This window comes from Mangrovimonas xylaniphaga (genome assembly GCF_001280435.1).
Taxonomy (GTDB): domain Bacteria; phylum Bacteroidota; class Bacteroidia; order Flavobacteriales; family Flavobacteriaceae; genus Mangrovimonas_A; species Mangrovimonas_A xylaniphaga.
This window is the reverse complement of the sequence record NZ_LBIP01000019.1, coordinates 115,344-173,014: the sequence shown is the minus strand read 5'-3', so window position 1 is coordinate 173,014 and position 57,671 is coordinate 115,344. Positions and strand designations below refer to the sequence as shown.

Genomic DNA, 57,671 nt, shown 5'->3' with positions numbered 1-57,671 from the left:
TCCACTACCTATAATGACAATATCATATGACTCTTTTAATTTCAAGCTGTAATGGTTTTGTTTAGAATGACTAAATGTTGTTGTTCATATTGTACTGTATAATTTTCTAGACTGTAAAACCCTATAGTCTCCATATTCAAAAGTACGAGTTGAGATACTAAATTATTTTCCAATAATTCCCTTAAATCAACTTCTAAATATCCTTCCACATTTATTATTAAGGTATCGGCTGGTGTTTTCAGTAATTCCTCCACCGACTCTACATAGGCTATCTTACTGTTGTTGTTACTAATATAACTACTTTTTAATATGCCGCGCACATTTTTATCGGTAATACAGCTAAAGATTTTTCGGTCTGGACTATCTAAAGATAAAAGAAAATCCAATTGTCCACAATCTTTTGATAAATGCAAGATTGTAGCACGTTTATCTACTTGATTTAAAATGGTTCTATAGATTTCAGCATTCACCTTCAAATCACTTTTCACTTTGGTATACAAGACATCTCCTTTATACCTAAAATCCTCCAAAACGATGCTATGAAAATACTCCTTACCTTCCAATTGTTGTCTAAGAACCTCATATTCTGCCTTAAAATAGGCACTGATATTTTTAGTTTGCTCTCTCGTTGTCTTCCCAAAGTTATTTGTTCCATAAGGAATTCTAGGTGAAACCTTTAGGGTGATTTCTCCATCCTTAATAACAAAACTACCTTTGGGCAATACTTCTGAATTTCCATGAATGATCACAGGGACAACATCCAACTGAAATTGCTCTGCCAAATAAAAGGCACCTTTATGAAAACGCTTAATCTTATTGGTTCTTGATCTTGTGCCCTCAGGAAAAGCCATTAACGAATAGCCCTGATCTACTTTTTGCTTTAGGTGGGAAACCCCATTTTCGATACCGCTAGACACTGGATAAAACCCCGCCAATTGTACCGCTTTTCCAAAAATTGGAGAATTATATACCCAATCATTTACCAAAAAAATGATTTTTGGATGGAGCATCCCAATTGCTAAAATATCTAAGAAAGAGGTATGGTTGGCAATAATTACCGCCTGTTTTTCAAAAGTTTCTTTACTTGGATTAATAATGGTTTTCTTTACAAAGGGATTGGTGTACAACACCGATTTCATGAACTTAGACACCACTTTATGGAACCATTTCATCTTCACTTTTTTACTCATAGGGATCAATGGCATAATGGCAACACTGTACGAAGACAACAACAAACCTCCTAAACCATAATACCCAAAAGAAACCACCGAATGCAACAATAAACGCAAATTAATTGGTCGCTTTGTTTTACTTCCAATAAATAACCAGAACAATGCCGGCTGAATGGTAAACGACACAATCATGGCCGATAAAATACCGATAATAGAAACTACTGAAATAGTATATAATGCAGGGTGCTTGGCAAAAATCATCACGCCTACTCCCAAAATTGTTGTTATTACCGATAGAATAATGGAAGTTTTATAGGTCACTAGCATAGGCTCCCCAGTTCTATATTGGTGCAGTAATCCATTGGTGACAAAAATGCTATAATCAATCCCCAATCCAAAAATGAAGGAAGAAATGATAATATTGAAAATGTTGAACTGAACTCCAAAAAGCCCCATTAAACCAATGGTTAAAAACCATGTCAATATAATTGGTAACATGGTAACCAATGTAAGCGACACACTTCTATAAAATAGTAACAACAATAGTACTACTACCAAAAAACAGTAACCCAACAGATTGTTGAAATCGTTTTTAAGATGTCCCAAAAACCGTTCATTCATCTGTTGCCGATCAATAACCAATACATTAGGTTGGTTTCCAAAAACTCCAAGGACCTCCTTTACCTGCTCCTCATTTAACTTAACAAGAGAGGTTACGGTAGTAAAACCATTTTTGGAACTTATATAATCGTCAACAGGAATAGCTTCAATTGCATGATATCCCTCTAGGGACAAAGGCTGAAAATCTGAATTCAAAAACGCATAGAACTTTCCAAATGTCGCATCCTTAAACCCTAATGGCCTGCTGCTTTCAATAATGTTATTTTCCACTTCATGAATCCTGGAATCATTCCAAAACACACGCCATTTATTGATTTTTGATTGTTGTTGTTCCTGAGATTGCACCAAAGCGCCTAGAGAACTAAAATTAATAATGGCATTCTTTTCTTTTAAAGTGCTCAGCTTTTCAAACACCAAATCGTTGGCAGCAATAGCATCTTGAGGAGAATTTCCATAAGCCGCCAAGTACATAGATTTCGATGCAATATTGGTAAGCGTATCCAAACGCTTTTGAGCGGCCATTAATGCCGGTGGCTCATAATTGAGCTTACTGATATCCTGATTGAATTCTACTTTAGAATAAGTAAAAACGCTAATCACAAAGCCAATGGCCAAAAGAACAAAAGCCCACTTTTTACGATGCAAAGGAAACGATGCCAAAGTATCAATCCAAGTAGATTTTGTTGTATGTTTTTGTGATTCCTTATAAACTTGCGGAATAAAAATTAATGCAAATACCGAAGCCCCCAAAACACTAATGGCCGCAAAAACGCCTAAATCCTGAAGGGCCTGCGATTTCACAAACAACAAGCACAAAAAGGCTAAGGCCGTGGTCAAGCTACTCATCAAAATAGGTTTCGTGATATCCTCGTACAAGGCTTTCACGTTACTATTGCTCCTAATATGTGTTAATACATGTAACGAATAATCCAAGGTCACCCCTAGAAGCACCGAGCCAATTCCTAAGGAAACTGCTGATATTTTTTCCCTAATAAGGAACAAAACTGCAATGGCAACCATACCTCCAAACAAAGTTGGCACAAAAAGTACGATAGGTAACCAAAGGCGCTTATAAAAAACAATCAGAATAATGAGCAGAACAGTCATGGCAATCCCAACCGTAAACTGAATATCCTTCTTAATTTGTTTGGCGTTTTCAACAGCAATTAAAGCTCCACCAAAATATTCGCTCCGCACAGTTGTCTCCCTATACTCCAAATTCAACGTCTCTTGGAGACTGTACAATTTGTCAGCAAACAAGGTGTTTTGAGCTGTTTCACTGGAACTGAAATTTGGCGTGATAAATAATAACAGATGGTTTTGGTCTTTGCTGAGTAAAAATCCGTTGTACAGGGTAAAATCATCACCAAAACTCAATTGTCTTAGCTTATTCAGTCCCATAAAAGACAACCCTAAAGGATCCTTCAAAATGGTTTGCTTCGCAACAATCCCTGTTGGAGACACCAGGGTTTTATAGTTATTTTTAGTGATCTTCTCAATACTGTCCTTCTCCAATTTCTGCTGAATGACGGCATAATCCTCATCGTCCAAAAACAATGGTAAATTTTGATAGACAAAATCCAAGGTTTGTAAAGCTTGTTCGTCCTCAACACGACCCTGAACATCCTTTATGTAAGGTGAAAAATTGGTGCGAATGCTATCCAAAAACTGAGCACCATATTCTGTAAGCACTTCTACAGAGCCAGAAGATTCCTTTGAAATATGGACAATGATTTTATCCGCAAAATTGACAGTTTGGAGTACCTTTTGAATATCGGAGTCCTTTTCCTCAACAGGAATAAGTTTTGTAATGTCTTCCTCAAAGGTTATGTGGCTTGCCAACCAAAATAGAGAAGAAACCAACAAAAGGATTCCCAAAAAACTTATGGTTTTTCTTTTGGCAATAATTTGGTATAGCCCGCAGAACACTTTAGCCATTCTTTAAAATCACTTTCTTTTTGTCAACAATAGAAAAGAAAAGAAATCCCAATATTCCAAAAACACTGGACATCAGAGCGGCCAAAGCAAAACTCCCTACCAAATAAGCTTCCACATGTTTGATAACACCAAAATTAGAGGTTACCTCATCCATAGAATACGAAAATTCCACTCCTAATAGATATTGACCAATTTTTGAGCTAGCATATAAAATAAAAGGGATAAAAGGAGGTAAACTTACATTAGAAAACGCAAAAGCAATGGCCTTGTTCAACTTCAAAAATATGGCAAGAAAAATAACCAATACAGTGTGAAATCCCCAAAATGGTGACAGCCCAATAAACACTCCAAGAGCTATGGACAAGGCTTTTTTACTTGGTGAATCATAACTCCCTAAAAAGTCTTCAACAAAAAAACGCTTAATCCCTTTTTTTTTAAGTTTACGATAAACCTCCCTTGGTTTGATGTAGAAAATAGTCAAGAATACCAACCAAGTATTTAAGATACTAATTCGGGTAAAATCCTTAAATGGTCTAAAGTGAGAAACGCGTTCACTTTCATCGTAAAGCACCTGAATAGGGACATTTTTCACTTCAACATCTCTCCAAGCCGCCTTAACAATCACTTCTATCTCAAATTCAAATTTGGTAGTATAAAAATTGAGCGCCTTTAAATGTTTCAAAGGATAAAGTCGAAAACCCGATTGCGTATCGTCCAATTTGATTCCCGTCTCAAACCAAAACCAAAAGTTGGAAAATTTATTCCCGAAACTGCTCTTGGACGGCACCCCTTCTTGACTCATATTACGAGCGCCTATTAACAACAATTCACCTGTAGGATGCTCCTCCAAAGCTTCCAAAAACACAGGGATGTCACTCGGAAAATGCTGTCCGTCCGAGTCGATCGTAATGGTATAGTCATACCCCAATTCGGCAGCTTTTTTAAACCCTTCCCTTAAAGCAACACCTTTCCCTTTGTTTTCCGTAAAATGTAAACATTGGATATCGGTATAGGACTGCAGTATAGTTCTCGTAGAATCAGTAGAGCCATCATTTACAATCAAAACCTCATCTGTATACTGCAAGACTCCATCGATGACTCTCTGTAGGGTGCGATGGTTATTGTATGTAGGTATCAACACACAAACCTTTAGGTCTTTGATTTTTTGTGGAATCAGGTCTGTATTCACTTAAATGAAGGCTTATTCTATTAGAGCTTCGAAATTACTGTTTTTTCTTCAGTTGTAAAGACTTTGGACTGCAAAATATAGTCCTTGATATGGCCTTTCAGGTTGGGAGAATCGATGGTTTCAAATTGATTTAAAATCATTGTTTTATCCTCCTCGATATCCTCCTTGTATTTTAACAATTTAGGGGTATTCTCCTGAATTCCCAATCTCACAAAACGTGGCTCAATAGCACTAGGTGCCTTTTCTATAGCAAATTCAATAAAGGACACACCTTCCATAAAACCTTCCTTCTTCTCTTTTATGGTTTGAGCCTGTCTAGCTTTTAAAGCAATGGCTGCGCCTTTATATGCTACCAATGAAACATCATCATCTTTAGTAACCTTCAACATTGAATTATAAAACCCATCTACTTTGGCAGAGTCATGGGCTGCTTCCTTGTAGGCTACGCGTACTTCTTTCAAATCCAAAGCTTGAAATAAGATAAATGCACTAACGAAAAGGAAGAGTATTTTCATGCTTACAAAACTTTAAATACCGAAGACAATTTAAGAGCCACAGTATCATTAAATTTGGTTATATTTTTAACTTTTACAACATTATCCTCCTCTGCAAAAGAAAGATCCAAATGCAAATCTGGTGTGACTTCAGGATTGATGATGGCCATAAACTTGACATTGCTGCAAGATTCCATAAACAACTTTTTGTTGACTATCTGCTCTGTTAATTCTTTTATAATCTGCATCATGCACACACCCGGCGTCACTGGGTTTCCTGGAAAGTGCCCTTTGAACACTTCATGATTCTTGTTTATGGTAATTTTTGCAGTAGCCGATTGTTCTGCTACTACTATTTCATTGACGGTATAAAAATCTTTTAATAGCATAAAAATTATTTAAAATTGAAAGTCACCCAAACAAACAGGGACATCAATATTAGGTGATTCATAATCTTGCTTGGTTATTTAATTGATTTGAGGTTAATTTTCAATTTTATATTGTGATGTATAATTTGAATCTGTCTTGCTGTTGGTCCCTCTGTATCCTCAAATAAAAAATCAACTTTTCCTTTTCCTCCTTTTGCCCTGACAACTTTTTTCAACTGCTCATTTTCAAAAAAATAAAAATGGGAATGCCTATCCAACATGGTCTCAAAAATATGGAAATTATTCTGTCCATAAACATCCTCCACTTCCATTGGACTTTTAAGCAACACCCAAAAATCATCCCTTAAAATATTGATGAACATTTTTCTATCCAATTCCTCCAAAATATAGTTCACAGAGAACTCCTCATTTTCAAAAGAGAAATCAAACAATTTATTGCCCATTTCGGTAGTAAAGGCTACTCTGTGCTTATTGTCACCAAGTTTTTTAACAATGAATAAACCTCCAAAAGTTTTGCCATACACCTCTATATTGGCCTTGTAAACATAATCCTTGGTTTCGTTGGAGAAATATAGATTTTCAATTGAAGGCTGCAAGGCCTCCCTTTGAAATCCATTCCTTTTTGGATAAGAGCCGCAGGACACCAAGAAAAGCAACCCTAAACTAATGAGCAAACATCTTGTCATCCAATGGGGCATTTAAGACTTTATTACTGAATACAATTTTTGTATAATCGCCAGAAGGTTCAACCATTTTTACCTGAACAACATCGCCTTGTTCATTAAAAGTGATTTGAAATGTTTTGATGAATTTTGAAAACCGAGTATCCTTTGGTGCAAAATACACTTCATCATGATGATCAACCTTGAAATAGGAAATATCAAAAGCTTGGTCATCAAACATATCTCCTTTGACACTTTTAACGATAAGGGCATTTAATTCCTTAAACATTTTATTGGACCCCAGATCCACATTACTTTTTTTGCCTTCATCATCAATATAAAGTGTTTCATTTTTAAAGATAACCTGATATTTAAAAGGTTCTTCATAGGCCCATTTCAACAAGTCAGGTGATTTAAAGGCCATATTTCCCTTGGTCACAATATCCTCCGACAAGAAGTCCATATGTTTATATTGTGTAAAATCGCTCACTATGGAATTGGTCGTCAAAGCCAGGGCCTTTACTTTTTCTTTCAAAGCATTCGCTTCGGCCGAAGTCATTTTGGTTTGGGCCTGTACAGTTCCAACCACAAAAAACAAAATATATAATAGGTTACGCATAAGCTTTTATGTTACACAGCGAATCTACAGAGACAGATTCTAAGTTCTTTTGGCGTAAAAATAACAATAACTGTTCCAAAACCCTTACTGATTTTTCGCTGGTATCGTGCAAAAGAATGACATCCCCCGCTTTTAGTCTTTTGGTAATGCGCCTTAAAATTTGTGCTTCACTAATTGAAGTGGTATCCAAAGAGCGCTTGTTCCATCCAATGGATTGCATTCCCAAAATTTTTAAGGCCTTGGCAATATTTGGATTAGTAACGCCAAATGCAGGACGGTATAGATTCAAGACCAATCCTGAATGTTTTTTGGCAACTGCATTAGTTTGCAACAACTCTGAAACCACCTTAGCAGTAGGTAAAAATCCGAAGCCATTGGTATGTGAGAATGTGTGGTTCCCCACAGTATGACCTTCATCCAAAATACGTTGGAAAATCTCTGGATATGAAGCAATGTGTTTGCCAATACAAAAAAATGTAGCCTTTGCCTTATGAGCTTCTAAAAGATCTAACACTCTTGGCGTAAATTCCGGATTTGGTCCATCATCAAAAGTAATGGCAATTTGATTTTTGGATGGTTTTGAACAGAAATTAATCGAGGTAATGTGATAGTTCCAACCTATGAATGCCGACCCCATGCCCGTTACGATTAACCACAGCAAACCGAATATCAAAAACCACCAAATGGAAATTCCATAAATAGCCGAAACAATCAACAAGCCAATAAAAACAACAGCTGCCGTTATATTTACGGTTTTGAAGTTTAGCATTGCTCCACCAAGGTAAAACTATGATTCTCTCCCCGATATTGATTGTACAACAACACCTGTTTAATCTCCTTCACAGGAAAATCATTGAATCGTAAAACTTCGGGCAAAGCTTGGTTTTTTAACATCTTCGCGGTTACCCAAAACCCAAAAGATGAAGCTGTGTTGAATTCGCCGCACAAATGTTTGTAACACACTTGCGGTGTATTTTGAAACAATCCATTTGCCAAAGTTTCATAATAGCCATCAAATTCTACATCGCCATTATTCCCGAGCACAACAACATCAATATCTTCAGCCGACACACCATTGGCAGACAAAAACGCTTCTGCCTCATTGTTCAATTCAGATTTTGATAAGGTATTGAAAATGGAAACCGACTTTATCTTTCCGTATGAATTCTCATTCCTTTCATTGGATAGTACAAAAAAATTGGCACCTTCACCATAAATAGCACCTTTGGTCTTGGATTGCAATACTTGCAAAACATCCTCTGCTTCCGGTTTTATATGACCAATTATTTTATGAAGCCCTGCAGTATACTCTCCTATTTCATCCACACCGCCAATTAAAATATTTTTGGCTTCATCCAATTCCAACTGCAATTTGGCATCCATCATAGCCGATTCAAAAGACACACTAGAGTGCACATATGTAAAATTATAGCCTTTGCATTGCAACTCCAGAGCAATTTGACCTCCTACCGTATTGTGAGTGGATTGTATAAAAGACGTTGGCGTAAGGTACTGTTCTTTATTATCCAGAATCGCGCTGAGAAATTTCTCCGAATCTCTCAAACAGCCCATCCCTGTTCCTGTAATAATGGCATCTACTTCCTCCAAACCTGCGTCCTGAAGGGCTATTTTGGAAGCCACTACTCCCATCTTGATGCCCTTTGCCATCCTACGGGCAGCCGCAGGTGGGATATAATCCTTGTAGTTAGGATCTACTACGGGCAGTATTTGTTCTTGATAAGAGACCACCTCACTTAAAAACTCATTGTTATCATAAGTTTTTTGTGCTGAAATAGATCCTACACTGTTGATATATACATTTTTCATTAGGCTTCTTTTGAAAATATCACGGTGGAACAATTTCCTCCAAAACCAAACGAATTGGACATTACCGTATGTAATTCCTTAGATTTTAAACTTACCTCTGGACGAATATCAAAAGCTTCCATGGGCATTTTAAAGTTTAGGTTGGGAAAAATCGTATTATGCTGAAGTGCCAAAATAGAATACACAGCTTCTATAGCTCCAGCAGCAGCCAAAGTATGGCCTGTATAAGCCTTGGTTGAACTAAATTCCGGAACGGCATCCCCAAAGACTCTTATAATGGCACGGCCTTCAGACAAATCGTTGTTTCCTGTTGCTGTACCATGGGCATTGATGTAATCTATATCCTTAGGCTCCAAGCCTGCTACCTCAAGTGCCTTTTCCATGGCCAAGGTTGCACCGTCCCCATTCTCTGATGAGGCGGTTTGGTGAAAAGCGTCATTGGCATTCCCATAACCTTTTACGTAAGCTAATACAGGTTTATTTTCAGCTTTAACCACAGCATCCGATTCCAACACCAAATACGCAGCAGCCTCTCCCAAATTCAAGCCTTTACGGTGTTCATCAAAAGGCGTGTTATAAGTATCGGACAGAATCATCAAAGTTTTAAATCCGTTGATGGTAAACATCGACAAACAATCTGCCCCTCCAACAACCACTCGATCCAACTGTCCTGATTTAATCAATCTGGCACCAAACATAATGGCATTGGCCGCTGAAGAACATGCTGTACTAATAGTAGTTACCACCCCCTTCAAGATGCCCAACTGTTCTGCGATTTTTTGGGTAGAATCCCCTGCATGATGACCATCAATATACTTTTGAACAGCTGTATTTGTTGGATATTCGTAATAATATTTTTCGGTCATATCCATTCCACCAACACTAGTGGCAGAAATCAAACCTGTTTTGTATTTGGTGATATCCGTTATGCCCGCACTGTTCACGGCCTGTTTGGCAGCTACGGCTCCAAGAAGAGCCGTACGGGAATAATTGTTTTCTGGAGACAGGCCCATTTGCGAAATGAACTCTTGGTTTGTCGTGGCAATTTCGCCAACCATGATGTCACCCTTATGAATGGTATCGATCTTGGAAATCCTTGAAATTCCTTTCTTTCCCGCAATCAAAGATTGGTAATTTTCATCCACATTGTTTCCAATGGCAGATACAATACCCATTCCAGTTATGGCTACCCCTTTCCCCATTAAGTATGATTACTTGGTTCTGTTTTCTGAAATGTAGGCTGCCATGGTATTGATAGATTCAAAAATGGCACGTCCCTCTTTTGGATCGGTAAGCTTAATTCCGTAGTTTTTATCGAGCATCACAATCAATTCCAAGGCGTCGATTGAGTCCAACCCCAAACCATCGCCAAAAAGCATATCGTCATCTGCAATATCTGCAACAACCATATCTTCCAAATTTAATTGCTCTATAATGTTCTCTTTCAATTCTTGTTTTAAAGCTTCCATATTATGTATTGTATAATTTTAAAATTTGTTGATTTGTATGGGGTTTTCCTTCTTTTTCAGAAACCAAATACAAAAATGCCTCATAGCTATCGGAATCAAAATCTACCCATCCGCAAAGCACTTGGTCAGCCTTTCCTGTTTCCAAGAGATTAGATGCGGAAGTAAACAAATGATCGGTATTGATTCTGTCAAATATAAAAAAACTATTTTCAGAATACAGTTTATATTTAATACTAATCTCGCCTATGCAAATATTAGGCAGAGTGTACACAAACACCGCTGGACTAGGGTAATAATTATCTTTATCTTGAATGGAGGCTTGATGCGCTCTATCAGTATCCAAGCTAGAGGCTCTATTGGACAAGACTATAGCAATATTGTTATCTGCCTCAAGATTTAAGTTTTCATTTTTAAGAAGTACCTCAGCTGTTAAAAAAGCCAATTTGCTCAAATTATCCATCTTAAAAAACTTGGGGTATTTCACCCCTAATGCTTTATACGCCGCTTTGATGAATTCTGAAAATTCAGTATGGGAGCCTTCATAAAGATGTTGACCGTTCAAGGTTACTTTTCTTCCTCTTATGGAGGCATATGAACTTATATTAAATGGGGCATTCATGATTTTATTTCTTTTGGCAAACCAACATGGTATGGTATTCCCCTAAAGGTTTGTCTTCTTTGACTACAAGACCAGCATTGTCTATAACTTCCAACAATTCTTTGGCTTGGTACATTTTACTATTACCGTTGGCCAATACCGTAAAATACAGCGAAGTAGCCTCTAAAATAAACTTAGCGTTATCGAAACGTTGACGATCGGTAAAGGTTTCTACAATGATAAGTTCGGCATTCTTGTCCATGGACTTGGCGCAGACGGATAAAATGTTTTCTATTTCTGATTTTGAAAAACAATCCAAAAATTGACACAACCATATAGTATCTGCTCCAGTTGGAATTTTAGGATCTTTGGAAAGCCAATCTATTTCATAGGCGGACACGCGATCCTGAACACCAGCCTCTTCTGCATTGGCCATCGCTTTCGCCAATTGCCCTGGAAGATCAATCATGGTCACCTTTACATCGTTGTTGAATTTACTGCAACGAATGGAAAACTTTCCTGTATTGGCACCTATATCAAATATATGCTTGCGTTCTTTGGAAAACAACATCTCCAAAGCTTCAGAAAAAATATCATCGGAATAATGATGATCAAATTCAAACCAAGCCTTTTGTTGTTGAGGCGTTAATTTAGACAAGCCTTCGTAAATGGTACTCCAACTCCCCAACTCCTTCAAACCTTCGGGCTTTCCAGTTTTAATGGCTTCATCTAAATGAAATAGCCCTTTATAACAAACATCTTGCGTAAAATTAATATTGACATTTACCGTTTCATTGTAAGTAAGAAAATATCCGGTCGTAGTCACTTCATAATTCCCCAATTCGTTTCTCTCCACAATATCTGAGCTTTCGGCAATTTCCAACAAGACCCCAACCCCATAAGCACTCAAAGACAATTCTTCCGCAATAGCTTCCAGAGAAATCCCTCCTTTTTTTCTATGTTGAAAAATTTTATCAAAAACCCCCAATTTACGAAGGGATACAACAGCTTGAAATACAAAGGGTGCAAAGGCAATTTTATGAGCTTCCTCGAGGGCGTCGATTGCTTTAATTGAATTGTTTGCCATAGTTTACGGTTTATTGAGCTAGTTTTTGAAAAATTACAGCCGTATTACAACCTCCAAAACCAGAGGCTGTTTTTAAAAAGGTCTGTATGTTATGTTGTCTTGTGTAATTTATAACATTTATTGGTTGGGTGACACCCATTGTTTCAAAACCTAAGGATTTATACAAGGTATTGTTGTGTGCCGAATGCATCCCAATAATGGTTTCTAACAATCCCGAAGCTCCCAAAGTGTGCCCAAAATACCCCTTCAAACTATTCAATGGCGCCTCCTGCAATCCCATCCTGTTAAAAGCAATGGCTTCCATTTCATCATTGAACAAAGTTGCCGTTCCATGGGCCGAGATATAATCTATCTCTTCTGGTTGAATTTTCGCCTCCCTAAATGCGGTTTGCATACTTCTATAAAGTCCTTCTCCCGTTCTTGAAGGTCCTGAAATATGATTGGCGTCATTACAAGAGCCTTCCCCTAAAATCACCATGGCCTCATCTGGCAACCCACTATCATCCTTTGTCACCAAAATACTCGCCGCCACTTCACCTATATTAATACCTTTTCTATACTTGTCGTAGGGTTTACACAGTTCATTGCTCATAGCTTGAAAGGAATTGAATCCAGACAAGATAAACTCACTGACTACATCCCCACTTACTACAAATACATGGTCATATACATTTTGTTCAATATATCTTTTGGCAAGAGCAACCGATAAAATTCCAGACACACAGGCATTGGAAACAACAATGGCATCGTTTTTAAATCCAAAGAACTCTTTTACAACCTTTCCCAACTCACTTAAATAAGCTCTTTCCTTCGGAAATGGACTATTGGCATCCAATACATCAATATTGCCTTTGGTGGTTGAAATCATTAATCCAACACGTTCATCCAAAGCAATCTTGGAAGACTTGATAATCTTGTCTAAAGAAACCATCATCATCTGTTCTAACCGAGTGTATTTTTCCTTAGGTTTTAATTCTCGAAATGCTGATTGCAATTGTTCAGTATTCACCAAAGATGAAAAAAACGGTTCAGCGTGTAAAGCTTTATTTTCAACCAGACCAAGTCCTGTAACTTCAGACTTCACCTTTTCAACTACAGATGTACTGTCAAAGCCTAAAGCCGAAACAATATTGTTATGTGACACATAGACCTTATTCATCCAGTAGCCCCACTTTTTGTTTCCATTCCATAAAAAATGGAGGAATATTTAAAGACAAGTCTCCTTCTCCTATCTTATCTACAAACACCTGAATGGTCTCACCTGTGCACACCAATTGCTGATTCTGGTTATATATTTCATAACGAAACACCATTTTAGCTGCAGGTGTATCCACATAAATGGTTTTAACAGTGGCCACATCGCCGTACTTCAACGGTAGCTTATGGTCTGTACTAGATTTTACGATAGGTGTAGCATACCCATGCTCTTTTTGGTCCAAATATGAAATTCCGTGCTCTCTTCCGAAAGCTTCCCTTCCATCTTCAAAATACTGAATGTAATTGCCGTGCCACACAATGCCCAAGGGATCAGTTTCCACAAAACGCACTCTCACCTCACTCACGTGCACAATTTCTTTCTGTTTAGACAGCATTTTTCTTTTCATTATAAACAATGGCAATTATGGTAGTTAATATAAAAAATATAAAAAGTAATGTTATTTCTGGAACAATATCCATCAAGCTGGCCTGACGCAAAAACACGTCGTAAAAGGCATTCAAACCCCAATTCATTGGAGAAATATTGGATAGCACTTGCATGAACTTAGGCATGATAAACACTGGCACCCAAACACCTCCCACTGCGGCCAATATCACAACAAAAGTCGCCCCAAAAGGAGCCGATTGTTCTTGGGTTTTTGCCAAGGTTCCCAACAGCAAACCTAAGCCAATTGCAGCCAAGCCCGAAAAAAGAGCCACTACAAACAACAAAGGTAAACGTCCAGACACATCCAAAGCCGGAAGCCCCATGGCAGGGAACACATATACCCCGACCAACAACATCAACACAAACTGAATGAGGCACACTAGCAAATACAAGATAGTTTTTCCTCCCAATACAGTAGCGTAGGAAACAGGGTTGGTTCGTAATCGAACAAAAGTTCCCTGGCTTTTTTCCTTGACCATATTAATGGACAGAGGAACAATGATAAAAAAGATGGCGAACAACGTCCAAGCTGGCACATTATGCTGTACCGAATTAGGCAACACATCCCGGCCTTCAATCTTTGGTAGAATCTCCGTAAACGTGATAAAATTTTCGGTTTCAAAAATGGCTTCCTCAGGGTTGTCCGAAATCTGCTCTTGAAATGCTTTGTAAATAGATTGTGTCTCTATTTTTGATATCATTTTATCAATCCCATTTTTTACCGAACTTTTAAAAGACTGTTGGGTGGCAGGATCGAAATATAGCTTCACTTCTTTATTTTCCACATCAGGCTTTGGCAAGGAATCGGCTTCTTCTCCCATCACTTTCGCCATGATTCCATCCACATTATTGCTGATTTTTTGATGCAAATCCTCTGTCAATTTCTCGGGGATGATTACAGCCAATTGATACTCGCCTTTGGACACCAAGTTTTTGGCTTCCTCTTCGGTTTGCTTTTCAATAACCTCAAAAGAATTGGAATCTTCCAAACCTTCCAACATGGTTTTTGCTACGTCACCATGATCCTTATCCACAATCAAAATTGGAATCTTAATATCCTTTACGGTTTGAAAGGTGCTATCTTGAATCAAGGTGATAGTAATGATAAGCACCAGGGGCATGACAAACAAAATGGCCACCCCTCCCATATCTCTGATGAGCAACAAAAACTCTTTATATGTGCTTGCCCATAATTTATGCATGGTCCCGAAGTGCTTTTCCCGTTAAACTTAAAAACACATCCTCAAGGCTATGAGCGCCTTCGTTAGTATGAATTAAATGTGCAGGCTCTCCTTCTACTATAATTTTTCCATGGTCTATAATGGCCACTTTAGTACAGAAGTTTTCAGCTTCATTAAGGTGATGCGACGTGTAAATAATTGTGGTGCCTTTGGCATTAAGCTCTTGAAGAAACTGAATAATGACATTTTTGGATTGCACATCCACACCAACTGTTGGCTCATCCAAAAACAATACTTTTGGTTCGTGAAGAATGCTTGCAATCAAGTTTACGCGACGCTTCATACCGCCCGAAAAAGTCTCGATTCGTTTGTTAGCGAATTTCCCCAAGCCCAAATGCTCTAAAAAATTGGTGATTTTATCATGCAACTCCTTTCCTTTTAACCCATACATACTTCCAAAATATTGAAGATTTTCAAAGGCGGTCAAGGAAGGATACAAAGCATATTCCTGAGGAACAATACCTATCAATTGCTTTAATTTTCTTTTGTTTTCTTTATAGGTTAAACCATCAATTGAGAACGTCCCCGAAGTAGGTTTTATCAAGGCACATAACATGGAAATCAACGTAGTTTTTCCAGCTCCATTGGGCCCCAGAAGACCAAAAATTTCTCTTTCAGCAATGTGCAAATCCAAGTCAAGAACCGAATAATTATCGGCTCCTTTGTACTTTTTGGATATGTGCTGGATAGAAATCATTTGCCTTAAATAGTTTTTTTTAATTTTTTAAAGAATGTTTCTTCTCTATCTGCAATATGCTCCAACTGTGTAGCTACTTTTACATAAGCGTCCACCTGGGCACTTCGATTTTTATAAATTCTGGAAGCTTCCAATGCAAAATCCCGCCATAAATCGCCTATTTCAGTAATTTCTTTGGAAAGCACTTCCAATTCTGGATTGTTCAAAATGCCACTTGCTTCCTGTAAAAATGCCCCATAGATATACCTAAAGCCTCCGCCTCCGGTACCAATCTCTTCCTGCATTCTAACTATTTGGCCTAAATAGTGATTGGCAAGTTTGACACCCTTAGTTTTTGGCCATTTTTTGATGAGCCTTGCCGTATAGCGAATACCTTTTACACCAATGAGCGGCATAGGCGCCAACATATCTTTACAAGTATGCTTGATGCCTTTCACAATGGCACTTTGAATCTTCAGTTTTTCAGGAAAATCTACAGGATAATAGATTTGACCTTTGGGTGCAAAAGCTCCTTTGGCAAACCGAACTTTTTCAAGTTCCTTATCGGTTAAGGTAGTAACGGTTTCCATAACAGGATCACTAATCAGATACGTTTGATCTTCCTTTCCATAAACCACCAAATTATGGGCATTGAAATGAAAGCGGTAATCATCTGGAAAATACACGAGATTATACACCCCTACCTGTAAGCCTACTGGATTGTTATTGTTCAGGTTTTCATCTAATCTTACCTTTGCCAACTTTGGATCCTTAAATTTTTCACGCTTAATTTTAATACCAACGCGCTTGGCAAAGCGTTTGAAAATAATCCCAGGTAAGGCACGGTAAGTAAAGGCCGGTGCATGATTCACCTTTATAAAAGGCACATAACAAAAAAACAACCCCGAACCAATACCAAAGGCAAGAGGTTCACTGATATCGAACCCGTGATGCCTCATCAAATTAGAGATCACACCATTTTCACAATGTGCCGATTGTTGGTGCTTAAATTCAATTTTCATCTGGGGTATTATTTTTTATCTCTGGGGTTTTATATAATGTAATATCTTTCAATGTTTCCAAGGATACATCAAACACCTCGGCATACCGCTGTAACATTTTATTGGAAAGCCCTTGAAACACCTTAGGTTTAAAGTGACGTTTCACCCGCCATTGCCAAAGACCAACATAACTTGCCAAAATAGACAGGTCCATTTTATGGGATTCCATATAAAACTCTATAGGACTTGTTTGATTGTTAAGAACACGTTCTTTGGCATTCGAAATCCGATTTTGAATTTCCTCAATGGCATTATTCAAGGCTATGGTTTTAGGATCCCAACCAGAACTCAAGGCCGTCGTATATTTACCATCTTCTCCAACGGCATAGCACAGTTCCTTTTGGTTTGTAGACTGAATGTTACTTTCATCCTGGGGTACCTCTTCCTTTTTCATGACCTCTACTCTGTTTCTTGAATAAACAAATTCATTTCACAAGTTAGCAGTGTATTCTCTCCTTGGCAAACACTACATTCAAAAGTGCAAATGCTATAATTATCGGAATCAAATCTAGATTTTAGAACAGCCTCCGAAACAATGGTTTCTTCAACTTTTGGGCACTCATAAATTAGCACCTTTTTAATAGCACTAATAAAGCCAATCAGTTTATTTTCTGGCTTCGCTTCTTCTTGGTTGGTATAATAACTTTTCCCTACAATGGCCGAACAGGTTTGAGCGGCATGTTCTACCATTCCTACCTCATTAAAAACTCCGTTTTCGACAAAAATATTATCTAGCTTGATTTCAAAAGACGTAGACACATGCTCATCGCTGATGGAAAGCACATAATCTACCATCAGGAATGGCGGCCTGTGCGGCAAAAATTGAGAAATATCCAAAGCCTTAAAAACCTCCATTAGCCAGCAATAACCGTTTTCATTTCACCTGAGGCAATTTCCTCTCCTTCGGCATTATATACTTTTACATTCACCATGGTCACTCCCATAATTTCATGTAAAATCATGGCTTTTGTAGTAACGGTATCACCTACCACTGGCAACTTTTTTATGCTCGTTTTTTTAATGGAACCAATATATCCCGTTGGCGCTTCTTCTCCCCTGCGATAATAATCATAGCCCGTATGCAAGGCCACCGTTTGCGCCATGTTTTCCACCAAGCCAGGTTCTGTAAACCCTCCTTGAACCGTCATGATATTATCTTCCAAAATAGTAAAAGACGATACAACTTCTGTTTTAGAAAATTCTTTAAGCGCATCTACCATCACAAAGGGATATCGTTGTGGAATCAATGGCAGTACATCGGTAATTGGAAACTCGTTTTCAACCATATTAGCACACTGTTAAAAATGCATATGCATATGAAAAACGGGCACTCTCTGGAACCGACAATAAAATCTTGTCGCCTTTTTTCAATTTTCCAGAATTCACCAATTCATCCAACATAATATAAATAGAAGCCGACCCCACATTTCCCACAGTCGCCAAATTGGTGAACCAGTTTTCCATAGGAATGTGTACGCCATTGGCTTTCATTTGTTCGTATAAGGAATCTTTAAAATAATAAGAAGAAATATGCGGAAGGAAATAATCGATATCCTCTGGTGCTAAACTATGTTTATCCAAGGCCAATTTCAAGCTGTCTACTCCCTTCTTAAGAATGTGTTGATCCAATAATTTCACATCTTGCTTCGCAGCAAAAATGGATTGCTGACTCCACTCCTCAGAATGATATTCACTCCATCCCTTTAAGGACCCGTCCGTCATTTTATCACCACCAGCATACATGCAAGCTTCCAATTCAAAAGCATACGAATATCCTTCCATCCACTCTATACGCAAAGGGCAATTTCCCTTCGGCTCATTCTCCAACAAAAAAGCTCCAGCGCCGTCAGACAGCATCCATCTCAAAAAATCCTTATTGAAAGCAATAATGGGCTTTTCTTCGAGCTCCTTTAAATGTTCAATTTCGCTAGTATAAATGGTAGCCCTAAACCATGAAGACGTTCGTTCAGACCCTGAACAAACCGCATTATCGGTCTGCCCTGACTTCACAGACAAAAAACCATACTTAAGGGCATTCATTCCAGAACAACAAGCTCCAGAAGGCGAATTGATTTCAGCATTTCCTCCCTTAAGAGCTCCATGTACCATAGAAGCATGGGATGGCAAAATTTGATCTGGACTGGAGGTACCGCAAGACAAAAGTTCAATTTCTTCAGCCGGAAAATTTTCATCACATAAATTTAAGATAGCCTCTTTGGCCAACTCTGCATTATTGTGCGTCACATTTCCCTCATCGTCCAACGCGTAATACCTTGTCTTTATTTGGTTGTTTCTCAAAACTAGTCGGCGTCCCTTGGATGGCACCCCATTAATTTCTCCTAATTTTGCCTCCATTTCATCATTGCTGATAGGGCGGTTAGGCAAAAAATTTGATGTTTTAGTTATGTAAACTTCTTTCATATATTAACTAGGGCCTTCTTATATTATGAAACAGATGAAAAATACACCTTGTCTCTCTTTATCTTCCCATATAGAGGAAGATAGCTTAACAAAAATAGAATAAAAACAACAGGGGCAATAATCCAAATGGCAAATAATAGGTAATATTTAAAAATTTTAATCCAAAAAGGGCGCTTGGATGAATCCTTATTTGATTTGTTTTGAATAAGGTTTGCCCACTTAGAAAACAACACATTGGCACGTTGGTCTGCCACCACCAAAAATGGTTTGATCATGACTGCCCCTTTTGCAAGTAGACCATCCTGAAGACTCGAATATTCGTCTACTTTCAAAGCATTGGAAATAACAGTTCCAAATCTTTCAGACTCTTCTATATCCTTCTGGGACACGCCAGGTTTTGGAAAAATTCCAAGATAGCGCTTCTTTTCTCCCGTAAACATCCATTTTACGATAGTGATGACACTTACGTGATTAATATGTCTATCTACCAAAACAATATTCCCCACCAACTCTGCATTAATGGCTTTTAATTTCTCTTTAACTTTCTCTTGGGCCATCACCCACATATTCCTACAGCCTATAACCGTCACTACCTTGGTATTGGCCAACAACTGTTTTCCTTCCTCACTTTCCAAAAATGAATTGGCAGGAATGGAAGGCGTCAAATACCAAACACTATACCCAAAAATCACTAAGTCATAATCCGTGTTTTTTATAGACAGTGGAATTGGCTTTATTTTTTGTGGAATTTGTAAAAAAGACTCAGGAAAGGCATCCAGAAACTTATTTTTTGGCCACGGAAACGGAAACGGTGTCTCCATTTCAATTTCCAAAAAGTCCACATGATGTCCTTCCGAAATTAAAGGAGCACTAACATTATTGACAATTTCTGTAAGTTGACCCGATTGGGAATAGTGTATTACGAGGACTTTTTTCAAAAATTAATTTTTCCTGTAATTACGGAATAATTAATCAAAAAAAAAATCAAGTTTAGGATTCATTTTCGGTTTTCCAAAAATCGAAGTAATTGAACCATTGTAAGGGATACTTTTCAAGAATCCAGGTTACGCTTTTGGTATATTCATCCAACAAACCAACAGCATCCCTATGCTTGGATTGTGCTTTCCGTGTATACAAATGGTAATGTTTATTGGTTTCTTTCATAACATACACAAACAAAACCGGCACACGCAATCTTGACGCCAGCACAAAGGGTCCAGCAGGAAATTGTGCGGTTTCCCCCAACAACTCATGCTCCATGAATTTAGACCCCTTCACATACCTATCGCCAGTAATGCAAACCAATTCGTTTCGAGCCAAGGCCGCATTAATTTCGAAAATATGGGAAAGATCCTCCTGAATCAAGATGAGCTTAATATTGGATTTTACCGTAACGCTTTCCAAATATTCCTTGATGGCAGTGTGTTCTACATCTGTGGTCAACAAATTGATGGAGGCACAATCTTCCAGTTCTCCAAAAAAGTGTTCGGCGATTTCAAAATTACCCACATGGGCACTGATTAAAATTCCACCTTGTTTCTTTTTAAGTGCTTCTTCCAAAAGCTCAACCCCATCAAATTGGTAAGTAAAATAGTCTTTGAGACCTGAAGAAATAGCCACCTTATCAATGATGGTCTTTCCAAATACATAGTAATTTCTATAAATACAAAGGATACTCTTCCAAAATGAGTACCCTCTTCTTTTTCTAAAATAATAGTAGATGGATTTTGAACTGTCCAATGCAAACAGACAGTAATAGGCAGCTACAAAATAAAGAATAAAATAGGCAGAGCGCACCCCGAATTTCTGCATAAAGAACACAAAAATTCTATATCCAAAAACGGTGCCTCTGGATTTACCCTCCCATTCGGTAGCCATAAAATTTTAACGTAAAATGCTTAGCTTAATTTTCGTTCAATAAGATTATAAAAATCTTGCAGTGTCACTACACCAATGAAGTCTTCGCCGACAAGTTTTACTCCGAAGTTAGATTCTATAGCAACAACCAAGTCCACAAAATCCAAACTATCCAGCTCTAAGGTTTCTTTTAAGTTAGCTTCTGCGGAAATGTCATCCTCCTCCACTTCAAACTCGTCAATAAGAAAGTCGTTTATCTTATCAATGATAACTTCTTTATCCATTATCTCTCGCTTATTTTTTAATTATTAATGCTGAATTTGTCCCTCCAAATCCAAAAGAATTGGACAAAAATACATCAAATTTTTTATCTATTGTTTCCGCCACCAAATTTAATTTTGACGCCGCTTCATCAGGTTCACCAAGGTTTATATTGGGCGCTATAAAGTCATTCTGCATCATCAAAATAGAATAGATTACCTCACTTGCCCCAGCCATCCAACACTCATGTCCTGTCATAGATTTTGTAGAACTTACATAAGGCCCATTTTCACCAAAAACAGACAAGATAGCCTTTGCTTCATTAGCATCTCCAACCGGAGTTGAGGTAGCATGGGCATTAACATATTGAATATCCTCAACCTTAATCGCTGCCTGTTCAATAGCCATTTTCATGGCTCGAGCAGGTCCGTCTACATTAGGAGTAGAAATATGGTCTCCATTGGAAGAAAATCCATACCCCAAGACTTCCCCATAAATGGTAGCACCTCGCTTCATGGCAGATTCATAAGTTTCCAAAACCAAAGTCGCAGCACCTCCACTAGGCACAAGTCCGTCCCTATCTTTATCAAATGGCCGCGATGCCTTTTGAGGCTCGTCAGTATGTACTGAAAACACACCCAAACCATCAAAACTTGCCATGGCCATTTTGTTGATCTCCTGTGCGCCTCCACAAATAATGCAGTCCTGCATACCACTTTTTATCAGATGATAAGCCATCCCGATGGAATGCGAACCACTGGCACAAGCGGCACTCACGGTAAAATTCACGCCCTTCAATTTAAAGATGGTAGACAAGTTCATGGTTACCGAAGAATTCATCCCTTGGAAAATTGCACCAGACCCGACCAAAGTAGTATCTTTCTTTTCCCTAATTTTATCTACAGACTCAATAACCGATTTAGCGGTACTATCATTTCCGTACAAAATCCCGACTTCATTTTGATCTAAAAAGTCCTGTTCGATTTTAGCATTCTTCAAGGCTTCTAAAGTAGATATATAAGCATATTCCCCTTCTTCCCCCAAACTAATACGCTGACGGCGCGAAAGCAAGCCTTTTAAGTTTGGTTGAGAGACCATTCCTGTTAACGGAGATCTGTAGCCAAAGGCAATACGGTCTTCATCTACAACAATACCTGATTTCCCCTTATAAAGAGACTCCTTGACCTGCTCTAAATTTTCCCCGATACAGGAGTAAATTCCCATTCCCGTAATTACAACTCTTCTCATCCAAAACCAAAATTAGGAGTAAATTCCTCCATTAATATTTATAACTTCCCCAGTGATATACGATGCCTTAACTGAAGCCAAAAACGCTACGGCATGCGCTACTTCTTCCGGCTCCCCAAATCTATTAAGAGGAATCATATTTTTCAATTCCTTTTCATCAAGTTCTGCGGTCATATCCGATTTTATAAATCCCGGCGCCACCGCATTTACGGTAATTTTTCGCTTGGCCACTTCCTGCGCCAAAGCTTTAGTGGCTCCAATCAATGCTCCTTTTGCAGCAGAGTAATTAGTTTGACCAGCCGTTCCTTTAACCCCTGATACCGAAGCAACATTTACAATACGACCATAACGATTACGAAGTAACTTTTGGATAAAGAAATTGGTCACGTTATAAAAGCCATTCAAGGAAGTATTGATTACGTCCTGCCAGTCGTTTTGAGGCATCCACATAAACAGACCGTCCTTTGTAATACCTGCATTGTTAACAATTACCTCAACAACTGCTTCTTTATTAGCTTCCTGCCAACCTCCCAAAACAGAAGCCACCTCTTCAGCATTAGCTACGTTAAACTTGAGGATTTCTGCAGTATTCCCTTCAGCTTCCACTGCCTGCTTGGTTTCCTGAGCCGCAGCTTCATTACTATTGTAATTAATTAAAATATGGTAGTTGGTATCTTTTGCTAATTGAATACAAATGGCTCTTCCTATTCCTCTGGAACCACCTGTGATTATGGCACACTTCATTTAATTAGTTTTTAAGCGGATATTTATTGCAATTATAGGGTTTATTGGAATAATTCCAAATTCTCAAACTCCATATCTTTCAATATTTCTCCATTGGTATTGATGTAGTACCAGGACTTCTTTTCCTTTACCCTAGCCAAGCCATCAATAAACCCTTTTTCATTATTTCTTTTGAACACCGAAAAGCCACTTGCTGTTATATCGTATTTATCGTCTATCACCAAATCACCTTTTGTATTGATAAAACCCCATAATTTAGAAAGTTTTACAGGCGCTAAACCATCCTTGCTAAATATCTCGGCATCTTTATATTGAAAAGGAATAACCTCTTCACCAGCTCTGTTGATATAACCCCAATTCTTGTCTTTCATTACAGGTGCTATGCCATTTACAAAGGCACGGGCCTTTTCATAAGCTGGCGCGATTTCCCATTTCCCTTCGGCATTTACAAATCCCATTTTACCATCCTTCTCTGCATAGGTAACTTCTGGATTATACATAAAGTCCCATACTTTTTGGGCTCCTTCTACTTCTTTAAAAGCACCATTCGAAATGATGCCATACACACCTCCCTTAGAAACAATAACCTTGTCGTGATATACATTACTCACACCATCATACTCTGTAGGCACAAAATAGTTCCCAGATCCATCTACCAAACCCCATTTTTCATTCTCCTGAACTTTGGCGTAGCCATTAACAAAGCCAAAAACCTTTGAAAATTTTACAGGAACTACAACTTCGCCTTTGGCATTAATAAAACCTACTTTGTCGCCCTGTCTTACAATGGCATAACCTTCTTCAAAATCATAAAGTTTATCTGTAGTAACGTCTTTAAGAATCTGCTCCCCATCAGTATTGATATAGATCCACTGATTATCTTTTAATACAATTGCCACTCCAGAATCGAAGGCCTTTGTTTTTTCAAACATGGGCTGAATGGCCCATTCACCTTTTCGATTAATGAAGCCCCATTTTTTATCATCGGTCATGGCTTCTGCCAAATCTCCCGAAAAATTCTTGGCTATTTTAAATTGAGGTTTGATTTGCCAGTCTCCCGTCTTGGTGATGTACCCAAATTTACCATCTTGATTGGCCAACGCAAGATCCTGCGCCACCATTGAACAAATGCTGCATAAAAACAGCCATAGGAAAGATTTAATTTTCATGATTAACAGCTTTATATTAATAATTTACTTAACAACAATTAGCCCTTGCAACCAAATTTCCCTCGGCATGTTAAAAATCAGACCACTTAGTGCGCCATGATAAACTCCTTCACCTTGTTCACAAAAGGATACATAGCAACATCTTCCTTAAATGCAGGTACAAGAGCTCTTATATCTTCATACATCTGTTTTGTTTTGGAAGAAACCTTGTTTTGCAATTCCAAGCATTCAATCGCCTGAACAATGGTAATCATTTCTATACCTATTACCTCAAAAGCATTCTCGATGACTTTCTTGGTTATCAAGGCCGCATTGGTCCCCATGCTTACAATATCCTGATTATCGTTATTGTTAGGAATACTGTGCACATACATAGGGTTGGACAGCATTTGGTTTTCTGCAGTTGTGGAAGTTGCCGTAAACTGCACGCCCTGCATTCCAAAATTAAGTCCTAAAGTCCCAAGATTTACAAATGGAGGAAGAATATCGTTCAACCTTGCATTGAGCAAATAGTTCAATTGACGTTCGGCCAACATACTTGTTTTGGCAACAACCGTTTTGAGTTTATCCATTTCCAAAGACACATAATCCCCATGGAAATTTCCGCCGTGATACACGTGCTGCTTTTCTACATCTACAATTGGATTGTCATTAGCAGAATTGACTTCCTCTATCAAAATCTTCTCTACACCTTTCAAGGTGTCCAACACAGGACCCAGAATTTGGGGCACACACCTTAAAGAATAGTACTCTTGTACCTTTTCCTTAAATACGGAGACATCATCATTATTGGTATACAAATGATGCTCTCGTTTTCGTGTCAATTGGCTATCCTTTAAATGCTCACGCATCCTTTTAGCAATTTCACGCTGCCCCACATGCAGTTTCGAAGCATTTAATTCTTCCGACAAGTGATCATCATAAGCCTGCACAATTTCATTTATGGCCGCAGAAGATGATGTAATCCATCCCAACAACCTTTTAGTATAAAGCACATTTACTATACCAACCCCCGTCATCACAGAAGTTCCGTTCATTAAGGCCAACCCTTCTCTAAGCTCAACAGAAATAGGCTGAAGTCCTTCCAAATCGAATACTTCTTTGGTGGCTCTTCTTTCTCCCTTATAAAACACTTCTCCTTCACCGATTAGCACCAAGGCCAAATGGGCAAGCTGTACTAAATCGCCACTAGCTCCTACCCCTCCATGCTCATAAATTAAAGGAATGATATTTCTATTGATCAATTCGGTCATTAACTCAATAACCGATACATGTACGCCAGAATACCCCAAAGAAAGTGTATTCAATCTCGCCACCATGGCAGCTTTCACGTACATAGGCGCTATAGGTTGCCCCGTCCCAGAAGAGTGACTTCGTATTAAATTGTATTGTAACTGGATGCGCTCAGAATCCTTGATTTTGTATTGAGCCATGGGCCCAAAACCCGTATTCACCCCATAAATGACCTTGTTTTCAGAAAACGTCTTTAAAAATTTAAAGCTCTTCGTAACACGTTCCACCACCGTTGGGTGGATTTGGATTGGAGTGTTCTCAAAAATAATTTTATAAAAATCTTCAATTCCTAGTTTCCCGTCAAATGTCAGCATCTATATGTATAAGGTTATTTTTATGATTAAATTTTAATAACTGAAACGAAAGTAGTTATTTTGGTTAGCAAATTTAAAATAATAAATGAATTTATTCCACTAAGCACATGAGCGATACCACTGTTGATGTTTTAATCATAGGAGCAGGCCCTTCAGGCTGTGTGTCAGCCGCCTATTTGCACAAACAGGGCCTTAAAATCAAGGTGATTGAAAAAAGTAAATTTCCACGATTTGTGATTGGGGAAAGCCTTTTGCCTAGATGCATGGACCACTTTGAAGAAGTAGGACTATTAGACTGCTTGAAAGCCCAAAATTTTGAGGTAAAAGCTGGCGCTCGATTTTTAAGGGATGATATTGTTTGTAATTTCGACTTTAGCCAAAAACACACCGAAGGTTGGAACTGGACTTGGCAAGTCCCTCGAGCCGATTTTGACAATACATTGGCTCAAGAAATCCAAAGCTGGGGTGTAGACATACAATTTCAACATGAAGTGGTTGATGTGCACATTAAAGAAGATGGCACTTCAACAACCATAATAAAAGATGAAACAGGAAACGAATATTCTGTAAATGCGAAATTCATTGTGGATTCCAGTGGTTACGGAAGGGTATTACCAAGACTTTTGGATTTGGATAAGCCCTCCTCCATTCCCGAACACTCTTCAATTTTCACCCACGTAAAAGACCTCAAACGTCCCGAAGGAAGAGAAGGCACATTGATAACCTTTGACGTTCTAGACAAAGACACTTGGTTTTGGGTCATTCCCTTCTCAAATGGCATTACCAGTATTGGTTTTGTAGGCAAAAATGAATTGATCGATGCTTATGAAGGTTCCAACACAGAAAGGATGAAAGCCATGCTCAAACTATCCAAATATTACCAGGACCGATTTGAAGGTTTAGATTTTGAATTTGAACCTGTATGCATTAGAAATTACTCCAAAGCTGTTAAAAAATTCTACGGAAAAGGATTTGTATTAACCGGTAACAGTGCCGAATTTCTAGATCCTGTATTTTCATCGGGTGTCACCTTTGCCACGGAATCTGCGCTTCAATCGGCGAAATTGATTGCTAAAGAATTAAAAGGTGAATCCGTTAACTGGGAAGTAGACTATGCCGATTACATCAAATATGGTGTGAACGTATTTGCCACCTATGTGAAGGAATGGTACACTGGAAATCTGCAAACGTTATTCTTCCACCGTCCAGAAAACCAAGATGTGAAACGACAAATATGTGCGGTTTTGGCAGGCTATGTTTGGGACCAAACCAACCCATTTGTAAAAAAACACAACCGGATTGTAGCCTCCTTGGCGCACCTCATCAATATGGAAAGAGAAAAAAGCGAATAGGTTTCTATTCGCTTTTTTAAAGCTCCTTTATTCCAAAGTTCTTCAACAGTAAACTGGACTTATTATATTCACTATAAAAATTATTTCTGAGCTAAAATTCAAAATCTAGGACCAGCAAAACTTCACCCAAAACACTCTTCAAAATCCAAGTAATTTTCACTATCTTAAATCTTGATTTTCAAACCCTAAACAATCACAAATTCTAGTTAAAGGTTCTCATTTTAAGCACCAACAGAAATAACTTTATATCAATCAATAATTAAATGACCAATGGGCAAACTCCAAAACACTCGCAACTATGCCATATTTTCCTCATTGGTTCTCTCCATAATTTTAACCATTGCATGTAAACGCTCTGAGTCTGCAAACAATACCAAGCAACAAAAGGCTGCGGCTTCAGTAATATCTCCCTCGAGTCCATCCACCCCATCAGACTATTCAAAATTACCCATCAACATTCCTGAAGAGAAGTTTAAGCCATTGCTTACTTTCTACAACCAAAAGCTTATAGACCATCTTCAAAAAGAACTCTATGCCAATCCACAGTGGAAACGCCTTATTGAAAGCAAAAAAATGTCGGTTGGCGTGGTAGACCTCAACAATCCTGAAAAACCCCGTTTTGCTTTTCTCAACGGAGATGTCATGATGTACGCAGCCAGTCTACCAAAAATTGCCGTGCTATTGGCAACTCAGGATGCCCTTGAAAAAGGAGAATTGGAAGAAACCGACGAGATTTTGAAAGACATGCGGTTAATGATCAGCAAATCTAACAACCAAGCAACTACAAGACTTATAGACAAATTAGGGTTTGAAAAAATTGAAAGCGTGGTGCGAGGCCCCAAATACCAATTGTATCAAGAAGACAAAGGTGGAGGCCTTTGGGTAGGCAAACGTTATGCTGCCTCTGGTCCTACCAATAGGGACCCTCTAAAAAACCTCAGCCATGCAGCTTCCGTAACCCAAGTATGTCGTTTCTATTACATGTTGGTCAATGGTAAATTGGTAACAAGGGAACGCTCCAAAAAAATGTTGGACATTATGGAAAACCCCGAATTGCATCACAAATTTGTAAATACTTTGGACAGAATTGACCCTGATGCAAGGCTATTTAGAAAATCTGGGACTTGGCAAAATTGGCATGCAGATTCTATTTTGGTTTGGGGTGAAGAAAGAAAATATATTTTAGTAGCTTTGGTAGAAAACCAATTTGGAGAACAGATTATCAGGAACTTAGTCGTTCCCGTTGAAACTGCCATAAAGATGTAACTATGCCCAACACCAAAGGACTCAAAGCCTACCTACTAAGGGTATTTGATATCAATGAAGACGAACTGCAAAAAACACTGTTGTTGCAGCTCAATATTTTTTTGATTGTTACCACCCTTCTCATTGTAAAACCAACCATTAATTCCATCTTTTTATCACAACTTACTGCCAAAGCACTTCCTATTGGCTACATTCTCACGGCCATTTTCGCCATTGCCGGCTCCTATTTTTATGACAAGGCTCTCGAAAAATGGTCCCTTATAAAAATCATCAACCGCACATTTCTAGGTTCAGTTCTCATACTGATTCTATTTGGTGTGGCCCTAAATTTACATCTCGGATTACGGTATTTGCTTTACATCCCGTATGTATTTATCGCCATTTATGGTCTGTTGACTACCTCACAATTTTGGCTCTTCGCCAACATGCTTTACAATGCAAGGGAAGCCAAACGTGTTTTTGGATTTATTGGCGCAGGGGCTATTGCCGGGGGGATTGCAGGAGGATACATCACCTCGCTCCTTTCCCTATTCATGCCCTCGGAAGACCTACTGTTTGTTGCCGCAGCCTTATTGTTTTGCTGTATTCCAACCACCCGATACTTATGGCGTTCAGAAATTATTAAACACCATAGCCGATTTGTCACACACAAAACCACCCAAAACGGACAGTCACCCTTAAAACTTATCAAGCAATCACACCTTTTATCCTTATTGGCAATTGTCATTGGAATAAGTGTGATTGTGGCCAAATTGGTAGATTATCAATACAACCACTACGCTTCGGAACTCATTGAAAACCCCGAAGAGCTTACTGCATTTTTTGGTTTTTGGCTGTCTACCCTCAGTGTTATTTCATTGGTTATTCAATTGTTCTTTACCAAACATATTGTAGGAACTTTTGGGGTTGGAAAATCACTGCTTTGGCTACCTGTAGGCATTCTTTTCGGCTCCATTCTTCTAGTGTTTCTTCCAGAACTTTGGGTCATCGTTCTCATTAAAATTGCTGATGGAAGTTTAAAACAATCAGTCAACAAAGCCGCTACCGAACTTTTGGTAATCCCCATCCCCATTGATATCAAGAAAAAAACAAAAACCTTTATCGATGTGGTCATCGACAGTATTGCTACGGGTATTGCCGGATTCTTGCTCATCTTCATTATCAACGGACTTCAATTGCACCGCATTTACGTAAGTCTACTCACCATAGCCTTTATTTGCGCTTGGATCTATTTCATTTTCAAAGTGAAAAAAGCCTATATTTTAGCGTTCAGAAAACTATTGGATACTTCGCATCCTAAAAGCGATAAGGAAGACGAACCAAAACCAGAACTCCCCGTCACTTCCATTATCAATAGTGTGAAACGGGTGTTTGAACAAGGCACGGAATCACAAATTTTGCATATGTTAAACCGAACTTTGGAACAACCAGATGAGCGTTTTTTTGATGCAATCAAAGGACTTCTCAATCATAACTCACCAAAAGTAAAAGCCTTAGCCATAGAGAACCTATACTTTCTAAAAAAGGAAGATCTTTCAGCAACTATCGAACCCTTGATTTATGATCCAGACCAAGAATTGACTACCAATGCCCTAAGGTATATTATCCATAAAAACAGAAAACATCCAAAAACCGTATTTGAAAAATATATCAATAGCGAAGACGAATCTATCAAAAATGCGATGCTCATAAGTTTATCTTTAGAGCTTCAGAACAAACATCAATTACTTCAAAAATTTGAATTTGAAAATTGGCTTGAGAAAGCTATTGAAGAATATAAAAACAGTGCTGATCCTGTTTACAAAAAACATAAAATACTTTCTATTTTAGAAGCCATAGGCCATTCCAAACTAAAAAAATACGATTATGTCCTTACTTCTGAATTCAACAACAAAGACCCAGAAATTGCCAATGTAGCTATTACAAGCGCCGGAAGCTCCAAGTCTTTGGATTATGTAGAAGCCATTGTAGACCAATTGTCTCGAAAGGAAACTAGAGAGACTGCCATGGAAGTGTTGCATAACTACGGCCCTAGTATCATTGAGGTTTTGGTTCAAAAAACTTTAGATGAAGATCTCCCTATCGATGATGCCCATTTCATCCCTTCCGTCATTGAATCGTTTTCTTCGCAGCAGGCTGTAAACGGTCTTATAGAACTAATCGACACCACCGAACATGCAGTGACCATTGCTGCTATCGAGTCATTACAACATTTAAAATGGGAATATCCTTCACTAAAAATCAAGGATCAGTTTGTGGTAGACAAAATTTTGGACGAATGCCATTTGTACCAAAGTACCCTTTCGTCCATTCACTCGCAAATCATACTAGACTTTAAAGAAAAAAGCGAACACAAGGACCACACCGCTATTGACGATGCCAGAAGGGGACTTATGAGAATCTTGGAACAGCGATTGGACCGTCAATTGCATCGCATCTTTAAGTTTTTAGGGATTAAATATCCTCCTCACGAAATTGAACCAATTTTGGATATCATCATTAACGGTGAAGAAGAGCAACGCACCAATGCCATCGAATTTTTGGATAATGTCTTGGACATGCACCTGAAAAGAGAATTGATTCCAATAGCAGAATCTGTCATTATTTCGGATAAAATTTCTGAAGAGATGATTGACAAACTGAACCTTACGGTTTACAGTGAATCTGAATGCTATAAAGTGCTACTGCAACGACACGACATAAAAATCAAACATGCCGTATTGTATTTGATAGAAAAATTAAACCAGAAAAAATTCATCCCCTTAATAGACATTTTATTGAACGACCAAAGTAAAACCGTCAGGCAACAAGCACATACAATTAAAGAGCAACTGCAAGCACTTCCTTAATCTCGCATTAAAGCATCTATTTTGGAAGCCAACATTAAATGGTCATATGCTGAATTTTTATTGAGCACATTGGACATTAAACAGACCGCATACCTCGAACCATCAGGCTGCTCCACAATGGCCACCGAGTTCATATAATTATACACGTTTCCTTCGTAATCGCCGCACCCAGGATTTTTACTTCGGTCGCATTTATAAAAACTCCCTGATTTAAAATACACGGCGGCACTGTCCAATTTTTTGGAGGCCGCATATCTAATCCGTCTATCAGTTAAATACAACAAACGTTTCATCTCTAAACTAGAAGCTTTATCTATAAACGCCCCCTTTTCCAAGGCCACCATATATTTCATCAAACCAATCGGTGTCCCAATGCTACCGCCCGTTCCTGGAATATGTCCTCCAGCCCCATTGGTAAAAAATTTACCCAAACGCCATTCATCCTCAGTAATCCCAATATCCCGTAAAGGTTGGTTAACAATTTTTATCGCCAATTCAGACAGTTCCTTTTTAGGCGTTTCTTTAAAGTAAGTCTCAGCTTCTTCAAACGTCAAATCTGGATATTTATCTTCAAACACATGCATCAATAAAGCTTCACGCCACACCACACTGGCCGCCCCATTATTACTTACTGACACCATATTATCCAACCACTCATAAAGGGTAAACACATCCTTTTCAGTCACTTTCCGCTTTACCATTTTTTTGGTTTCCAAATTATAAACAGGCACTGTATGATGGTCATACAAAGCCCAATCTCCTGCTTTTATATTTTTTGCTTTCATCAAGGCTAGTCGCTTATCAAAATCGTTTGGATAGACACGACAAAGGCCTTCAAAAAATGAAGCCAACACCACCAGTTTCCCAACACTTCCTGGCTGATACCCCTCTGCTTCCCTATGTTGTGCATAACGCACAGGACGGCCTTTGGTCATATCCAAAACTGTCAAGGAATAGTTTTTATCCAAACCTTTAAAAAGGGCATTCACTTTCTTTTGGAGAGGTTCATCCACCGCAGGAACGCCTAAAAATTCATCTTTTCTATCCAGTAAATTCAACTCTATGGAATCCATTGGATAAAAAGCACCTGCTGGAATTCGATTACTTTCTATCTCCCCTTTTTTAACCTGTTCCCAATACACCAAACGTTTAATTCCCGTACGGTCATACCCGTCGATAGGATAAAAAGAAGACAACGAAAGCCCTCCAACAATAATGAGAATACCAATGCCAAATCTTAATTTCATAACTTACAGTTTTGTATTGAGTGAAAGTGTTTTTTGCATGTCCACCTTAGGAGAAATAGACTCCAAATAGGTAGAGCTCTTGGCTCGCTTATTTTCTACGAATGGCCTTACCTGAAACAACCACAGTTTTCCATCCTTAAAGCCTAACTCTACATCATAAGGCCCTTGAATCCCTTGAGCTTCCATTTTATCCACAAGCGTTTTACTGAACATGTTCACCTGCCTTCTAGTCTCAGGACTTACAATAGGTGTTTCAAAAGTGGTAACATGCTCCTCAGTCCCCCCTGTTTTTGGCAGTGATTTATAAAAAGGCTCACGGGAAGGCGCAATTAAACGATAGCCCCCATTGGAAGCGATGGCCCAAGTTTCGGCAGCCTGCCCATCAACGGCTCCTCCAACGCCTCTACTAAAAGCTACAGTAATCTCATCAGTTTTTCCTGAAGTAACGCCTTTGGTAATCATCACCCCCGAAAAATCATTGTCCACCCCAGGAATCACCACTATGGAGGGGTACACATTTTCTGGATTAGTCAAATATTTTTGGCGCCATTTAAAGCTACGTTCTGTATAAGGCGACGCCCAAACGGTCTTGATTCCTTTTATGATTTTTTCTTTTTCAAGAACATTGAACAAGGTCAAATTCAAGCCCGCCCCTGTAAAACTTTTAAGGTCTTCCATATTGGTGTCACTCCTCAAGAACACGGGCACACTACCCAATTCACCCTCTAAAATGGAGGTAAACGAAGTTTCCAAATTATCTAAAAAAGAATTCGTCAAAGGCATTTCAATAATCAAATTTCTTAATTGAGCCAATTCCTTTAACTGATAATCTTCGACGGCTTTAGCTGATTCTCCCTGCTCACTCATTTGTCGTGCATTGGCAAAAATACTGTTCAAATATTCCCAGTAAGTCTGTTCCCTTCCAGGAATCGTCTGTTTCATATGCTCTAAAAATACTCCAAAAGGAATCACAAACCCATTCACCACATGGTCTGGAAAATTTTGTTTCAACTCTCCCAAATTGGCAGCTTTCGGCCCACAATAAATGCCAGATGAAGCGGCATTGACCTCACTTAAACTCATCGTAGTATTACGATCCAGTTTGATTTTCTCCACAGGAACCGTAATCATTTCATGACTTTGTTCTGCTTTGCTAAACAGCCTGTGCTCTTCATCGGTCATGTCACTTTCCGATTTCATAATTACAGTTCCAGAATTAGATACCGCATAAAATACTTTTTCGCCGGCATGTTTCTTAAACGAGGCCACATTCGCACTGGAAACTGCGGCATTGGGGATTCCCAAATTTCTGGCCAATAATTGTACATGCGACACAAGATTCCCTTCAGAAACATTTAAAATTCCAGCCACTGGTTTTAAATCGGAAGGCGGCCTTCCAAACACATAAATATTATTGGGATTGACTTCCATATTTTCAGCAGAACCTTCCACAACTACCAATTCTCCAAACGCGTATCCAGTATTCAAACCATGGATGTGACTTTGATTGTTAAGATCCAAAACGTGGTTGCTCAAAGAGGAAGCTTCAGTAATAAAATTCCCCAACTTTCCTATACTATTTCCCAAATACAAGGCCACAGAACCTCTAATCCGGTCATCCAAAAATCCATGAGCCAAAGGTTCGAATCCTTCATAAAGGGACACAACCGGCCCAAAAACGGCACTGTTCTTTCCTGTTCCCCATTCCAATTGTTGTCTGGCCGCGATCAAAAGATCCTGCAACACTTCCAGAGTCGCTTCGTTATTACTTTTTTCAGAAAGAGACACTTGCAACTGGTCCCATTCCCACAACTCTGTATACCCCGAAGCAGCCGAAGCCATACTGAGATAACAGATTTTGTCTGTTAAGGATTTTAAATCTTCCTCGGTATATTCGGCAATTTGTTTGGTGATCAACAATTCCAATTTTAGGGACAAATCGAATAAGGCCAAACGCCCTTGAGGCGTGGACTCTTCCAACATATGCTCCCTAATGAACCACATGGCATCAGCCGACGCTTCGATGGTTTCAGTGATAGGAGCATTGGTATAGCCTTCAATAAATCCATTGAGATATGAAACGATATCTTTATTGGTCACATCTTTTAAATAATCTGACAACGAGGCCACTTTCATAGGTTCAAAAAATCGCTCCATGGTTGTCACCAATTCATCTAAATCCTTTTGAAGCCCCGGGGTAAGCTTGCTTCCCTGGCTTTTTTTGAATGCTTCAACCTTGGAGATATCCGACACTTCCGGTTGGCCGTGAATTTTAATTCTTAAATTCATAAATGGCTCATAGGCATCTGCAACCGCTTTGGATTGACTGCGCATAAGTTGCGCCACATTATCATCGCCGGTATGCGGCACATCTTTTATCGCCTGACGCAAGAAGTAAAAATGCATTTCAATATAACTGTCATTAGCAAGCAATTCATTAAAAAACGCCTTTCCCCAAGCCTCCTCATCCTCTGCCTGAATAGCTCCTCTGTAAAATTGTGCTTTTCGATGAATCCAGCCATCATCTACAGATTTTAAATATTTCTCCAACATGTACTGCTTGATTCGGGAATGGTAATTGGCCTTATCCCAAAAGGCCTCAACATCGGAAGACGCCAATATCTGCCCCAAATACACATGGTTCTGTTCCCCTAAAGCTACAACCTCTTCCTTATACCTAGCATGTTGCACACCTTCGCCCTCACAAGGTTCCTTGGGCATATTAATGGTTCCATCTTCACAAAACCAACGAATGTCTCGATATGGTCCCCTAGCATCTGCTTTATAGCTCGTAATCATCGATTTGATTTTAGCATTGTCAGTAGTTGAAGAATTGGAATGCTGTGAAAAGACAAATAAAGGAAGACAAAATAAGAAGAAAAGGAGGGCTTTGAATGGCTTCATAGTGTATCAATTTGATTTACAACTAATTTAGAAAAATTTACCATAACTACCTGACACTCTTATAAAAAACAAAATCTTTATATCATCGTTTCTTAAAATCCAACCAACTGAAAATATCACTACCTTTAAGACTCCCCTCCTCGCACCACAACTTATAAGAACATCCAAAATGAATTTCAAATGAAAACCCTTTTTTTATTAATGTGTTGCCCTATACTATTTTTTACCTGTAAAAAACAACCGTCAAATGAAATTTCGTCTATGAAAACTGTCGCCAAAAGTGATTTCACTCACAAAACCATCGTAGATTTATCACACGACTATTCGAGGGAAACAGTGTATTGGGTGACTGCTAAGGAATTTGAAAAAGACACGGTGTTTATGGGGCCTACCGACAAGGGATATTTCTATTCTGCCTTCAACATTTCCACTGCGGAACATGGTGGCACCCATATTGACGCTCCCATCCATTTCTCAAAAAACGGACAATCGGTGGAAGAATTGCCTTTGGAACACCTTATAGGAACAGCCATTAAAATTGATGTTTCTTCCAAAGCACTCCAAAATCCTGATTATTTAATCAGCATTGAAGACCTGACCGATTGGGAAACCAAGGAAGGGAAGCCCATCCCTGACAGCAGCATTGTTCTGTTACAAACAGGATTTTCTAGATATTACCCCAACAAAATGCAGTATCTAGGCACCGAAGAACGCGGTGAATCTGCTGTTGCCAAACTTCATTTCCCTGGACTTTCCCCGGAAGCAGCAGAGTGGCTGGTAACCAACAGAAACATTCACGCCATAGGTATTGACACGCCCAGTATAGATTATGGGCAATCGCAATATTTTAAAAGCCATGTCGTGTTGCTTTCCAAAAACATTCCTGCTTTTGAAAACCTCACCAATTTGAATTTACTCCCTTCAAAGGGATTTGAAATCATTGCCCTCCCAATGAAAATTAAAGGTGGTAGTGGCGCTCCTTTGCGGATTGTAGCGCTTTTAAATCCTTAAGGCAACAACATCTGAACCAATACAGGAAAGTGATCTGAAGGATATTGCAGGTTCCAATTATCACTCAACACCGCATATTTTTCAACTGTGATATTTTTACTTGTAAATACAAAATCGATGCGCTTGGTCACCGGTTCCTCAAAATGGAATCCATTAAAGGTCCCTTCAGGTCCAAAAGTGACAGAGGCAACAGATTTGGAATCATTCAAGCTTTTTGTAATGTATTGAATGCTCTCATGTTCTGCTTCCATGTTGAAATCCCCTGTTAGGATTACAGGATAGTTCTTTTGATTGAGTTCGTTGATTTTTTCAAGAATCAAAATCGCACTGTTTTTTCTGGCCATTTCCCCGACATGATCAAAATGGGTATTGAACATCCAAAACTTTTGCTTGGTGGTTTTGTTCTCAAATAGGGCATAAGTGCAAACCCGATTACAAACGGCATCCCATCCCATAGAAACTTTGTCTGGCGTTTGGGACAACCAAAAGGTAGAAGACTCCAACACCTTTAATTCGTCCTTTTTATAGAAAATAGCTGAATATTCACCTGCATCATTTCCATCATCACGACCAACTCCCAGAAAATCATAATCTGGCAGTAGGTTTTCCATATCTTTCATTTGATTAGGCATCGCTTCCTGAACTCCCAAAACATCCGGCTCATAAAACTTAAGCTGATTGATAAAAAATGGTTTTCGGTTGGCCCAACTATCCTTTCCTTCCTTTGGATAATCCAACTTGATGTTATAGCTCATCACTTTTAAGTCTTGTGCCTGTGCAAAAGTCAGGATGAGCAATCCTAATGCGGTAACTATTTTCTTCATCATTCCACAAATATAACATCTGTTTTTTCTGAAATCCCATTTTCATTAAAGGCTTCTATGCAGAAATAATAAGGGGTATCACGATCCAAACAACGCATGAAATGTTCATTGACATCATAGACCAACCACGATTGATACAGCTTATCCGGAGCAATTCCCCAACGGATGTTATAACCTTGGACACCTTCTACAGGATTCCAAGAAAATGCAGCATCTCTTCTATCCTTTTCACGCTTTACGGTAAATCCATTTACCTTTTTTGGTGCCTCCCCCAAGCCCAAACCAAATACCCGAAACTCCGACATTGCGAAATTTGCTCCCGGCACTTCCACATTTTTGTAACGCACATACTTTGCCGTAACAGGAGTATCCAATACTATATAAGCGTTGGGCGCATCTATATCGCTCTTACTTCGATCTACAACAGTTTGCCATGTTTCACCATCTTCCGATACCTCAATACTGAAGCGATGTCTCAGTCCCTTTACACGCGTATAAACACCTGTTTCATAGTCGTGAAAATTCAATTGAAGTGCATAAATTTTTCCTGGATGCAACATCTCTATTTCTATCCATTGCTGATCATTGTTGGCTTCGGCTACCCAAAATGTTTTAGGGTTTTCATCGGTTAATACTTTTGAAAGAATTGCTTGGTTCGCATTCTTTTCCAGCGGTAATTCTGTCACGGTAATCTCATCATCATTTGAAGTAAATTTCATGATTTGCTTCATAGAAGAGGATACCGTCACATTTCCTTTATACGACAGTAACATCCAACCATTATGTTGCCCTGCTTTTGTAGGATGATTAGGTGCAAACCTTGGGTAGTCTCCATATTCTGTATTGGAATACATCAACCCTTCATCATCAAAATAAGTTGGAAACATACACAAACGACGTTCCCATTGGGCATTGGACGCTAGTGCCATGGTTGCAAAATGCCAGTACTGCCCATTAATTTGCTTAACAGTGATACCATGCCCTGCTCCATTGGTAAAACCACCGGGTTTAAAACTCATAGGGTTATTCTTCATATAAGTAAATGGGCCAAGCGGCGTATCTCCAATATACACACCATCCGCATAGACATTAAACTGCGTTCCTGGAGCTGCATATTGCAAATAGTATTTCCCGTTGTGTTTAGTCATGGAGGCACCTTCCATATACCCTTCTTTCAAGGTTGGATGAAAATTGTTTTCACCAAATCGTTCCCAACCATGCTCTTCTTCAACCAAATTGATCAAATCTTTTTTCACTCCCGTTTCCAAAAAACGATCATCCTTGTTCAACATTTTCACATGAAGCGGATATACATTGGAAGAACCCCAATACAAATAGGTTTTACCATCATCATCAATGAACAATTCCGAATCCTGAATGTTATTGGAAATTGAAGCTGTGGGAGTCCAAGTGCCTTTTTTAGGATTGTCTGTATAAAGAATACTTCCGTAACCCGCTGGATCACCTGCAAAATAGACTAAGGAGTCTTTATAATTAAAGGAGGTTGGCGCATTACAACCCTCAAAAAACCATTGCTGTGGCTTGATGAAATCCCATTTCACCAAATCCTTGGAATGCCAATACCCAAATGATCGCGTTACGAACATATAGTATTCGCCACGAAATTCAATCACCGCAGGATCAGCCCCGGAACGATAGGATATATTTCTACTTGAATTGTAAACCATATAGGTATAATCAATATCCAACGGATTACAATAGGTTTGCCCCTCTCCTTTTTGCTCATTTTTTTCAATTGGCTCAGCTTCCTGAACGACTTCTTGTTTCTTTTCTGAATTACAGGATATCAATAGCAATAAGGCCAATGACAGTATTCCAATATGTTTCATAACTTATAGTTTTGTGTCTTTATCTGTTATAGGGTCATAGGAAGTTCCCTTGTTACCTCTTAAACGCTCGAATTGTTTATAGGCACGCTCCACCTTCTCTTTTGGCGCTTGCTCCAACTCCTTTTCCGTTACTTGATATTGTGCTTCCAATTCCGCTAGGCGCTTTCTTAATTGGGCTTCAATGTCGTCGTATTCAGGGTTCTCAATTTGATTGTGAATTTCCTTAGGATCCTCTTCCAAATCATATAATTCCCATGTATCGATATCATCATAAAAATGCATCAACTTATACCGATTGGTTCGGATGCCGTAATGCTTTTTCACCATATGAAATGCTGGATAATCGTAGTAATGATAATAAACGGCATCTCTAAAATCGGCATCATCCATGGTATTTTCCAATAATGGGCGAAGTGATTTGCCTTGCATATCTTTAGGAATGTCTACACCTGCATAATCCAAAAATGTCTCGGCAAAATCCAAGTTTTGAGTCAAGGCAGTTATTTCACTCCCTTCCTTAATATGGTCTGGATATTTTACCAATAGGGGCATTGCTAGGGATTCCTCATACATGTAACGCTTATCAAACCAGCCCTTTTCACCTAGATAAAACCCTTGATCTGTAGTATAAATCACAATGGTATTTTTATCCAATCCCGTTTCCTTTAAATAATCCAACACACGACCCACACCTTCATCTACCGATGCTATGGTTGCCAAATACTCCTGAAGGTAGCGTTGTCCCTTCCATTCAGCTAAGTCTCTTCCCGATAAATTGGCATCGTGAAAAGCATCATTTTTTGCTTGATAAGCCTTATCCCATGCAGCACGTTGCTCTGCTGTCATCCTATCAAAATCCGTCGTCCAAGGGTTCCATGCCAATTCTGGACTTCCCTTTTCCTTGGTCATTTTTAGATCATGACCTTCATACATATCCTTATAAATGGTTTGCAATTGCTGCTTGGAGCCCAAGGAGCCTTCATGAGCTGTAAAATAGGTGTCGGGCAATGGAAACTTAACAGAATCAAACTTATTGGCATGTCGCAGGGCAGGCATCCAGTTTCGGTGGGGTGCCTTATGTTGCAACATGAGCATAAACGGTTGATTGCCGGATTTCATTCTGTTTAAATAAGCCAAACCTTCTTCGGTGATAATATCTGTGGCATAACCTTCAATACGAGTAGTATCTACCTTTTTAGTCTCCTTATTCACCGAAATAAAATCAGGGTTGTAGTAATTGCCTTGATCGGTTAAAATATTCCAATAGTCAAACCCCTCCGGATTGCCATGCAAATGCCACTTTCCAATAACTGCTGTATTATAACCAGCCCTTTGCAATAGCTTAGGAAATGTTTGTTGGCCACCATCAAACTGCTCCCCGTTCATTCTAAAACCATTGACATGACTGAATTTCCCTGTCAATACCACTGCCCTACTTGGTCCACAAATGGAATTGGTACAAAAGTTATTTTTAAACAACACTCCCTCTTCGGCAATGCGATCAATATTTGGCGTTGGCGCCAATTGGCTTATGGGATGCCCATAAGCACTTATGGCTTGCTCCGCATGATCATCAGCCATTATGTACACAATATTAGGCCTTTGATCTTCTTGGACCAATTTATTTTGCTCTTCCTTTTCCTTACAAGATTGTAAAATAAAAAGAACACATGCTATATATATTAAAAATCTCATGGTGTTTTGGTTTTAATAATTGTTGTTTGAATGACTTCGTTATTCAAAACTGTACTTTCAAAAAAGGCAAAGACCTTATCCAGATCCTCAAATGGAATGGCAGATATTTCATGCCTTCCTCCTTTGACTATATTGAAATAAAAAGGCGTTTCTAAAGTTTCTAACTTTTTCACAATCACTTCAGACCCATCCAATAACAGATAGCCTGGTTTTTCAGGAGTGCAGTAATGATGTGGCGCAGATGAAAAAGGAACCAAATCGTCATCGGTTCCATGATAAAACACACTAGGAACTGCATTTGATTTTGTGATGTACTCAGCATTCACCACAGCGCCCGCGCAGGAAAACATCCCTGCAAATGTTACTTCTTTATAATTTTCCAATTCGTCTGCAAAATACTCTCGCATAAACACCGCATTTAATGTGGCTTCCGCGCCCGCACTACTGCCCCCCGAAATAATATAATTGGTATTCACATGCAATTTCTCAGCATGCCCCACCACATATTTAGCCGCATCGAGATAATCGATAGCCGCCTGTTTGAATACGTTCATTTTCTCCTCTTTGGCACAATCGCAGCCAAACCCTGTTTTGGTATCTTTTCTTAACAATCTATAGGAAATGGAAATTCCTATGTAGCCGTTTTGAGCCGCGTATTCACAAAGCTGAGCATCGTCCTTAAAATCACGCGCGCCACCTGCAAAACCTCCCCCATGCATCCATAACAAGGTTGGAAGTTTATTTCCCAATTTGATATTTTTTGGTGTATAAACATCCATTTTTAAGGTGTCGCTTCCTTTTATGGCATAGGTATAAGTGGTTTTTACTTGAGCCAAAAACGGAAAAGCGAGCAATAAAAAACAGAATGTGATTAAATGCTTCATTTAGTTTAATTTTTCGATTAACAAACCACTAATAACAGGCGTCCCTTCCTCAGGTTTCAAGGAAACTGTCAAACCTTGATTATTGTTGATTTCCAAAGTCGAGGTCATTGTAATACCATATTTTTCAGGATAGGCTTGAGCCATATTGAATCCCTTTTCTATCAATTGATCATTTAAGTACACATCAAAAACGCGTTGTTGTTTTTGGGTTTCCTCCCTTGATTGCGATAAATTATAAATGTTTTCCGAAAGTTTAATTTGGGGCTCCACAAAGAATAATTTCACCCTGTAATTGCCATTTGGAAGATCCACTTTATAAGAAGAACAACCCTCCAACATAGTTTGAAACAAAGGTTCGGAAGTTGTGTTTCGGATGTTATGCGGCATACCTTGATTTTTGTCTTTGGTCATCCCATAGGCCTTGCCGTCTACATAACCATATTCACCATTTACATATTCCTGATCAGGAACAAAAGTGATTTGTTGTGCTTCGTCTGTAAAGAAAAAATGGGCTCCCATATTGATTCCAAAACGATCGAAACCTTCAAAATTCAACGAGCTTGCTTTCACCACTTCAATACATTCCACTTCTTCTCTATTTCCTGAAACAACCATTATGCAATTCGTTCCATTTACAAAAGGCATTTCCAACTCAGCGACACCATCCATAAAGACAATATCCTTAAGTTTTTTGTCATTGAGATATACTGTTGCATTTGATTGATTGCCATATATTTTTACTGGATAGGTATTTTCTCCAATTAAGGTCAAACCTGATAAATTGGTTGCCGCAATATGTAGAAACGGTTCGGCATCGTCTAGCACAGATTTATACCAATAATAAATATCCTTTGGTGTTCTGTCATACTGTACCAATCCTTTTTGGTTGACATGTGGAATGGCATCACCTCGAAACTCAGAACCGAAATCGGCAAAATTCCATGCCGTCATCCCAGTCATAAAAGGTCGTTCCTTTATTTGCCGCACATAGGATTGATGCAATTTCAACTGATAATCTGTTGAAAAATCAAACTTTTTTGGGGTCTGTGTGTAAATCCGAACATCAGCTCCTGGACCGTATTCAGACAATAACATGGAGCGCTTTTGAAACCTATTTTGTTGGTCATCCAAAAAAGTACCTAAACCTTCAATTTCGGCATCGTACCATCCAAAATACAGATTCCAACCCAGAATCATTGGCAAGTCGGCGATACCGGTTTCATTATATACTTCATTCAAATGACAGGCCATAACCGTAAGGTGATTGGGAGCCATATCTCTCGTTAAGTTTTCCAATTGCTGAGCCAGATCCAACGTCACTTTTTTTAAATGGTTCTTTTCTTCTTCGGAAGATTTTCCGTCAAAAGCCAATCTCAAAAAGATCTCATTCATATAACCAAACATCACTACCGAAGGGAAATTGTAATACTGTTTGATATGCTCCTTTTGCATGGTAATAGACGTTTCAAAAAAAGCTTTGGAATCGGTGACTTTATTGACTATTGGAATTTCCGTCCAGACCAAAATCCCCAGTTTGTCACACATATCATATAATTCTCGACTATGAGGATAATGGGCAAACCGAATGACATTTGCCCCCATATTTTTAATGAGTTCGATATCCTTTTTCTGAAGTTCTAAAGGAACCGCATTGCCATAGCCTTTATAATCCTGATGGCGATTAACTCCTATAAGTTTGATGGGCTTGCCGTTTAAAAAGAATCCTTTTTCATAATCTACCGAAACCCAACGAAAGCCAACATTGGTCCACTTATAATCCAAGACATTTTCTTGTTCGTCCAATAACGTTAATTTCAAACTGTACAAATAAGGATTTTCTGGAGACCATAATTTGGGATTATAGATTTCGGGCAGTTTTATTTTGAATTCATTGGAAGTCCCCGAATGTAACTTTAAAGATTCAATTCTCGACTTCACATTAGCGCCTTCTGAGTCCAAAAGCTCCAATTTCAGTTGAACCTGAGCTTTGGCAGTAGCCAAGTTTTCCAAAATAGCGGTTACTTCAATCCCTCCCTTTTCCTTTGAAACATCACAATAATTCACATAAAATCCATCCGAAGCAAAATCCGTGACACTAAAATGTTGCTTGGGTAATGTAATCAGCTCCACATCTCTGTAGATACCACCATAAAACGTAAAGTCGGCATCCAAAGGGGGAATGTTTTCATTATTGGAGTTATCAACCACCACTTCAATCAAGTTGTAAGCATCGAAATTTATAAGTGTTGTAATATTGAAACTAAAGGCAGTATAACCTCCTTTGTGGTTGCCGACAATTTCCCCATTCACATATACCGTTGCCTCTTGGTTGACTGCATTAAATTTTAAGTAATGAATCTTTTCTTTTTCTTCGGAAGCAATAAACACTTGCTTTTTATAGTACCCCAAACCTCTTCGGTAGCCAGGCTGGTCATCAAAGGCATCTTCCAAATTCCAGGTGTGCGGAATGTTTACCGATTGCCACTCAACCTTATCTTCAGAATATTGCCAACCGCTATTTATCGTTTTGGTTTGCCCAAGAATTTCAACACTAATTCCTATGAGAAAAACCAGAAAAAGAACAATCTTATTTTTAATTGGGATGGGCATGGATCTACTTTCAATCAATTAGTTCAAACTCGTTTTCAAATTTAAAATCCGAGCTCGAGGCAATGGCTATTTCAAATGTTCCAGGCTCCACGCCATAAACCATGTCGCTGTTGTAGAACTTTAAATCGTCCGCTGAAATCGTGAACGAAACTGTTTGGCTTTCTCCCTTTTTCAAGAAGATTTTTTGAAACCCTTTAAGCTCCCTTACAGGCCTAGTCACACTTCCTACCTTGTCATGCACATATAACTGTACCACCTCATGTCCATCTTTGTTTCCTGTGTTTGTAATCGTTACCGAAGCTGTAATCGCCCCTGAATTGGTCAATTTATTGGAACTCAATTTGAAATTGGAATACGTAAACGTTGTATAGCTCAAACCATGTCCAAAAACGAACAAAGGCGAATTAGGAGCATCGATGTAATTACTTTTATAATCTTCGCCCGGGTTGCTTTCGGGAATTGGTCTTCCCGTATTTTTCATGTTGTAGTAAATAGGTACTTGGCCAACATTTCTAGGAAAAGTCACCGTTAATTTCCCAGAAGGATTATAGTTTCCAAACAATACATCGGCAGTTCCAGCACCTCCCATGGTTCCGGGAAACCAAACTTCCAAAATGGCATCTACAAAATCCACTTCATCTGAGAGGTTTATTGGTCTTCCATTCATCAACACCAAAGTGATTTTCTTATGGGGATTGGCTTCTCTGATTTTTCGAATGAGCTGTGGCTGAATTCCAGGAATTTTCAAATTGGTCCTTGAAGCGGCTTCCCCACTCATGTGGTGTCCTTCTCCCATCACCAATACAATTTCATCTGCCTTTTTGGAAACCGAAATAGCCTCCTCAAAACCAGAAGTATCTGCTTTTAAAATCTCACAGCCTTTGGCATATAAAATTTGATTCGGTTTCAAATATTCCGAAATCCCTTCAAACACACTTACAGCTTTTCCCTGCCTATCACCTTTAGCAGCCCAATTGCCAAGAATATCATATTCATCTTTTACCAACGGACCAATAAAAGCAATCTTCTTTGTGCTTGTTGAAAGTGGCAAGGCATTATTTTTATTCTGAAGCAACACCGATGAAGCCGCTGCAATTTCTCTAGCTTTGTTTAAAAATTCTGGTTTGTACTTAGTAGTTTCCTCTCGTTGCTCATCAATATATCGATAAGGATCCTCAAAAAGCCCCAGTTTAAATTTGGCCAACAAAATACGTCGGCACGCATCATCTATATAAGCTTCGGATACCTTTCCTTCTTCCACCAAATCCTTCAAATAATCCTTATAAACACCTCCCATCATGTCCATATCTACGCCTGCGTTCATACCAATTCTGGCCGCATCCTTGTCATCTTTAGCAAATCCATGAGGAACCATTTCGTTGATGGAAGTATAATCGGAAACCACAAAACCTTTAAAGTCCCACTCTCCTCTAAGAATGTCCCTTAAAGTAAATTTATTCCCGGAAGTTGGCACCCCATTTAATTCGTTGAATGCCGACATGAAGGTTTCAACACCCGCATCTACAGTTGCCTTAAATGGAGGTAGAAACACATTACGCAACTCCCCTTCTCCCATATTCACCGTATGGTAATCACGGCCTGCTTGGGCAGCGCCATAGGCCACATAATGCTTGGCACAAGCCAAAATGGTATTGGATTTAGATAAGTCGTCACCTTGATATCCCTTGACATAGGCTTTCGCTATTTCACTTCCCAAAAAGACATCTTCTCCTGCTCCTTCAGAAATGCGCCCCCAACGAGGCTCTCTGGACACATCAACCATAGGCGAAAAAGTCCAATGCAAACCTTCCGCCGAAGCTTCTTCAGCAGCAATACGGCAGCTTTCTTCAATCAAGTTTAAATCCCAGCTGGCCGCCATTCCTAAATTGATTGGAAAAATGGTACGATGCCCATGAATGACATCATAACCAAACAATAAGGGTATTCCCAAACGGGATTCTTCCACCGCAACTTTTTGGAGATCACGAGTACCCTTTACCGTAAAGGCATTTAGCATACCGCCCATGTTACCTTCCCGAATCAACTTCCCATTATCGGTCCCAACAATAGGGCCTGTTTGGTCCCAACTTCCACCGTACATTACCGTTTGCCCTATCTTTTCCTGAAGCGTCATAAGCTTCATTAAGGAATCTACTTGAGCTTCATAATTTTGCCCCCAAGATCCTATCCCATAAAAAAAAACTGCTAGAGAGAAGAGCGCCTGCTTTAAATTTTTCATCTTGATTAATTAAACTTTAATTACTGTAGTGCGTTCAGATTTGCCACTTTCATTAAAAGATTCGATGGCGAAATAGTACTCTGTATCTTTATCCAAACCTCTGAAATCATAAAAATCATCTTCATAAACCATGATGCTGTTATATAGCTTATTAGGAGCTATGCCGTAATAAATATTATAGCCCATGGCATTAGCTTGCTTTTCCCAAGAAATCATGGCATTTCGAGAATCTTTCTGACTTCTTTTCACCTTAAAACCAGAAACTGATTTTGGCTTTTCTGACAATCCATTTCCAAAAACTCTAAAGTCTGAAACTGCAAATAACCCTGAAGCGTTATGGATATTCACCATCTTGATATAACGCGCTTGTATTGATTTTGTCAATTCTACATAATCATGCGGTACGTCTTTATCGTTTTTAGATTTATCAACCACCAAGGTCCAATTTTCAGCATCGCCAGACATAAAAATTTCATATTGGTAATATATGTCCATGGCTTTATTGTGCTGGGTTGCTTTATGATCGGCATAATTTATTTGCAACGCATTTATTTCCATTTTTCTGCCTAGATCCACTTGAAGCCACTCTCCCTTATCAGCCGTTGTGGCAGACCAATACGTTTGAATATTCTCATCGGTTAAGTTTGAAGCATCATAACAGATTCTTTCATATACTTTTTTACCTCCATGATCCATTCTATTTGTTTCAACATCTGCACATTCCTCAACAGAGGAAACTGTTACCGTTTTTTTGTAAGACAGTAACATCCATCCTGCCGAGGCTCCTTTTGTATGGTCTCTATTTTCTGTTGGAAGATAAATTGGAAAATCACCATAGGCGGTGATAGAATACATGATATCATCCTGATCGAAGCCAGCTGGAAACATGTCAATTCTTCGTTCAAAACGATCTTTTACAGAAATTTTACAGGTTCCTGTATTCCAATAATTACCATAATTATCCGCAAATGTATTGCCGTGACCAGCACCTACTACAAAGCCTCCCGGCTTGTAGGACATGGGATTGTGTTTTTGGTACATAAATGGCCCTAATGGATGATCTCCTACATGAACCCCATTAGCATAACCCTTAAATTCAGTGCCTGGAGCTCCATATTGTATATAATATTTGCCATTATGTTTAGTCATCCAAGCGCCTTCAATAAAATTGCCCCAAGGTGCAGGCTCCATGTCGTTATTTGGCCCAAAACGTTCCCAACCATGTGTGGCAGGATCCAAGCCAACAACGGCTTTTATTTCTCCATATGGTTTTTGAATATCCTCCACTTCGGTTGCTTGGTATAATGTCTCATAATCGGCTTGATTACCTTTTGGCAACCAAGTATTATAATCTACCTCAACTCCTACAAGCGGCAATTTTCCACTTGAACCGTAATACATATATACTTTACCATCGTCATCCTGAAAAATGGCAGGGTCCCAAGTTGGGAGCATTGCTGTATTGACATGCCTCGTCCATCTTCCTGATTTTGGATTGGCTGTTTTCCAAACTGGGTGATCTCTCTTCCAAGTGGAGCCCACATAAAACAAGGTGTCATTTACCACCCAGGCTGCAGGTGCGCATTGGTCATCATCTCCTGGACTCCTTTGAAAACTGCCATAAACAAAATTCCAATCGGACATATCTTTACTCCAGAAAAATCCAGCCTGATTGGTAGCAAACAAATAATAATCTCCTTTATAAGTAATAATTACAGGATCGGCACTTGAGCGACGGGACAGTGGAATCCCATTATGATTTTCAGTGGTATAATTGTATCCTATATTTATTGGGTTGCAATAAGTTGTTGCTGGTACATTAGGATCAAACCACTCGGTTTTCCCGTTTGACTGTGCCAACAATTTAAATGGAATTGATACGGCTACTATTGCAAACCCCAATAAAAACTTAATTTTATTCATATTTCAAAATGATCGTTTATTCTTTAAGCTTTTATTTTGTCAATTCAAATTCCTTCATCATCTCTGTTGTTGAATCCGTTCCAACAAACACTTGGAAAGTTCCCGGTTCGGCCACAAAATCCAATTCCGAATTATAGAATTTCAAATCCTCTACAGTTAGTTTAAAGTTTACGGTTTTGGTTTCTCCTTTTTTCAATTCAATCTTTTGGAAGCCTTTCAATTCCTTAACCGGTCTTGTTACAGACCCAACCAAATCACGGATGTAAAGTTGCACTACTTCCTTTCCATCGTAATCTCCACCGTTCGAAACATCTACCGAAACATCCAAAGTGCCATCCATGGACAAACTAGTTGTACTAATATTGAAATTACCGTATTCAAACTTGGTATAACTTAAACCGTAACCGAATGGATATAAAGGTTCATTGCGAACATCTAAATAGTTACTGCGGAATTTTTCAAATTTCCCTTCTTTATTACTTAAAGGCCGTCCCGTATTTTTATGGTTATAGAAAATTGGCACTTGACCAACATTCATTGGGAAAGTCGCCGTTAACTTACCTGAAGGGTTCACGTCTCCAAACAATACATCGGAAATTGCCAATCCAGCTTCACTCCCCGGGAACCAAACATTCAAGATAGCAGGCACTTTTTCATTTTCTTCAACTATAGCCAGAGGACGTCCGGTAAAAAGCACCATAACCACAGGCTTTCCTGTTTGCAATAAGGCATGTAGCAAATCTCTTTGCGCTTGTGGAATTTGAAGGTTCGTCACGCTACTGCTTTCCCCACTCAATTCGGCAGACTCTCCAATGGCAGCTACAACAACATCGGCTTTGGCCGCTACCGCCAAAGCTTCATTTAATAATTCCTTGTCACTTTTATTATCTCGTGGAATTTCCTTCCCAAACATGGTAATGCGTTTTTCATAGTCCACATCATAATCTACATTACTTCCTTTGGCATAAAGAATATTTGCTTGGTCACCAACAACGGTTTTAAGCCCCTCCAAAACGGGATTGGATTTGTCCTGTTTGGTTGCCACACTCCAAGTACCCGCCATATTAACAGCAGTATTGGCCAAAGGCCCAATAAGAGCAATTGTCCCCGATTTTTTAAGAGGCAGTAAATTATTGTCATTTTTAAGCAACACCATTGATTCGGCAGACACCCTTCTGGCAAAAGCCCTATTTTCATTAGTGAATACGTCTTTTTTAGGGCGTTCCAAATCGCAATATTTATAGGGATCCTCGAACAAGCCCAGTTTGAACTTGGCGGTCAAGATGCGCTTTACGGCAGTGTCAATATCTTCCATGGACACTTTTCCTTCATCCAAGGATTTCTTAAGCGTTCCCGATAAGCCTTCACCCACCATATCCATATCGATACCTGCCTTAAGTGCTAAGGCCGAAACTTGTTGTAAATCTCCCATACCATGATCTATCATTTCAGGAATTCCAGTATAATCGGTTACTACAAAGCCATTAAAGCCCCAATCGTGTCGCAATAAATCAGTCATCAACCACTTATTCCCAGTGGCCGGAATGCCATCAACTTCATTAAATGAGGCCATCAACGACCCTACACCAGCATCTACAGCAGCTTTATACGGTGGAAAATACTCGTTGTACATGCGAATATGACTCATGTCTACCGTATTGTAATCCCGACCAGCTTCTGGCGCTCCATATAAGGCAAAGTGTTTCACACAAGCCATCATGGTGTTGTCAGCTGTTAAATCGTCTCCTTGGTACCCTGCTACCATGGCTTTTGCAATTTCACTGGCCAAATAAGGATCTTCGCCATTTCCTTCGGAAACACGCCCCCATCGTGGATCTCTCGAAATATCCACCATAGGTGAAAAGGTCCAGTTGATTCCATCGGCCGTGGCTTCCTGAGCCGCCATTTGAGCCGTTTTTTTGATCATATCCATATCCCAAGAGGCTGATAATCCCAATGGAATTGGAAACGTAGTTTCATAACCGTGAATCACATCCATTCCAAAAATCAATGGAATTTTCAAACGGCTTTTTTCAACCGCAAAACGTTGCACTTCCCTTATTTTTTCAACAGACTTAATGTTGAACAAACCTCCTACTTGGCCTTGTTCTATCTTTTGAGCGATATTGGAACTTTGGGCCTGACCCGTGGTAATATCCCCTGAAGAAGGCAAGTTCAATTGTCCTAGTTTTTCTTCCAATGTCATTAACCCCAAAACCGAATCCACTTTGGATTGAAAAGGGTTTTCCTGCGAAAAACTGAAACTTTCCTCAGTTTTAGATTCTTGTTGGTTGCATCCTAAAAGTGACACAACAAATACTCCTACTGCAATTGTTTTTAATTGGGTTGATAATGTCTTCATGGTTAAAGTTTAGATTGAGAAAAAAGCCAAGGCAACAATCCCGGTTCTGCAAATGTGGAATCCCAGCTATTGTGATTGTCTTTGGCGTATAAATTAAAATTAGGTTTACCGCCATATTTTAAAATGGCGCTCACCATGTCTATTGATAATTGTGGCCTGACCACATCGTCATTGGCCCCGTGAAAAATCCACATAGGCACTTTGGTGGCATAATTTTCAGCCAACTCTGTATTGCCACCACCACAAATGGCAATGGCTCCGGCAAACATATCAGGCCTCCTGGAGAGGATTTCAAATGTCCCCATTCCGCCCATGGATAGACCTCCTACATAAACCTGTTCTTTTTTGACAAAAGATTTTACAGTGAATGCATCCATAAGTTTTAGCACCATATCCATAGCAGGGGTAGGCGCTGCATCTTTTGGGAATTTTAAACTGATAGGGTATGAACTCCTATCCACATCAGCATTGGCCCAATAACTTTCTTTTGGGCACTGCGGAAAAATGACAATAGCTGGAAAATCTTCTCTATTTTTTTCATTGGCAAATAATGCACTGCCGTGTACCAGTTGAGAAGTGTTGTCACTTCCCCGTTCCCCAGCACCATGTAAAAAAAGCAGTAATGGATATTGCTTACTTTCCGAAAAATCTTTGGGGTACATGATCCGGTATTTTAACGTATCATTTCCATGGATAAACAATTGTTTTTGATAAAATTCTTGCTGTGCAATTATGCTTCCTGCAGATAGCAACAAACATAGAAACACATATACTTTTAATCGATTCTTCATTATATTTTAATAACTAAAGCCCAAAATATTGAGGCCATTTTGAACATCTTCATTTTGCATAAACAACTCCCAAAGCAAACCTGTTCTATAATTTTCAATCATGATAATTTGAGGCCCTTGGTCTATGGCCAAATACCTCTCGGTTACCCAATTGTTGAATTGCGGACTAAAGGCATCATAAAAACCTGCAGGACCAAGTAAATCGTTGGCATAGAAATATTGCATGGCTGCCAAAGATTCCTCAGGAGTATAGGGAATAGAACTTACCGCCGCCGTAGGTGAAATAACACCTGTATCATTTTCTGGATCATGGGCGTTATAACCTACAGAACCGTCGGTATTTCTTGAATAACTAGCCGTTAATCCCCAACAATCTGGACCATAGTCAGCATAATTACCGGGATTGTCCACACAATGCTCGTAATTTATCAAGGTGTGGTTGGTATTTAAAGTCCAATAATTGGCGTACTGATCGGAAAGATTTCTAGGATCCAAGCCCAAATAGGAATAATGTGCCCAAAATAAGGGTCCCGTTCCCGAACCCACATGATCCAAAACCAGAGGAATTCCATAATCAGTCTCAGAAGACACAATAGCCCCATTATTGGCCCAACCTTGATGGTAAACTTCCGCTGAAATAGGATGATCCGGTGAAGCGGCTCCCAATATAAAGGCAATTAAAGTTTCGTTATAGCCTACCAATTCCAAGTTGATAGCGAAGTTATGGTTTGGACTCCAATGCCAGTATAAGGCATTCTGTTCCTGAGTGTACCAGTCCCACTCCACGCCTTTCCACAAAGCATCTGCCTGATTGGCCAAATTGATTTCTTCTTCAGAACCATTTTTGAAATACTCCTTGACACAGATTAATCCCTGAACCAAAAAAGCAGTTTCCACAATATCACCTCCATCATCCATGCTACTAAAAGGCAAGACATTGCCATTAGTACCATTTATCCAATGCGACCACGCACCGTGAAATCTGTCGGCTGTTTCAAAAAAGTTTAGGATTTGTGCCAATCTTTCTACCCCTTCAGCTCTCGAAATGTATCCTCTTTCAATACCCACCAAAATAGCCATCAAACCAAATCCGCTGCCTCCACTGGTTACGGTATTTTGGTCGTTGCTAGGATCGTTGAGATGGTAACGTTCCCTGGCGGCCCCGGAATTACTTTCGGCATAATCCCAAAAATATTTAAAGGTGCGTTCTTGCACCAAGTCCAACAACTCAATTTCAGGCAACGGGTCTATCACAACGGGATCATCATCTGTGGGATCGTAAGGTTCTTGATAGCCTGGACCATCATCGTTTCCACATGAAAAAATCACAAGGGATACCAAAAATATTTGCAAATAATATTTCAATTTCATTCCATCAATTTCTATCAACAGTAAACTCCAGTTTTTTCAAACCATGTTGTACATCTTTATTCTGCATAAACAATTTCCAAAACAGTCCTGTTCTATAATTTTCAATCATTACAGGAATAGGCCCTTGATCGATGGCCAAATACCGTGGTAAGAACCAAGGTTCCTGAAGACTAAAAGCATCATAAGGTCCATATTTCCCAATCAAGGAGTCTTGATTTTTGTACATATACTTCAGCATTTTCATACTAGCCTTTGGGGTATACGGAAAGGAGGACAAGGCTGCTGTAGGCGAGATAACCCCCAAGTCGTTTCCTGGCCTATGACCTGCATAACCTTTCATGGAATAACTTGAGGTCAAGCCCCATAAGCTATCACCATAGCCTTTGAAATGCTTAGGGTTTTCCTTGGCATATTCATGGTGAATAATGGCATGGTTTTGTGTCAATTCCCAATAATCAGCGTATTGATCTTTAAGTCCTCTTGGATCCAACCCTAAATAGGAATAATGCGCCCAGAATAAAGGCCCTATGGCATGGTCATCATGTTCATAATAATCAAGCACTAAGGCACGATGGTACATCGAGTCCTTAGAAGTAATGGCTCCACTTCTTGCCCATCCTTTATCATAAACCGATTTGGAAACAGGGTGTGTTGGCGAGGCTGCAGCCAAAACATACATGATCAAACATTCATTATAGCCTCCCACAGGGAAATTCATATCCCAACCAAAATTTGGAGACCAATGCCAATACAGAACATCTTCACCTCCTTTGGTATACCAATTCCATTCTACTCCTCGCCACAAATAGTCTATTTTTTTCGCTAGGTCTTTTTCACTTTCATTACCATCCTTGAAATACTCATATACCGTGAGCAGTCCCTGGACCAAAAAAGCGGTTTCCACCAAATCACCTCCATCATCCTTTTTACTGAACGGCACCACTTTTCCAGTTTCTCCATTTAACCAATGTGGCCAAGCACCATGAAAACGGTCTGCTTTTCCCAGAAAATCGACAATTTTATGATAGCGTTCTAAGGCTTCTTCCCTTGTAATAAATCCTCGTTCTACCCCCACCAAGATGGCCATCACTCCAAATCCGCTCCCGCCAATAGTCACAGTATTTTTTGGAGAGGTTGGATACACATCGTCCATATGCAGACGTTCCCTAGCCATTCCTGAATTGGGCTCTGCTCCTTCCCAAAAATATTCGAAGGTTTGTTTTTGAACAGTGTCCAAAAGCGTATCATCAGATAAGGTTTCTGAAATTTCAGTTGGCTCTTTTTTTGCTTCTTCTTTGGTTTCTTTCGTCTCTTTACAATTGAATGTCAGCATCACTACTGACAACAACAAAAGTATCTTGATATAATTTTGTGATTTCATTTTTTTACCCGTTGATTAAGAATTTTAGCGGCATTTTATTTGATTAAAATGCCGCTAAAACCAACTAAACTAACTCAAATAACACCTCTGATTACAGGATAACCAGAGCAATTCATTTTTGATTTAGAGCATGCTTTGAATTTCTTCTTGACTCAATTCTTTATCGAAAATTCTCAGTTCATCCATTGCACTGGTATCTCCCCAGTGATCCCAGTAACTAAATGTAGGACCACCAGCTCCAATATTAAGCTCGGTACAACCCGTCCAATCTACAGGAGAAGAGAACGTGCTAGTTAATTGCAATTCGCCATTGAAATATATCTTGCTTTCGGTAGCTGACACGGTAAAGGCAACGTGTACCCACTCCCCATTAGCAACGGTAATGACACCACCATCATTCCAACTTTCGCCAGATCCTATTCCAACATTCAACTTGATGCGCTGTTCTACATCGTTACCTTCCCTGAAGAGTCTAAATCCTTGTAAACGGTCATCAGCATTGGCCCCTACGGTTAAAATCCCAGACCTAGTTGCAGTGGCATTTACTTTATACCAGAAGGTACCACTAAAAGCATCTCCCAATCCCAATCCATCAAAAGGTACCGAAAGGTAACTATCTTCCATTGTGGTAGTGGCAGCCTGAAACGAATTGATTCCTTCATAAAAATCGCCAGCAAATCCGGGAGTTCCTGTCTCTGTTGCTGTGATATCACTAACCACATCATTAAAACTACCATCAAATGGCATGTACAACACTTGATCACTTTGGGCGATCATTTCTATAATTTCATTTTGGGATAAGGCTGAGCTGAACAATCTCAATTCGTCCATAGCACTAGTATCACCTAAATGATCCCAATAACTAAACGTTGGACCTCCAGCCCCAATATTAAGCTCTGTACAACCAGTCCAATCTATTGGAGCGGCCAATGTGCTTGTTAACTGTAGTACCCCATTAAAGTAAATCTTGGTTTCGGTATCAGAAATGGTAAAGGCCACATGAACCCATTCGTTATCGGCCACGGCAATAACTCCTCCATCATTCCAACTTTCACCTGTACCGGTACCAACGTTTAATTTAATACGTTGCTCTACGTCATTACCTTCCCTAAACAATCTAAATCCTTGAAAACGATCATCGGCATTGGCACCAATCGTCAAGATTCCAGATCTTGTAGCCGTGGCATCCACCTTATACCAAAATGCTCCACTCATAGTTGTAGACAACTCTAGATCTGCTATTGGAAATGACACGTAATTGTCTTGTGCCGCTGAAGTGGCTGCTTGAAGCGCATTCAATCCAGCAAAAGATTCTCCTGCAAATCCAGGGGCACCTGTTTCAGTTGCCGCTGTAGAAGATACCAACTCGGTATAATCACCATCAAAAGGCATATAGAAAATCTCCGTAGCATACATAGGTACGTATGGAGGTTCTTTGGAAAAATTATGGGTCTTTGTAAATACATTTCCCACAATATCGGTAGCTGTCACTTCCAAAGTATGCTCTCCCACCTCAACATTATCGTAAACCAACTCTCTGCTTACCACTCGATAATCCGTAAAACTATCATAGGAAGCTATTTGGCTGCCGTCTATAGAAACTGTAATTAGAATTAACTCAATATCATCTTCCGCCACAAATTCAATTTCCAAAGACGATATAGGTTCTGGATCTGAAATTGAAAATCCATCGGCAGGTTTCATAATATCTACGGTAGGGGCTCCTGCATCCGGTCCTGGATCTACTTCGGTAATTGGATCAATACCATCATAACAGGAAAACACCATAAGTATGGCTAAAAGCCCTAGGGTATATTTTAGTATTTTTTTCATCTTAAATTCGTTTAAAGTCGTTTTAGTTTCCGTTTCCTAATGGTAAGGCATCTACTTGAGCTTGTGGATAAGGCAACAATTCTTTATCTGCAGAAAAAGTTCTTCCATCATAGCTTAACTCATTGTATTCGTTTAGCCTGATCATATCATAGTAACGAATCCCCCATTCCATAGCCAATTCTGCAAATTTCTCGTCCATTACATCTTGAGAGGTCACTCCTGACAGAGAAGACAATCCTGCTCTTTCTCTTACTAAATTCACCGCCTGGTCTGCAGTCATACCGTTACCACTTGCCCCACGGGTAAGTGCTTCGGCATACATTAATAACACCTCTGCATACCTAATGCAAATCATGTTTTTCCCTGCCCCATAGGCATTTCTACCTTCCGTTAACTGTACGGATGGCAAATAATGTTTTCCACTTGCAAATAAGGCTCTAGAATAATCGTTAATAACATCTCCATCTGGTGTTGTATTGGAAATCCAACTTGGAAGTGTTGCATAATTAGGGTCGTCCATCAATTCATCCAAACCTCGATCTGTAAACAATACACTGGTTTGCAAACGAACCTCTTCCCCTCTATCCAACATAAACTTGATAAACTTCATACTAGGCTCATAGAATCCCCAACCGCCTTCGGCATTGGCTCTCGCCGGCGTCCAGCCTTGAGGTCCAAAAGGGGCATAGGTATGGTAAAAGGTATCTCCTGTTCCAGAACCATAATCTGAGAATTGCATTTCCAAAAGGCTTTCATCACTTAGCTCTCCAGGTATCTTAAACAGTTGATAAAAATCAGGATACAGTGAAAACTTATTGGAATTTATAATCGCTCCACAAGCATTGGCCACCTCTTGGTAATTCTCCATTTCTAGATTTGCTAACGCCTTGATAGCATAGGCCGTATATTGGGTAACCCCTCCCTGCACATCATTTCTTTGGTTAGGCCTCATGTCCGGCAAATTTGGAATAGCCTCGTCCATCATGTCTGAAATGTACTGCATCACTTCTTCTTTTGTTGCCACCCCTTGCGCAATTTCCCCATCGGGTTGAGAAGTGTTGATAATGAATATATCTCCCCAAACCTTTGCTAAATTTAGGTGTAAATAGGCTCTTAGCACTCTGGTTTCCGCCATGTATTGATCGGCTTCGTCATAATAGCTTTCATCGGCGAAATCTTTATAGCTCTGGATCAATTCGGAAGCGTTATTCACACTTGCAATGTCTGAATAGTGCAGATTCCAAAGAGAATTGTACATCCAATAGTCCTTATTGTAATTGAACA

At 39.2% G+C, this 57,671-nt stretch carries 48 protein-coding genes (2 of these 48 cut by a window edge); 4 read left to right on the top strand and 44 right to left on the bottom strand.

All coding sequences use genetic code 11. The features are described 5' to 3' along the window. From ZA06_RS14600 to ZA06_RS14460, 29 genes are all read right to left on the bottom strand, one after another. On the bottom strand, window positions 1-45 hold the 5' end (the start) of the coding sequence (locus tag ZA06_RS14600; RefSeq protein ID WP_053978230.1) for a phytoene desaturase family protein. Its footprint begins 1,500 nt before the window's first position; 45 of the gene's 1,545 nt are visible here — the first part of the coding sequence; the start codon lies at window positions 43-45; its stop codon lies off the left edge, out of view. Then, on the bottom strand, window positions 42-3,731 hold the full coding sequence (locus tag ZA06_RS14595) for an MMPL family transporter (protein WP_053978229.1): 3,690 nt from the start codon (window positions 3,729-3,731) through the stop codon (window positions 42-44). The genes ZA06_RS14600 and ZA06_RS14595 overlap by 4 nt, the downstream gene beginning before the upstream one ends. After that, entirely contained in the window at window positions 3,724-4,920 is a 1,197-nt protein-coding gene (locus ZA06_RS14590) for a DUF2062 domain-containing protein (RefSeq protein ID WP_053978228.1), read from the bottom strand. Before ZA06_RS14590 ends, ZA06_RS14595 begins: the two co-directional genes overlap by 8 nt. A 20-nt stretch (window positions 4,921-4,940) precedes the next feature. Next, a complete protein-coding gene (locus ZA06_RS14585; RefSeq protein ID WP_053978227.1) occupies window positions 4,941-5,435 on the bottom strand; it encodes a hypothetical protein in 495 nt (164 codons plus the stop codon). A gap of 2 nt (window positions 5,436-5,437) precedes the next feature. Then, window positions 5,438-5,803, bottom strand: coding sequence for a 3-hydroxyacyl-ACP dehydratase (locus ZA06_RS14580; protein WP_053978226.1), 366 nt, complete (start codon window positions 5,801-5,803; stop codon window positions 5,438-5,440). Window positions 5,804-5,877: 74 nt separating this feature from the next. Beyond that, complete coding sequence (locus tag ZA06_RS14575) at window positions 5,878-6,489, bottom strand: hypothetical protein (RefSeq protein ID WP_053978225.1); 612 nt, start codon at window positions 6,487-6,489, stop codon at window positions 5,878-5,880. Beyond that, window positions 6,467-7,084, bottom strand: a complete 618-nt coding sequence (locus ZA06_RS14570; protein WP_053978224.1) for a LolA family protein — start codon at window positions 7,082-7,084, stop codon at window positions 6,467-6,469. Before ZA06_RS14570 ends, ZA06_RS14575 begins: the two co-directional genes overlap by 23 nt. Then, a complete protein-coding gene (locus tag ZA06_RS14565; RefSeq protein WP_053978223.1) occupies window positions 7,077-7,853 on the bottom strand; it encodes a polysaccharide deacetylase family protein in 777 nt (258 codons plus the stop codon). Before ZA06_RS14565 ends, ZA06_RS14570 begins: the two co-directional genes overlap by 8 nt. Then, window positions 7,847-8,911 carry a beta-ketoacyl synthase N-terminal-like domain-containing protein gene (locus ZA06_RS14560; RefSeq protein ID WP_053978222.1) on the bottom strand — a complete coding sequence of 355 codons (1,065 nt, stop codon included), beginning with the start codon at window positions 8,909-8,911 and terminating at the stop codon, window positions 7,847-7,849. Before ZA06_RS14560 ends, ZA06_RS14565 begins: the two co-directional genes overlap by 7 nt. Beyond that, the gene (locus tag ZA06_RS14555) at window positions 8,911-10,113 is read right to left on the bottom strand and encodes a beta-ketoacyl-[acyl-carrier-protein] synthase family protein (RefSeq protein ID WP_053978221.1); all 1,203 of its coding nucleotides are present in this window, start codon (window positions 10,111-10,113) and stop codon (window positions 8,911-8,913) included. Before ZA06_RS14555 ends, ZA06_RS14560 begins: the two co-directional genes overlap by 1 nt. Before the next feature lie 9 nt (window positions 10,114-10,122). Further along, complete coding sequence (locus ZA06_RS14550) at window positions 10,123-10,380, bottom strand: phosphopantetheine-binding protein (RefSeq protein WP_053978220.1); 258 nt, start codon at window positions 10,378-10,380, stop codon at window positions 10,123-10,125. 1 nt (window position 10,381) lies between these two features. After that, a complete protein-coding gene (locus ZA06_RS14545) occupies window positions 10,382-10,999 on the bottom strand; it encodes a 3-oxoacyl-ACP synthase (RefSeq protein WP_053978219.1) in 618 nt (205 codons plus the stop codon). 4 nt (window positions 11,000-11,003) lie between these two features. Then, the gene (locus ZA06_RS14540) at window positions 11,004-12,065 is read right to left on the bottom strand and encodes an SAM-dependent methyltransferase (RefSeq protein ID WP_053978218.1); all 1,062 of its coding nucleotides are present in this window, start codon (window positions 12,063-12,065) and stop codon (window positions 11,004-11,006) included. A gap of 10 nt (window positions 12,066-12,075) precedes the next feature. Then, a complete protein-coding gene (locus ZA06_RS14535) occupies window positions 12,076-13,224 on the bottom strand; it encodes a beta-ketoacyl synthase N-terminal-like domain-containing protein (protein ID WP_053978217.1) in 1,149 nt (382 codons plus the stop codon). Then, entirely contained in the window at window positions 13,217-13,669 is a 453-nt protein-coding gene (locus ZA06_RS14530; RefSeq protein WP_123812082.1) for an acyl-CoA thioesterase, read from the bottom strand. The genes ZA06_RS14535 and ZA06_RS14530 overlap by 8 nt, the downstream gene beginning before the upstream one ends. Beyond that, window positions 13,647-14,912 (bottom strand): ABC transporter permease, encoded by a 1,266-nt coding sequence (locus ZA06_RS14525; RefSeq protein ID WP_053978216.1) that lies wholly within the window; start codon window positions 14,910-14,912, stop codon window positions 13,647-13,649. Before ZA06_RS14525 ends, ZA06_RS14530 begins: the two co-directional genes overlap by 23 nt. Beyond that, window positions 14,905-15,648: an ABC transporter ATP-binding protein gene (locus tag ZA06_RS14520; protein WP_053978215.1), complete on the bottom strand. Its 744-nt coding sequence runs from the start codon at window positions 15,646-15,648 to the stop codon at window positions 14,905-14,907. The genes ZA06_RS14525 and ZA06_RS14520 overlap by 8 nt, the downstream gene beginning before the upstream one ends. A 5-nt stretch (window positions 15,649-15,653) precedes the next feature. Then, complete coding sequence (locus ZA06_RS14515; RefSeq protein ID WP_053978214.1) at window positions 15,654-16,649, bottom strand: BtrH N-terminal domain-containing protein; 996 nt, start codon at window positions 16,647-16,649, stop codon at window positions 15,654-15,656. After that, window positions 16,639-17,082: a hypothetical protein gene (locus ZA06_RS14510; RefSeq protein WP_053978213.1), complete on the bottom strand. Its 444-nt coding sequence runs from the start codon at window positions 17,080-17,082 to the stop codon at window positions 16,639-16,641. Before ZA06_RS14510 ends, ZA06_RS14515 begins: the two co-directional genes overlap by 11 nt. A 5-nt stretch (window positions 17,083-17,087) precedes the next feature. Further along, window positions 17,088-17,543, bottom strand: a complete 456-nt coding sequence (locus ZA06_RS14505; protein WP_053978212.1) for an ABC transporter permease — start codon at window positions 17,541-17,543, stop codon at window positions 17,088-17,090. Beyond that, window positions 17,543-17,974: a FabZ gene (locus ZA06_RS14500; protein WP_053978211.1), complete on the bottom strand. Its 432-nt coding sequence runs from the start codon at window positions 17,972-17,974 to the stop codon at window positions 17,543-17,545. Before ZA06_RS14500 ends, ZA06_RS14505 begins: the two co-directional genes overlap by 1 nt. 1 nt (window position 17,975) lies before the next feature. Then, window positions 17,976-19,109 (bottom strand): beta-ketoacyl-ACP synthase III, encoded by a 1,134-nt coding sequence (locus ZA06_RS14495; protein WP_053978210.1) that lies wholly within the window; start codon window positions 19,107-19,109, stop codon window positions 17,976-17,978. A 23-nt stretch (window positions 19,110-19,132) separates the two neighbouring features. Continuing rightward, window positions 19,133-20,047: a hypothetical protein gene (locus ZA06_RS14490; protein WP_053978209.1), complete on the bottom strand. Its 915-nt coding sequence runs from the start codon at window positions 20,045-20,047 to the stop codon at window positions 19,133-19,135. Between the two features lie 52 nt (window positions 20,048-20,099). Then, a complete protein-coding gene (locus tag ZA06_RS14485) occupies window positions 20,100-20,987 on the bottom strand; it encodes an LpxL/LpxP family acyltransferase (protein ID WP_053978208.1) in 888 nt (295 codons plus the stop codon). A gap of 20 nt (window positions 20,988-21,007) precedes the next feature. Next, window positions 21,008-21,250, bottom strand: coding sequence for a phosphopantetheine-binding protein (locus tag ZA06_RS14480; RefSeq protein ID WP_053978207.1), 243 nt, complete (start codon window positions 21,248-21,250; stop codon window positions 21,008-21,010). Between the two features lie 10 nt (window positions 21,251-21,260). Next, window positions 21,261-22,475 carry a beta-ketoacyl-[acyl-carrier-protein] synthase family protein gene (locus tag ZA06_RS14475; RefSeq protein WP_053978206.1) on the bottom strand — a complete coding sequence of 405 codons (1,215 nt, stop codon included), beginning with the start codon at window positions 22,473-22,475 and terminating at the stop codon, window positions 21,261-21,263. 12 nt (window positions 22,476-22,487) lie between these two features. After that, on the bottom strand, window positions 22,488-23,219 hold the full coding sequence (gene fabG, locus ZA06_RS14470; RefSeq protein WP_053978205.1) for a 3-oxoacyl-ACP reductase FabG: 732 nt from the start codon (window positions 23,217-23,219) through the stop codon (window positions 22,488-22,490). A 41-nt stretch (window positions 23,220-23,260) separates the two neighbouring features. Next, on the bottom strand, window positions 23,261-24,388 hold the full coding sequence (locus ZA06_RS14465; protein WP_053978204.1) for a WG repeat-containing protein: 1,128 nt from the start codon (window positions 24,386-24,388) through the stop codon (window positions 23,261-23,263). 86 nt (window positions 24,389-24,474) lie between these two features. Continuing rightward, on the bottom strand, window positions 24,475-25,995 hold the full coding sequence (locus ZA06_RS14460) for an HAL/PAL/TAL family ammonia-lyase (protein WP_053978203.1): 1,521 nt from the start codon (window positions 25,993-25,995) through the stop codon (window positions 24,475-24,477). Window positions 25,996-26,102: 107 nt separating this feature from the next. Between ZA06_RS14460 and ZA06_RS14455 the strand changes: the two genes are divergently transcribed. The 3 genes from ZA06_RS14455 (at window position 26,103) to ZA06_RS14445 (ending at window position 31,462) form a co-directional block, all read left to right on the top strand. Beyond that, on the top strand, window positions 26,103-27,347 hold the full coding sequence (locus tag ZA06_RS14455) for an NAD(P)/FAD-dependent oxidoreductase (protein WP_053978202.1): 1,245 nt from the start codon (window positions 26,103-26,105) through the stop codon (window positions 27,345-27,347). Between the two features lie 270 nt (window positions 27,348-27,617). After that, window positions 27,618-28,613, top strand: coding sequence for a serine hydrolase (locus tag ZA06_RS14450; protein ID WP_082332044.1), 996 nt, complete (start codon window positions 27,618-27,620; stop codon window positions 28,611-28,613). A gap of 2 nt (window positions 28,614-28,615) precedes the next feature. Further along, on the top strand, window positions 28,616-31,462 hold the full coding sequence (locus tag ZA06_RS14445; protein WP_053978201.1) for an NTP/NDP exchange transporter: 2,847 nt from the start codon (window positions 28,616-28,618) through the stop codon (window positions 31,460-31,462). Here ZA06_RS14445 and ZA06_RS14440 read toward each other — a convergent pair. Then, window positions 31,459-32,709: a serine hydrolase gene (locus ZA06_RS14440; RefSeq protein WP_053978200.1), complete on the bottom strand. Its 1,251-nt coding sequence runs from the start codon at window positions 32,707-32,709 to the stop codon at window positions 31,459-31,461. The genes ZA06_RS14445 and ZA06_RS14440 overlap by 4 nt on opposite strands. Before the next feature lie 3 nt (window positions 32,710-32,712). Beyond that, a complete protein-coding gene (locus ZA06_RS14435; protein WP_053978199.1) occupies window positions 32,713-35,613 on the bottom strand; it encodes a PEP/pyruvate-binding domain-containing protein in 2,901 nt (966 codons plus the stop codon). A gap of 261 nt (window positions 35,614-35,874) precedes the next feature. Here ZA06_RS14435 and ZA06_RS14430 point away from each other — a divergent pair, with 261 nt between their 5' ends. Then, window positions 35,875-36,624, top strand: a complete 750-nt coding sequence (locus ZA06_RS14430) for a cyclase family protein (protein WP_053978198.1) — start codon at window positions 35,875-35,877, stop codon at window positions 36,622-36,624. Here the strand turns inward: ZA06_RS14430 and ZA06_RS14425 are convergent. From ZA06_RS14425 to ZA06_RS14365, 13 genes are all read right to left on the bottom strand, one after another. Further along, a complete protein-coding gene (locus tag ZA06_RS14425) occupies window positions 36,621-37,451 on the bottom strand; it encodes an endonuclease/exonuclease/phosphatase family protein (protein ID WP_082332042.1) in 831 nt (276 codons plus the stop codon). The genes ZA06_RS14430 and ZA06_RS14425 overlap by 4 nt on opposite strands. After that, a complete protein-coding gene (locus tag ZA06_RS14420) occupies window positions 37,448-39,298 on the bottom strand; it encodes a family 43 glycosylhydrolase (protein WP_053978197.1) in 1,851 nt (616 codons plus the stop codon). The genes ZA06_RS14425 and ZA06_RS14420 overlap by 4 nt, the downstream gene beginning before the upstream one ends. 3 nt (window positions 39,299-39,301) lie before the next feature. Next, window positions 39,302-40,993, bottom strand: a complete 1,692-nt coding sequence (locus ZA06_RS14415; protein ID WP_053978196.1) for a sulfatase family protein — start codon at window positions 40,991-40,993, stop codon at window positions 39,302-39,304. Beyond that, the gene (locus ZA06_RS14410) at window positions 40,990-41,877 is read right to left on the bottom strand and encodes an alpha/beta hydrolase (protein WP_053978195.1); all 888 of its coding nucleotides are present in this window, start codon (window positions 41,875-41,877) and stop codon (window positions 40,990-40,992) included. The genes ZA06_RS14415 and ZA06_RS14410 overlap by 4 nt, the downstream gene beginning before the upstream one ends. Then, the gene (locus ZA06_RS14405; RefSeq protein WP_205625715.1) at window positions 41,878-44,505 is read right to left on the bottom strand and encodes a glycoside hydrolase family 2 TIM barrel-domain containing protein; all 2,628 of its coding nucleotides are present in this window, start codon (window positions 44,503-44,505) and stop codon (window positions 41,878-41,880) included. It abuts the gene before it with no gap. Next, complete coding sequence (locus ZA06_RS14400) at window positions 44,498-46,726, bottom strand: glycoside hydrolase family 3 N-terminal domain-containing protein (RefSeq protein WP_053978193.1); 2,229 nt, start codon at window positions 46,724-46,726, stop codon at window positions 44,498-44,500. Before ZA06_RS14400 ends, ZA06_RS14405 begins: the two co-directional genes overlap by 8 nt. A 9-nt stretch (window positions 46,727-46,735) precedes the next feature. Then, a complete protein-coding gene (locus ZA06_RS14395; protein ID WP_053978192.1) occupies window positions 46,736-48,649 on the bottom strand; it encodes a family 43 glycosylhydrolase in 1,914 nt (637 codons plus the stop codon). Between the two features lie 31 nt (window positions 48,650-48,680). After that, a complete protein-coding gene (gene bglX / locus ZA06_RS14390; protein ID WP_053978191.1) occupies window positions 48,681-51,011 on the bottom strand; it encodes a beta-glucosidase BglX in 2,331 nt (776 codons plus the stop codon). Window positions 51,012-51,013: 2 nt separating this feature from the next. Next, a complete protein-coding gene (locus ZA06_RS14385) occupies window positions 51,014-51,802 on the bottom strand; it encodes a carboxylesterase family protein (RefSeq protein ID WP_053978190.1) in 789 nt (262 codons plus the stop codon). A gap of 6 nt (window positions 51,803-51,808) precedes the next feature. After that, window positions 51,809-53,173: a glucoamylase family protein gene (locus ZA06_RS14380; protein WP_053978257.1), complete on the bottom strand. Its 1,365-nt coding sequence runs from the start codon at window positions 53,171-53,173 to the stop codon at window positions 51,809-51,811. A 4-nt stretch (window positions 53,174-53,177) separates the two neighbouring features. Continuing rightward, the gene (locus ZA06_RS14375; RefSeq protein ID WP_053978189.1) at window positions 53,178-54,554 is read right to left on the bottom strand and encodes a glucoamylase family protein; all 1,377 of its coding nucleotides are present in this window, start codon (window positions 54,552-54,554) and stop codon (window positions 53,178-53,180) included. Between the two features lie 123 nt (window positions 54,555-54,677). After that, window positions 54,678-56,387 (bottom strand): LamG domain-containing protein, encoded by a 1,710-nt coding sequence (locus ZA06_RS14370; protein WP_053978188.1) that lies wholly within the window; start codon window positions 56,385-56,387, stop codon window positions 54,678-54,680. Window positions 56,388-56,409: 22 nt separating this feature from the next. Further along, window positions 56,410-57,671, bottom strand: partial view of a RagB/SusD family nutrient uptake outer membrane protein gene (locus ZA06_RS14365; protein WP_053978187.1) — the 3' portion only. Its footprint extends 277 nt past the window's final position; only the last 1,262 of its 1,539 coding nucleotides appear in the window; its start codon lies beyond the right edge, outside the window; the stop codon is at window positions 56,410-56,412.

Excerpts from the sequence above, each read along its gene's own strand:
- ZA06_RS14505 (WP_053978212.1), bottom strand. The coding sequence starts at position 17,543 with ATGGAGGTTTTTAAGGCTTTGGATATTTCTCAATTTTTGCCGCACAGG.
- ZA06_RS14415 (WP_053978196.1), bottom strand. The coding sequence starts at position 40,993 with ATGAGATTTTTAATATATATAGCATGTGTTCTTTTTATTTTACAATCT.
- ZA06_RS14455 (WP_053978202.1), top strand. The coding sequence starts at position 26,103 with ATGAGCGATACCACTGTTGATGTTTTAATCATAGGAGCAGGCCCTTCA.
- ZA06_RS14440 (WP_053978200.1), bottom strand. The coding sequence starts at position 32,709 with ATGAAATTAAGATTTGGCATTGGTATTCTCATTATTGTTGGAGGGCTT.
- ZA06_RS14575 (WP_053978225.1), bottom strand. The coding sequence starts at position 6,489 with ATGACAAGATGTTTGCTCATTAGTTTAGGGTTGCTTTTCTTGGTGTCC.
- ZA06_RS14480 (WP_053978207.1), bottom strand. The coding sequence starts at position 21,250 with ATGGATAAAGAAGTTATCATTGATAAGATAAACGACTTTCTTATTGAC.
- ZA06_RS14560 (WP_053978222.1), bottom strand. The coding sequence starts at position 8,911 with ATGAAAAATGTATATATCAACAGTGTAGGATCTATTTCAGCACAAAAA.
- ZA06_RS14410 (WP_053978195.1), bottom strand. The coding sequence starts at position 41,877 with ATGAAGCATTTAATCACATTCTGTTTTTTATTGCTCGCTTTTCCGTTT.
- ZA06_RS14475 (WP_053978206.1), bottom strand. The coding sequence starts at position 22,475 with ATGAGAAGAGTTGTAATTACGGGAATGGGAATTTACTCCTGTATCGGG.
- ZA06_RS14510 (WP_053978213.1), bottom strand. The coding sequence starts at position 17,082 with ATGAAAAAGGAAGAGGTACCCCAGGATGAAAGTAACATTCAGTCTACA.
- ZA06_RS14435 (WP_053978199.1), bottom strand. The coding sequence starts at position 35,613 with ATGAAGCCATTCAAAGCCCTCCTTTTCTTCTTATTTTGTCTTCCTTTA.
- ZA06_RS14535 (WP_053978217.1), bottom strand. The coding sequence starts at position 13,224 with ATGAATAAGGTCTATGTGTCACATAACAATATTGTTTCGGCTTTAGGC.
- ZA06_RS14520 (WP_053978215.1), bottom strand. The coding sequence starts at position 15,648 with ATGATTTCTATCCAGCACATATCCAAAAAGTACAAAGGAGCCGATAAT.
- bglX (WP_053978191.1), bottom strand. The coding sequence starts at position 51,011 with ATGAAGACATTATCAACCCAATTAAAAACAATTGCAGTAGGAGTATTT.
- ZA06_RS14460 (WP_053978203.1), bottom strand. The coding sequence starts at position 25,995 with ATGCTGACATTTGACGGGAAACTAGGAATTGAAGATTTTTATAAAATT.
- ZA06_RS14450 (WP_082332044.1), top strand. The coding sequence starts at position 27,618 with ATGGGCAAACTCCAAAACACTCGCAACTATGCCATATTTTCCTCATTG.
- ZA06_RS14570 (WP_053978224.1), bottom strand. The coding sequence starts at position 7,084 with ATGCGTAACCTATTATATATTTTGTTTTTTGTGGTTGGAACTGTACAG.
- ZA06_RS14540 (WP_053978218.1), bottom strand. The coding sequence starts at position 12,065 with ATGGCAAACAATTCAATTAAAGCAATCGACGCCCTCGAGGAAGCTCAT.
- ZA06_RS14495 (WP_053978210.1), bottom strand. The coding sequence starts at position 19,109 with ATGAAAGAAGTTTACATAACTAAAACATCAAATTTTTTGCCTAACCGC.
- ZA06_RS14400 (WP_053978193.1), bottom strand. The coding sequence starts at position 46,726 with ATGAAAAATTTAAAGCAGGCGCTCTTCTCTCTAGCAGTTTTTTTTTAT.
- ZA06_RS14420 (WP_053978197.1), bottom strand. The coding sequence starts at position 39,298 with ATGAAACATATTGGAATACTGTCATTGGCCTTATTGCTATTGATATCC.
- ZA06_RS14585 (WP_053978227.1), bottom strand. The coding sequence starts at position 5,435 with ATGAAAATACTCTTCCTTTTCGTTAGTGCATTTATCTTATTTCAAGCT.
- ZA06_RS14550 (WP_053978220.1), bottom strand. The coding sequence starts at position 10,380 with ATGGAAGCTTTAAAACAAGAATTGAAAGAGAACATTATAGAGCAATTA.
- ZA06_RS14545 (WP_053978219.1), bottom strand. The coding sequence starts at position 10,999 with ATGAATGCCCCATTTAATATAAGTTCATATGCCTCCATAAGAGGAAGA.
- ZA06_RS14430 (WP_053978198.1), top strand. The coding sequence starts at position 35,875 with ATGAAAACTGTCGCCAAAAGTGATTTCACTCACAAAACCATCGTAGAT.
- ZA06_RS14525 (WP_053978216.1), bottom strand. The coding sequence starts at position 14,912 with ATGCATAAATTATGGGCAAGCACATATAAAGAGTTTTTGTTGCTCATC.
- ZA06_RS14380 (WP_053978257.1), bottom strand. The coding sequence starts at position 53,173 with ATGAAATTGAAATATTATTTGCAAATATTTTTGGTATCCCTTGTGATT.
- ZA06_RS14595 (WP_053978229.1), bottom strand. The coding sequence starts at position 3,731 with ATGGCTAAAGTGTTCTGCGGGCTATACCAAATTATTGCCAAAAGAAAA.
- ZA06_RS14385 (WP_053978190.1), bottom strand. The coding sequence starts at position 51,802 with ATGAAGAATCGATTAAAAGTATATGTGTTTCTATGTTTGTTGCTATCT.
- ZA06_RS14395 (WP_053978192.1), bottom strand. The coding sequence starts at position 48,649 with ATGAATAAAATTAAGTTTTTATTGGGGTTTGCAATAGTAGCCGTATCA.
- ZA06_RS14515 (WP_053978214.1), bottom strand. The coding sequence starts at position 16,649 with ATGAAAATTGAATTTAAGCACCAACAATCGGCACATTGTGAAAATGGT.
- ZA06_RS14530 (WP_123812082.1), bottom strand. The coding sequence starts at position 13,669 with ATGAAAAGAAAAATGCTGTCTAAACAGAAAGAAATTGTGCACGTGAGT.
- ZA06_RS14465 (WP_053978204.1), bottom strand. The coding sequence starts at position 24,388 with ATGAAAATTAAATCTTTCCTATGGCTGTTTTTATGCAGCATTTGTTCA.
- ZA06_RS14375 (WP_053978189.1), bottom strand. The coding sequence starts at position 54,554 with ATGAAATCACAAAATTATATCAAGATACTTTTGTTGTTGTCAGTAGTG.
- ZA06_RS14485 (WP_053978208.1), bottom strand. The coding sequence starts at position 20,987 with ATGGCTACCGAATGGGAGGGTAAATCCAGAGGCACCGTTTTTGGATAT.
- ZA06_RS14555 (WP_053978221.1), bottom strand. The coding sequence starts at position 10,113 with ATGGGGAAAGGGGTAGCCATAACTGGAATGGGTATTGTATCTGCCATT.
- ZA06_RS14425 (WP_082332042.1), bottom strand. The coding sequence starts at position 37,451 with ATGATGAAGAAAATAGTTACCGCATTAGGATTGCTCATCCTGACTTTT.
- ZA06_RS14565 (WP_053978223.1), bottom strand. The coding sequence starts at position 7,853 with ATGCTAAACTTCAAAACCGTAAATATAACGGCAGCTGTTGTTTTTATT.
- ZA06_RS14445 (WP_053978201.1), top strand. The coding sequence starts at position 28,616 with ATGCCCAACACCAAAGGACTCAAAGCCTACCTACTAAGGGTATTTGAT.
- fabG (WP_053978205.1), bottom strand. The coding sequence starts at position 23,219 with ATGAAGTGTGCCATAATCACAGGTGGTTCCAGAGGAATAGGAAGAGCC.
- ZA06_RS14370 (WP_053978188.1), bottom strand. The coding sequence starts at position 56,387 with ATGAAAAAAATACTAAAATATACCCTAGGGCTTTTAGCCATACTTATG.
- ZA06_RS14500 (WP_053978211.1), bottom strand. The coding sequence starts at position 17,974 with ATGGTTGAAAACGAGTTTCCAATTACCGATGTACTGCCATTGATTCCA.
- ZA06_RS14580 (WP_053978226.1), bottom strand. The coding sequence starts at position 5,803 with ATGCTATTAAAAGATTTTTATACCGTCAATGAAATAGTAGTAGCAGAA.